General features: G+C 69.3%; 57 protein-coding genes and 2 pseudogenes (1 of these 59 only partly in view). 32 read left to right on the top strand and 27 right to left on the bottom strand.

Going from position 1 to position 54,393, the window contains the following annotated elements; all coding sequences use genetic code 11:
- Positions 1–192 (bottom strand): annotated as a pseudogene (locus N8A90_RS24345) (hypothetical protein); the annotation flags it as partial.
- A gap of 279 nt (positions 193–471) precedes the next feature.
- Here N8A90_RS24345 and N8A90_RS24350 point away from each other — a divergent pair.
- Entirely contained in the window at positions 472–1,665 is a 1,194-nt protein-coding gene (locus tag N8A90_RS24350; RefSeq protein ID WP_262077850.1) for a hypothetical protein, read from the top strand.
- Here N8A90_RS24350 and pilQ read toward each other — a convergent pair.
- Positions 1,640–3,694, bottom strand: coding sequence for a type IV pilus secretin family protein (gene pilQ, locus N8A90_RS24355; protein ID WP_262077851.1), 2,055 nt, complete (start codon positions 3,692–3,694; stop codon positions 1,640–1,642). The genes N8A90_RS24350 and pilQ overlap by 26 nt on opposite strands.
- Positions 3,695–4,072: 378 nt before the next feature.
- On the opposite strand from pilQ, the gene N8A90_RS24360 reads away from it, so the two are divergent.
- Positions 4,073–4,546 (top strand): bacteriohemerythrin, encoded by a 474-nt coding sequence (locus tag N8A90_RS24360; protein ID WP_262077852.1) that lies wholly within the window; start codon positions 4,073–4,075, stop codon positions 4,544–4,546.
- Between the two features lie 18 nt (positions 4,547–4,564).
- Here N8A90_RS24360 and N8A90_RS24365 read toward each other — a convergent pair whose 3' ends face one another.
- Positions 4,565–4,966 carry a phage holin family protein gene (locus tag N8A90_RS24365; RefSeq protein ID WP_262077915.1) on the bottom strand — a complete coding sequence of 134 codons (402 nt, stop codon included), beginning with the start codon at positions 4,964–4,966 and terminating at the stop codon, positions 4,565–4,567.
- Between the two features lie 111 nt (positions 4,967–5,077).
- Here N8A90_RS24365 and N8A90_RS24370 point away from each other — a divergent pair, with 111 nt between their 5' ends.
- Complete coding sequence (locus N8A90_RS24370) at positions 5,078–5,890, top strand: aldolase/citrate lyase family protein (RefSeq protein ID WP_262077854.1); 813 nt, start codon at positions 5,078–5,080, stop codon at positions 5,888–5,890.
- Here the strand turns inward: N8A90_RS24370 and N8A90_RS24375 are convergent.
- From N8A90_RS24375 to N8A90_RS24390, 4 genes are all read right to left on the bottom strand, one after another.
- Positions 5,884–6,414 (bottom strand): hypothetical protein, encoded by a 531-nt coding sequence (locus N8A90_RS24375; protein ID WP_262077856.1) that lies wholly within the window; start codon positions 6,412–6,414, stop codon positions 5,884–5,886. The genes N8A90_RS24370 and N8A90_RS24375 overlap by 7 nt on opposite strands.
- A gap of 86 nt (positions 6,415–6,500) precedes the next feature.
- Positions 6,501–7,772 (bottom strand): MFS transporter, encoded by a 1,272-nt coding sequence (locus N8A90_RS24380; protein ID WP_262077857.1) that lies wholly within the window; start codon positions 7,770–7,772, stop codon positions 6,501–6,503.
- Positions 7,773–7,873: 101 nt separating this feature from the next.
- The gene (locus N8A90_RS24385) at positions 7,874–8,518 is read right to left on the bottom strand and encodes an ATP-binding cassette domain-containing protein (protein ID WP_262077858.1); all 645 of its coding nucleotides are present in this window, start codon (positions 8,516–8,518) and stop codon (positions 7,874–7,876) included.
- A 10-nt stretch (positions 8,519–8,528) separates the two neighbouring features.
- A complete protein-coding gene (locus N8A90_RS24390) occupies positions 8,529–9,431 on the bottom strand; it encodes a LysR substrate-binding domain-containing protein (protein ID WP_262077860.1) in 903 nt (300 codons plus the stop codon).
- 126 nt (positions 9,432–9,557) lie between these two features.
- On the opposite strand from N8A90_RS24390, the gene N8A90_RS24395 reads away from it, so the two are divergent.
- Both N8A90_RS24395 and N8A90_RS24400 read left to right on the top strand, forming a co-directional pair.
- Positions 9,558–10,757, top strand: a complete 1,200-nt coding sequence (locus tag N8A90_RS24395; protein WP_262077861.1) for an acyl-CoA dehydrogenase — start codon at positions 9,558–9,560, stop codon at positions 10,755–10,757.
- 2 nt (positions 10,758–10,759) lie between these two features.
- On the top strand, positions 10,760–12,004 hold the full coding sequence (locus N8A90_RS24400; RefSeq protein ID WP_262077862.1) for a CaiB/BaiF CoA transferase family protein: 1,245 nt from the start codon (positions 10,760–10,762) through the stop codon (positions 12,002–12,004).
- A gap of 30 nt (positions 12,005–12,034) precedes the next feature.
- Here the strand turns inward: N8A90_RS24400 and N8A90_RS24405 are convergent, their stop codons facing one another.
- Positions 12,035–12,499: a CopD family protein gene (locus N8A90_RS24405; RefSeq protein WP_262077864.1), complete on the bottom strand. Its 465-nt coding sequence runs from the start codon at positions 12,497–12,499 to the stop codon at positions 12,035–12,037.
- A 193-nt stretch (positions 12,500–12,692) separates the two neighbouring features.
- Here N8A90_RS24405 and N8A90_RS24410 point away from each other — a divergent pair, with 193 nt between their 5' ends.
- Entirely contained in the window at positions 12,693–12,980 is a 288-nt protein-coding gene (locus N8A90_RS24410; protein ID WP_262077866.1) for a hypothetical protein, read from the top strand.
- Between the two features lie 93 nt (positions 12,981–13,073).
- On the opposite strand, the pseudogene N8A90_RS25535 reads toward N8A90_RS24410, so the two are convergent.
- A pseudogene (locus N8A90_RS25535) lies at positions 13,074–13,232 on the bottom strand (DUF1127 domain-containing protein); the annotation flags it as partial.
- A 118-nt stretch (positions 13,233–13,350) separates the two neighbouring features.
- Between N8A90_RS25535 and N8A90_RS24415 the strand changes: the two are divergent.
- The gene (locus N8A90_RS24415; protein WP_262077868.1) at positions 13,351–14,241 is read left to right on the top strand and encodes a LysR family transcriptional regulator; all 891 of its coding nucleotides are present in this window, start codon (positions 13,351–13,353) and stop codon (positions 14,239–14,241) included.
- On the opposite strand, the gene N8A90_RS24420 is transcribed toward N8A90_RS24415, so the two are convergent.
- Together N8A90_RS24420 and N8A90_RS24425 are read right to left on the bottom strand one after the other, a co-directional pair.
- Positions 14,207–15,010, bottom strand: a complete 804-nt coding sequence (locus N8A90_RS24420) for an alpha/beta fold hydrolase (protein WP_262077870.1) — start codon at positions 15,008–15,010, stop codon at positions 14,207–14,209. The two genes, N8A90_RS24415 and N8A90_RS24420, sit on opposite strands and share 35 nt — an antisense overlap.
- The gene (locus N8A90_RS24425) at positions 15,007–16,035 is read right to left on the bottom strand and encodes a M14 family zinc carboxypeptidase (protein WP_262077871.1); all 1,029 of its coding nucleotides are present in this window, start codon (positions 16,033–16,035) and stop codon (positions 15,007–15,009) included. The genes N8A90_RS24420 and N8A90_RS24425 overlap by 4 nt, the downstream gene beginning before the upstream one ends.
- A 105-nt stretch (positions 16,036–16,140) precedes the next feature.
- Between N8A90_RS24425 and N8A90_RS24430 the strand changes: the two genes are divergently transcribed.
- Positions 16,141–16,266 (top strand): hypothetical protein, encoded by a 126-nt coding sequence (locus tag N8A90_RS24430; protein ID WP_262077872.1) that lies wholly within the window; start codon positions 16,141–16,143, stop codon positions 16,264–16,266.
- Between the two features lie 13 nt (positions 16,267–16,279).
- Here N8A90_RS24430 and N8A90_RS24435 read toward each other — a convergent pair whose 3' ends face one another.
- The gene (locus N8A90_RS24435; RefSeq protein WP_410087743.1) at positions 16,280–17,734 is read right to left on the bottom strand and encodes a PLP-dependent aminotransferase family protein; all 1,455 of its coding nucleotides are present in this window, start codon (positions 17,732–17,734) and stop codon (positions 16,280–16,282) included.
- A 169-nt stretch (positions 17,735–17,903) separates the two neighbouring features.
- On the opposite strand from N8A90_RS24435, the gene N8A90_RS24440 reads away from it, so the two are divergent.
- Entirely contained in the window at positions 17,904–18,227 is a 324-nt protein-coding gene (locus N8A90_RS24440; protein ID WP_262077874.1) for a hypothetical protein, read from the top strand.
- Positions 18,228–18,275: 48 nt separating this feature from the next.
- On the top strand, positions 18,276–18,560 hold the full coding sequence (locus N8A90_RS24445; protein WP_262077875.1) for a YXWGXW repeat-containing protein: 285 nt from the start codon (positions 18,276–18,278) through the stop codon (positions 18,558–18,560).
- 18 nt (positions 18,561–18,578) lie between these two features.
- On the opposite strand, the gene N8A90_RS24450 is transcribed toward N8A90_RS24445, so the two are convergent.
- The 6 genes from N8A90_RS24450 to N8A90_RS24475 all read right to left on the bottom strand — a co-directional run bounded on the left by N8A90_RS24450 (position 18,579) and on the right by N8A90_RS24475 (position 23,935).
- On the bottom strand, positions 18,579–19,154 hold the full coding sequence (locus N8A90_RS24450) for a murein hydrolase activator EnvC family protein (RefSeq protein ID WP_262077876.1): 576 nt from the start codon (positions 19,152–19,154) through the stop codon (positions 18,579–18,581).
- A 115-nt stretch (positions 19,155–19,269) separates the two neighbouring features.
- Positions 19,270–19,770: a hypothetical protein gene (locus tag N8A90_RS24455; protein ID WP_262077877.1), complete on the bottom strand. Its 501-nt coding sequence runs from the start codon at positions 19,768–19,770 to the stop codon at positions 19,270–19,272.
- A 45-nt stretch (positions 19,771–19,815) separates the two neighbouring features.
- On the bottom strand, positions 19,816–20,730 hold the full coding sequence (locus N8A90_RS24460) for a glutaminase (RefSeq protein WP_262077878.1): 915 nt from the start codon (positions 20,728–20,730) through the stop codon (positions 19,816–19,818).
- A gap of 22 nt (positions 20,731–20,752) precedes the next feature.
- Positions 20,753–22,033 carry an arsenic transporter gene (locus N8A90_RS24465; RefSeq protein ID WP_262077879.1) on the bottom strand — a complete coding sequence of 427 codons (1,281 nt, stop codon included), beginning with the start codon at positions 22,031–22,033 and terminating at the stop codon, positions 20,753–20,755.
- Entirely contained in the window at positions 22,030–22,932 is a 903-nt protein-coding gene (locus N8A90_RS24470; protein WP_262077880.1) for a DMT family transporter, read from the bottom strand. The genes N8A90_RS24465 and N8A90_RS24470 overlap by 4 nt, the downstream gene beginning before the upstream one ends.
- A 49-nt stretch (positions 22,933–22,981) precedes the next feature.
- A complete protein-coding gene (locus N8A90_RS24475; protein WP_262077881.1) occupies positions 22,982–23,935 on the bottom strand; it encodes a LysR family transcriptional regulator in 954 nt (317 codons plus the stop codon).
- A gap of 129 nt (positions 23,936–24,064) precedes the next feature.
- On the opposite strand from N8A90_RS24475, the gene N8A90_RS24480 reads away from it, so the two are divergent.
- The 7 genes from N8A90_RS24480 (at position 24,065) to N8A90_RS24510 (ending at position 29,942) form a co-directional block, all read left to right on the top strand.
- Positions 24,065–25,180 (top strand): aryl-sulfate sulfotransferase, encoded by a 1,116-nt coding sequence (locus N8A90_RS24480; RefSeq protein WP_262077882.1) that lies wholly within the window; start codon positions 24,065–24,067, stop codon positions 25,178–25,180.
- A 31-nt stretch (positions 25,181–25,211) separates the two neighbouring features.
- Positions 25,212–26,189 carry an ABC transporter substrate-binding protein gene (locus tag N8A90_RS24485; protein ID WP_262077883.1) on the top strand — a complete coding sequence of 326 codons (978 nt, stop codon included), beginning with the start codon at positions 25,212–25,214 and terminating at the stop codon, positions 26,187–26,189.
- Positions 26,186–26,935, top strand: coding sequence for an ABC transporter ATP-binding protein (locus N8A90_RS24490; RefSeq protein ID WP_262077884.1), 750 nt, complete (start codon positions 26,186–26,188; stop codon positions 26,933–26,935). The genes N8A90_RS24485 and N8A90_RS24490 overlap by 4 nt, the downstream gene beginning before the upstream one ends.
- Before the next feature lie 10 nt (positions 26,936–26,945).
- A complete protein-coding gene (locus N8A90_RS24495) occupies positions 26,946–27,788 on the top strand; it encodes an ABC transporter permease (protein ID WP_262077885.1) in 843 nt (280 codons plus the stop codon).
- Between the two features lie 13 nt (positions 27,789–27,801).
- A complete protein-coding gene (locus N8A90_RS24500; protein ID WP_262077886.1) occupies positions 27,802–28,716 on the top strand; it encodes an isopenicillin N synthase family dioxygenase in 915 nt (304 codons plus the stop codon).
- 69 nt (positions 28,717–28,785) lie between these two features.
- Positions 28,786–29,409, top strand: a complete 624-nt coding sequence (locus N8A90_RS24505; protein WP_262077887.1) for a helix-turn-helix domain-containing protein — start codon at positions 28,786–28,788, stop codon at positions 29,407–29,409.
- Positions 29,406–29,942, top strand: coding sequence for a GNAT family N-acetyltransferase (locus N8A90_RS24510; RefSeq protein WP_262077888.1), 537 nt, complete (start codon positions 29,406–29,408; stop codon positions 29,940–29,942). The genes N8A90_RS24505 and N8A90_RS24510 overlap by 4 nt, the downstream gene beginning before the upstream one ends.
- 1 nt (position 29,943) lies before the next feature.
- Here the strand turns inward: N8A90_RS24510 and N8A90_RS24515 are convergent, their stop codons facing one another.
- From N8A90_RS24515 to N8A90_RS24525, 3 genes are all read right to left on the bottom strand, one after another.
- On the bottom strand, positions 29,944–30,453 hold the full coding sequence (locus tag N8A90_RS24515; protein ID WP_262077889.1) for a flavin reductase family protein: 510 nt from the start codon (positions 30,451–30,453) through the stop codon (positions 29,944–29,946).
- Between the two features lie 68 nt (positions 30,454–30,521).
- Positions 30,522–31,751 (bottom strand): nucleoside recognition domain-containing protein, encoded by a 1,230-nt coding sequence (locus N8A90_RS24520; protein WP_262077890.1) that lies wholly within the window; start codon positions 31,749–31,751, stop codon positions 30,522–30,524.
- Positions 31,751–32,557 carry a metallophosphoesterase gene (locus tag N8A90_RS24525; RefSeq protein WP_262077891.1) on the bottom strand — a complete coding sequence of 269 codons (807 nt, stop codon included), beginning with the start codon at positions 32,555–32,557 and terminating at the stop codon, positions 31,751–31,753. Before N8A90_RS24525 ends, N8A90_RS24520 begins: the two co-directional genes overlap by 1 nt.
- A 125-nt stretch (positions 32,558–32,682) precedes the next feature.
- Here N8A90_RS24525 and N8A90_RS24530 point away from each other — a divergent pair, with 125 nt between their 5' ends.
- Positions 32,683–32,856: a hypothetical protein gene (locus N8A90_RS24530; RefSeq protein WP_262077892.1), complete on the top strand. Its 174-nt coding sequence runs from the start codon at positions 32,683–32,685 to the stop codon at positions 32,854–32,856.
- A gap of 19 nt (positions 32,857–32,875) precedes the next feature.
- Here N8A90_RS24530 and N8A90_RS24535 read toward each other — a convergent pair whose 3' ends face one another.
- Positions 32,876–33,871, bottom strand: a complete 996-nt coding sequence (locus N8A90_RS24535; RefSeq protein ID WP_262077916.1) for a LysR family transcriptional regulator — start codon at positions 33,869–33,871, stop codon at positions 32,876–32,878.
- A gap of 108 nt (positions 33,872–33,979) precedes the next feature.
- Between N8A90_RS24535 and N8A90_RS24540 the strand changes: the two genes are divergently transcribed.
- A complete protein-coding gene (locus N8A90_RS24540) occupies positions 33,980–34,522 on the top strand; it encodes a hypothetical protein (protein ID WP_262077893.1) in 543 nt (180 codons plus the stop codon).
- A gap of 77 nt (positions 34,523–34,599) precedes the next feature.
- On the opposite strand, the gene N8A90_RS24545 is transcribed toward N8A90_RS24540, so the two are convergent.
- The 3 genes from N8A90_RS24545 to N8A90_RS24555 all read right to left on the bottom strand — a co-directional run bounded on the left by N8A90_RS24545 (position 34,600) and on the right by N8A90_RS24555 (position 38,197).
- Complete coding sequence (locus N8A90_RS24545; protein ID WP_262077894.1) at positions 34,600–36,486, bottom strand: phosphoenolpyruvate carboxykinase (GTP); 1,887 nt, start codon at positions 36,484–36,486, stop codon at positions 34,600–34,602.
- Between the two features lie 264 nt (positions 36,487–36,750).
- A complete protein-coding gene (locus tag N8A90_RS24550) occupies positions 36,751–36,903 on the bottom strand; it encodes a hypothetical protein (RefSeq protein WP_262077895.1) in 153 nt (50 codons plus the stop codon).
- An 88-nt stretch (positions 36,904–36,991) separates the two neighbouring features.
- A complete protein-coding gene (locus N8A90_RS24555; protein ID WP_262077896.1) occupies positions 36,992–38,197 on the bottom strand; it encodes a threonine ammonia-lyase in 1,206 nt (401 codons plus the stop codon).
- 116 nt (positions 38,198–38,313) lie between these two features.
- Here N8A90_RS24555 and N8A90_RS24560 point away from each other — a divergent pair, with 116 nt between their 5' ends.
- Complete coding sequence (locus tag N8A90_RS24560) at positions 38,314–40,638, top strand: ATP-binding protein (RefSeq protein ID WP_262077898.1); 2,325 nt, start codon at positions 38,314–38,316, stop codon at positions 40,636–40,638.
- Between the two features lie 37 nt (positions 40,639–40,675).
- Here the strand turns inward: N8A90_RS24560 and recQ are convergent, their stop codons facing one another.
- A complete protein-coding gene (recQ, locus tag N8A90_RS24565; protein ID WP_316044040.1) occupies positions 40,676–42,556 on the bottom strand; it encodes a DNA helicase RecQ in 1,881 nt (626 codons plus the stop codon).
- A 53-nt stretch (positions 42,557–42,609) separates the two neighbouring features.
- Positions 42,610–43,074 (bottom strand): hypothetical protein, encoded by a 465-nt coding sequence (locus tag N8A90_RS24570; RefSeq protein ID WP_262077899.1) that lies wholly within the window; start codon positions 43,072–43,074, stop codon positions 42,610–42,612.
- 272 nt (positions 43,075–43,346) lie between these two features.
- On the opposite strand from N8A90_RS24570, the gene N8A90_RS24575 reads away from it, so the two are divergent.
- From N8A90_RS24575 to hutI, 12 genes are all read left to right on the top strand, one after another.
- Complete coding sequence (locus N8A90_RS24575; RefSeq protein ID WP_262077900.1) at positions 43,347–44,192, top strand: phytanoyl-CoA dioxygenase family protein; 846 nt, start codon at positions 43,347–43,349, stop codon at positions 44,190–44,192.
- A 46-nt stretch (positions 44,193–44,238) separates the two neighbouring features.
- On the top strand, positions 44,239–45,213 hold the full coding sequence (locus tag N8A90_RS24580; protein WP_262077901.1) for an ABC transporter substrate-binding protein: 975 nt from the start codon (positions 44,239–44,241) through the stop codon (positions 45,211–45,213).
- Positions 45,214–45,220: 7 nt separating this feature from the next.
- Positions 45,221–46,069, top strand: a complete 849-nt coding sequence (locus tag N8A90_RS24585; RefSeq protein WP_262077902.1) for an ABC transporter permease — start codon at positions 45,221–45,223, stop codon at positions 46,067–46,069.
- Positions 46,066–46,848, top strand: a complete 783-nt coding sequence (locus tag N8A90_RS24590) for an ABC transporter ATP-binding protein (protein WP_262077903.1) — start codon at positions 46,066–46,068, stop codon at positions 46,846–46,848. Before N8A90_RS24585 ends, N8A90_RS24590 begins: the two co-directional genes overlap by 4 nt.
- A gap of 11 nt (positions 46,849–46,859) precedes the next feature.
- The gene (hutC, locus tag N8A90_RS24595) at positions 46,860–47,624 is read left to right on the top strand and encodes a histidine utilization repressor (protein ID WP_262077904.1); all 765 of its coding nucleotides are present in this window, start codon (positions 46,860–46,862) and stop codon (positions 47,622–47,624) included.
- 62 nt (positions 47,625–47,686) lie between these two features.
- Positions 47,687–49,234 (top strand): histidine ammonia-lyase, encoded by a 1,548-nt coding sequence (hutH, locus tag N8A90_RS24600; RefSeq protein ID WP_262077906.1) that lies wholly within the window; start codon positions 47,687–47,689, stop codon positions 49,232–49,234.
- Between the two features lie 14 nt (positions 49,235–49,248).
- Complete coding sequence (hutU, locus tag N8A90_RS24605) at positions 49,249–50,961, top strand: urocanate hydratase (RefSeq protein WP_262077908.1); 1,713 nt, start codon at positions 49,249–49,251, stop codon at positions 50,959–50,961.
- 151 nt (positions 50,962–51,112) lie between these two features.
- On the top strand, positions 51,113–51,844 hold the full coding sequence (locus tag N8A90_RS24610) for an IclR family transcriptional regulator (RefSeq protein WP_262077909.1): 732 nt from the start codon (positions 51,113–51,115) through the stop codon (positions 51,842–51,844).
- Between the two features lie 65 nt (positions 51,845–51,909).
- A complete protein-coding gene (locus N8A90_RS24615; protein ID WP_262077910.1) occupies positions 51,910–52,665 on the top strand; it encodes a transporter substrate-binding domain-containing protein in 756 nt (251 codons plus the stop codon).
- 13 nt (positions 52,666–52,678) lie between these two features.
- Positions 52,679–53,347, top strand: a complete 669-nt coding sequence (locus N8A90_RS24620; RefSeq protein WP_262077911.1) for an amino acid ABC transporter permease — start codon at positions 52,679–52,681, stop codon at positions 53,345–53,347.
- Positions 53,344–53,940 carry a HutD family protein gene (locus N8A90_RS24625; RefSeq protein ID WP_262077912.1) on the top strand — a complete coding sequence of 199 codons (597 nt, stop codon included), beginning with the start codon at positions 53,344–53,346 and terminating at the stop codon, positions 53,938–53,940. Before N8A90_RS24620 ends, N8A90_RS24625 begins: the two co-directional genes overlap by 4 nt.
- Before the next feature lie 3 nt (positions 53,941–53,943).
- On the top strand, positions 53,944–54,393 hold the start of the coding sequence (gene hutI, locus N8A90_RS24630) for an imidazolonepropionase (RefSeq protein ID WP_262077913.1). 774 nt of this gene lie beyond the right edge of the window; 450 of the gene's 1,224 nt are visible here — the first part of the coding sequence; it begins with the start codon at positions 53,944–53,946; its stop codon lies off the right edge, out of view.

Below are 54,393 nucleotides of genomic sequence, written 5' to 3' on the forward strand. Positions count from 1 at the left end.
CGACACGGGGCCGCCGGGCACGGCGTAGCGGTTTTCACGCGACAGCTGGCTCAGGTCGGGCGGCACCTCCAGCGTCGCGCCCGTCGGGACTTTGCCGGCGCTCTTGTAGTCGATCTTGTCGCTCTCCAGGAAGGAGCAGGCCGAGAGGCTGGCGATCAACGCCATGCATGCGAAGCGCGGGAGATTCTTCAACGTTCTTTCCTTGTTGCCCTGCGCGTCGAGGGGCCGATGGAGCTGGTCGGCGCCCGGAACCTCCGGACGCATGCGGCAGCGCAGAGCGGCGATGGTCGTGCGCGAATGCGTAGGAATTAGGGAGTCCCGCGCGGGCGGCGACGCGGGCGGGTCGATGCGACTCGAAGGGGGCCATCGCCAAACTTCCTCCCAGATCCCCCGACAGGATGCGGCATGGCCAACGCCACCGGCGCCCCAGGGCACCGATCACGACCACCCCAGCGAGGCTGCTGTCCAACCATGCATGTCATCCGAAGCACCGCCGCGCAGACCCTGTGCGGGCCATCACCGCGATCACGCCAGCGGCCCGGTGCGGCCTGGCTGCTGGCTGCGGCACTGAGCGCCTGTGCGTCCTGCGCGACCAGCGCCGCGAGCGCCGTCGAGGCACCGCGCCATGGCGGCGGCGCAGCGCGCGCGGCGGTGGGTCCCTGGTGGAGCGCCTACGGGGGCGACGAGGTCGACGCCCTGATGCGTGCCGCAGAGCAGCAGGAGCGGGCCGCCGGCCGCCGCGGGCGCCGTGACGCGCCCCCCGCGGCGTTCCGGGTGATGCAAGCCTATGTGGCGCTGAAGGTCGACAGCCTGAGCCTGCGCTACATCGAGCAGGCCCGACATGCAGCGAGGCAGCAGCATCGGTTGATCCTGGCCAAGGCGCTGGCCCACGATGATTTCGCGCGCGAGCTGGCGCACCGGCTGCGCCGCACCGAGGCGTTGCTCGCGCAGCAAGCACGGCAGCGCGATCAGGATCTCGCCGCGCTCGCTGCGCTGTGCGGCATGGCGCCCACGGCCGTCACGGCACTGCTCGAGCCCAGCCTGCGCGATGCGTCCTGGCCCTCGCAGGACTTCGAGGTGCCCGCGTCCATCCCCGCGGCACTGCTGGCCGCGCGCCCCGACGTCGCGCTGGCCCTCTCGCTGCGCGGGACGCAGGTGCACGTCGACCTGGGCGGCGCCATCGAGCCGTCGCTGCCGATGCGCGGTCGATCCGGCGAGGACGCAAGCCGCGGCGATGTCCTTCGCGCGGCCCCGGACGTGTTGGGGGCGGCGAGGAACGAAGTGGGCGAAGCGCTCGCGAGGCTGCGCGTGCACCGGGCGGTGGCCCTGGCGGTGCATCGACAGGTCGCTGCGGCCAGGGCGGACTTCGAGGCGGCTCAGCGCCGCCGCGACAGCGAAGGGCGGTTCCCGGAGGTGCAGGCCCTGGAGGACCTCCAGACGCTGCTGGCGGCGCTGCGTGCCTCGGCCATCGCCGACGCCGAATTGACCAGGGCGTGGATCGGGTTGACGCTCAGTCTCGGCGGAACCGCCATCATGCGGGGCTTGCCCGCGCTCGAGCGCGGCACGCCCGACCAGGCCGAGGCGCGCGCCATCTCCAACCTGCCCATCGGTCTGCCGCGCGAGTGCGCATCGCGCGCACTCAGCGCGCCGCGTTGCGGTCCGTGATCATCTTCGGGGTGATGAAGACCAGCAGCTCGGTCTTGCTGACCGACTTGGACTTGTTGCGGAACAACACGCCCAGGTAGGGCAGCTCGCCCAGCACGGGGATGCGCGATTCGTCGTTGGTCTCGCTCATCTCGTAGATCCCGCCGATGACCACGGTTCCCCCGTTGTCGACCAGCACTTCCGTCTGCACATGCTTGGTGTTGATGGCGTAGCCGGCGCTGGTCGACTGGCCCACCGTGTCCTTGTTCACGTCGAGCGCCAGGATGATGTTGCCCTCCGGCGTGATCTGCGGCGTCACCTCCAGCTTCAGGTTGGCCTTGCGAAAGGCGATGGAGGTGGCGCCGCTCGAGGTGGACACCTGGTACGGCAGCTCGGTGCCCTGCTCGATCAGGGCCTTGGTCTGGTCGGCCGTGACCACCCGCGGGCTCGACACCACCCGGCCCTTGTTGTCGGCTTCCAGCGCCGAGATCTCCAGGTTCAACATCTTCGTGAGGCTCGAGTTGAACAGCGACAGCGAGAACGTGCCGACGTCGCCGCTCGTGCTGGTCGCCGGCAGGTTCACGAAGCTGGTGCTGGAGTAGTCGACGGAGGACGTCGTGGTGGTCACGCCGTTCGAGGTCGACGAACTCACCGTGGGCGTGGTGCCGATCGACGAATTCTTGCCCACGGAGCCGCCGCCGAGCTTGACGCCGATCGACTTGCTGAAGGTGTCGCTCGCCTCGACGATGCGCGCCTCGATGAGCACCTGCCGCACCGACACGTCGAGCTTCTGGATCATCTCGGCGACCTGGTCGAGCCGCGAGGCGACGTCGGTCACGAAGAGCTGGTTGGAGCGCGATTCGGCCACCACGCTGCCGCGCGCGCTCAGGATGCGCGCGGCCGTCCCGCCGCCGCCGCCGGCGCCTGCCCCAGTGCCGCTCAGGCCTTGGGCAATCGTCGCGGCCTTGGTGTAGTTGAGTTGGAATGAACGGGTCCGCAACGGCTCCAGCGTCTCGAGCGCGGCCTTCGCCTCGAACTCCATCTTCTCTTTCGCGTTGATCTCGTCCTTCGGCGCGATCCACAGCACGCTGCCGTTCTTGCGCATGCCGAGGTTCTTGGCTTGCAGGATGATGTCCAGCGCCTGGTCCCACGGGATGTCCTTCAGCCTGAGCGTCAGGGTTCCGGTCGTGGAATCCGAGGTCACGATGTTGAAGTTGGTGAAGTCCGCGATGACCTGCAGCAGCGCACGCAGTTCGATGTTCTGGAAATTCAGCGACAGCCGCTCGCCGGAATAGCCCACGCCCGGCGTGAGCTTGGTCGGGTCGACCTTGCGCGGGCGGACCTCCACCACGAACCGGCTGTCGCTCTGGTAGGCGCTGTGCTCCCAGTCGCCTTGCGGCTCGAGAGTCAGACGAACACGGTCGCCCACCTGCTGTGCGGTCACGGTCTGGACCGGGGTGCCGAAGTCGGCCACATCCAGGCGGCGCGGCATGCCCTCGGGGAGCGAGGTCTTCGTGAACTCGACGACCAGCGACTTGCCTTGCTGGCGAACATCCACGCCCACCTGTGGGTTGGCCAGGTCCACGATCACGCGGCCCGCCCGGTCCTTGCCGAGCCGGAAGTCCACATTGCGCAGCGCTTGCACGTCGCGATTGCGGTTCTCCGCAAACACCACGTTGTTCGCGCCGGCACCGGCGCTGTTCCCGGGCACCGCGTCCAGGGAGACGAGCAGCGACTTGCCCTGCAGCTCCGCCCGATAGGCCGTGGCCTCCTTCAGGTTGAGCACCAGCCGCGTCCTGTCGCTGGCCTGGACCACGTTGATCGTGCGCAGGTTGCCCTGGTTCACCGGGATCTCCGAACGGCCCACCAGATTCTGTGTGTCCGGGAAGTCCAGCGCGATGCGCGCAGGCCGTTGCACGGTGAAGCCCGTGGGTGGCTGCGTCAGTGCATGCGTGAAATCGATCCGCACGACCTCGGTGCCGGATTGCATCGAGCTGGAAACCGCCTCGATGGCATTCTGTGCCAGCGCGGCCTGTACAAGGCCGACCATCCCGATCCCCAGCACTGCCGCACCCAGACGCATGTGCCCCGTGACCCGACGCGCGAGCTGACGCACCGTCGCCGGCACGTCGCTGCCGCACCGGTGCCACGAGGGATGAGCGATACGGAGGCCGAAACGGCTTCGCCAGGCCGTGCGAGCCCAGCCAAGGCAAGTTGCGTTGCGCTGCATTGTGAGTTTCTCGTTAAATAGTGGAAGTTAGGTATCAATCTGGTAGAAATTTGGGATGCCGCGGCTGCCGTCGTGGCGGCCCCAAAAGGCAGGTCTGCAGGGGCGGAAGAAACTGCACCGACTGACTGTTGAGGCAGGTCAAGGCGCGACAGCGCGCGTCTCGATAGCCTGGGCGCTTTCCGATCCAAGGAGTGCCCCATGGCTGTATTGCAATGGTCCGAGTCGCTGTCGCTCGAACTGCCCGAGATGGACCAGACGCACCAGGAATTCGTCGCACTGCTGGCCCGCGTCGAAACGGCCGACGACACGCATCTGGTGGCGGCATGGCGCGCGCTGGTCGACCACACGGTGGATCACTTCGGCCGCGAGGACGACTGGATGCGCAGCACCGGCTTCTCGTCGACCAACTGCCACACCGTGCAGCACCGCGTGGTGCTGGAGGTCATGTGCGAAGGGCTGGTGCAGGGCCTGAAGGGCCAGAACGAGGCGATCCGCCAGATGGCGCGCGAGCTGGCCGTGTGGTTCGTCCAGCACGCGCAGACCATGGACGCCGCCCTGGCGCTGCACCTGCGCGGCGTGGGCTTCGATGCCGCCAGCGGCGAGGTGCGCATGCCGCAGGCGCTGCCGGCGGCGCCGGTGCACGGTTGCGGTTCGGCCGCGTGTGCGACCTGACCGGGCTGCCGGCCCGGCTTACAGCCAGGTGCCGCCGCTGGGCATCTGGATCGTCGTCGCCGGGTCGCCGCTGCCCACCAGCGCGCCGATGGCGATGCTCAGCAGCGAGATGAAGATGCTGGCGAAGAAGGCGGTCCAGAAGCCCGACACCTTGAAGCCGCGCACCAGTGCCGACACCAGCAGGATCATCAGGGCGTTGATGACGAGCAGGAAGAGCCCGAAGGTCAGCAGCGTCAGCGGCAGCGTGAGCAGGATGAGCAGCGGCTTGACCACCGCGTTGGCCAGGCCCAGCAGCAGGGCCGACACCACGAGCGCGCCGGTGGTGTCGAACTTGAGCCCGCGGAACAGGTAGCTCGCGATCCACAGCGACAGCGCGGTGATGGCCCAGTGGATGAGGAAGGGGGTCAGGTTGTGCAGCATGTCGAGGGCGCCCAAAGGCGCAGGTGGTGGGCGATGGAGGCGATGAGACCCATCATATCGGCGCATGCGCGATGACTGACGCGGCGCGCCGGATCGGCTATGGTCCGGTGCATGTCGCCGCTCCCCATCAACCATTTCAAGCGCGCGCTGGCCGAAGGCCGTGCGCAGATCGGGCTCTGGTGCAGCCTGCCCGACCCCTACGTGTCGGAGATCGTCGCCGGCGCCGGCTACGACTGGCTCCTGTTCGACACCGAGCACACCCCCACCGACGTGCCGCGCATGCTGCAGCAGCTGCAGGCCGCCGCCTCGGCCGTGCCGGCGGGCGCGGTGCCCTCGTCGGCGGTCGTGCGGCCCGCGTGGAACGACACCGTGCTGATCAAGCGCTACCTCGACATCGGCGTGCAGACGCTGCTGTTGCCCTTCGTGCAGAACGCCGACGAGGCCCGCGCCGCGGTGCGCGCCATGCGCTATGCGCCCGAAGGCATCCGCGGCATGGGCGGCTCCACGCGCGCCACCAACTACGGCCGCGTGCAGGGCTACGTGCAGCATGCACACGAAGCGCTCTGCCTGCTGGTGCAGGTCGAGACGCGGGAGGCGCTCGATCGTCTGGAAGAGATCGCGAACGTCGACGGTGTCGACGGCGTCTTCATCGGCCCCGCCGACCTGTCGGCCAGCATGGGGCACCCGGGCAACCCGGGGCACCCGGAGGTGCGGGCCGCGATCGACGGCGCCATCGCCCGCATCCGCGCCTGCGGCAAGGCGCCGGGCATCCTGCTGCTCGACGAAGCGCGTGCGCGCGAATGCCTCGACCTGGGTGCGCTGTTCGTCGCCGTCGCGATGGACCTGCAGATCCTCGCGCGCGGGGCCGAGTCCGTGGCCGCGCGCTTCGGTGCGGGCGGCGGCGCGGCGAAGGCCAGCTACTGACGCTGCGCCACGTCGCTCGGCGCCGTTGACGCTGACGGCGCCGCGGCACGCAGTGCCCGCACCGGCAGCGTGATCTGCACGACGCTGCGTTCGCCGTCCGCGCCCTCCGCCTCGATGCGCAGGCCGATGCTGCCGCCGTCACCGTCCAGATGGGTCAATGCGACATCGGTGGGAACGGCGCAGCGGTGGTAGCCGGCGATCTGCGGGCCGCAGGCGGTGCGCACCGCCGCGATCTCGCGGGCGCCGGGGCGGTCCGGCCGCGCGGCGACCGCGACGCTCACCTGCCGCAGCGGGTCGGTCGCGATGAAGGTCAGCGCGGCGTGGCCCTGGCCGCTGCGCGTCGGCTCGCCGCCGAGGCTGCGCGGCGCGATGTCGAACACGACGAAGGGCGCGTCGTTGGCCAGGTAGTCGATGCGGGCCGGGTCCATGCCCAGCGGCGAAGGCGGGCCGGCCGCCGCGCCGTGCGGCCACGGGCTGAGCGCGAGCGTGAACGCGATGAGGGGGGCGGCGCGGAAGTGCTTCATGGGGCTCTCCACCGTTCGTCTGCCCCGCAGTGTCTGCCTCGGCGAGCGCCCTGTCTTTGAGGGTGGACCCGGGGGGCGGCGTCAGCCTACGTCCGCAAGGCGGTGCCGCCTGTGAGCCGGCCGCGCACCCGCCACAGCAGCGTCACCGCGATCGACATGTTCAGCAGGTTCCACGCGATGCCGTTGACGAAGGCGGCGTGGTAGCTGCCGGTCAGGTCGAACACCTTGCCCGACATCCAGCCGCCCAGCGCCATGCCGAGCAGCGTGCACATCAGCACGGTGCCGACCCGCGCCCCGGCCTCGGCAGGCGGGAAGTGCTCCCGCACGATGATGGCGTACGAGGGCACCAGGCCACCCTGGAACAGCCCGAACATCGCCGACACCACGAAGAGCGGCACGAGCCCGTCGAAGGGCAGGAACAGCAGCAGTGCCACGCACTGCAGCGCCGAGCCCAGCAGCAGCGTGCGCAGCCCGCCGATGCGGTCGCAGATGGCGCCCGACACCAGCCGGCTGACGATGCCGCAGGCCAGCATGAGCGACAGCATCTGCGCGCCGCGTGCCGCGCCGAAACCGAGGTCGGTGCAATAGGCCACGATGTGCACCTGCGGCATCGCCATCGCGACGCAGCAGGCGACACCGGCCACGCACAGCAGCCCCTGCGCCGTGCCGAGACTCAGGCCGAAGGGGCGCAGGGTGTCGGCGTCGATCGGCGACCCCGCGACGGGTGCGGCGTTCATCACCACGGCCGGCGGACGCGGGCGCATGAACAGCGCCAGCCCGAACATCGCGACGCCGCAGAACACGCCCATGCCCAGGTAGGCCTGGCGCCAGCCCACCGTCTCGACGAAGTGCTGCACGATGGGCGGCCACACGGCCCCGGCGATGTAGTTGCCGCTGGCGCAGATCGCCACCGCGATGCCGCGCCGCTTCACGAACCAGAGCGAGGTGTCGGCCACCAGCGGTGCGAACGCGGCCGAACTGCCGAGCAGGCCCACCAGCACGGCCTGCGCCGCGACGAAGACGACGATGTTCGGCGCAAGGGCGCACGCGACATAGCCCAGCCCGAGCGCGACCGCCCCGCCGAGCAGCGGCCACATCACGCCGAAGCGGTCGGCCAGCCGGCCCATCACCACGCCGCCGACGCCGAAGCCGATCATCAACAGCGTGTAGGGCAGCGAGGCCTGCGCGCGGTCGATGCCGAACTCGGCCTGCACCGCGGGGATGACGACCGACACCACGTACATGCCGCTGCTGCCCACCGTCATGATGAGCAGCGTGACGAGCAGGCGCCACAGGGCGTAGCGTGAATCGGGCGCGTGTGCGTCGTGCGGACGCGGGTCGGATGCGGTCAGGGGCATGCGGTGGTGTCTCGTCGTTCGCCATCTCGGGGTGGCATTCATCGGCGACGGCCTGGCCTGGCGGTCGGCGTCGGCGTGCATTGTGGCCGGTGCGGCGCCGGTCAGCCGGCCAGCGGCAGCGTGATCGTGCCTGCCAGCGGCACGTCGTCGATGCGCTCGCCGCTGGCGACGATCACCGCACGGCCGCCTTCCTGCGCCACCTCCGCGAGCGTGCGCCACAGGCAGCGCATCGAGCCGGCGTCGAGGCCACCGGTCGGCTCGTCGAGCAGCGTCAGCGGCCGGCTGGACGCGAGCGCGGCGGCCAGCCACACCTTGCGCTTGGAGCCCGTCGACAGCATGAACATCTTCTTCGCGAGATGCGGCCCGAGCGAGAAGCCGTCGACCAGCGCCTGCCAGCGCGCGGCGTCGAAAGGCTCGTCGGCCCGGCGCAGCGACGCGGCGCATTCCTCGACGCCCATCGCGTCGAAGGCGTCGGTGGACGGGTCGACGAAGAACACCTGGCGCCGGTAGGCCTCGGCCGCGACCGGCAGCGCCGCGCCGGCCAGTGTCAGCCGGCCGCCGGTGGCGGGCAGGGCGCCGGCCAGCACGCGCAGCAGCGTCGACTTGCCGCTGCCCGTGTCGCCGTGCAGCAGCGTCACGCCGGCCCCGATGCGGGCCGACCAGCCGGCGGCGATCGGCAGGTCGCCGGGGTAGGCGAAGCGCAGGTTGTCGATGTGGAGGATCGGGGTCGTCGAAGCGGGGTTCATGGCGCCGACCCTAACGCAAGCGCGCCTGCGCCCCCAGCCAGTCGGCGAAGGCGGCCAGCAGCGGTCGCGGCTCGCCGCGGTCCGGCGTGACGAGGTAGTAGTTGCGCTGCCCGGACAAGGGCCGTGCGCAGGCCACCACCAGCTCGCCGCGCGCGATCTCGTCGTCGATCAGCATGGTGGGCATCAGCGCCACGCCCAGGCCGTGCGCCGCGGCGGTGGCCAGCATCGAGAACAGCTCGTAGCGCGGCCCGGTGCGCGCGCGCGGCGCGTCGATCTGCTGCGCGTCGAACCATTGCCGCCAGCCGTCGGGCCGGGTGCTCTGCTGCAGCAGCGGCATCTGCGCGATGGCGGCCGGCGCCACCGGCCTGCCGCGCGGCAGCAGGCGCGGGCTGCAGACCGGCACCACGTCCTCGGGCATCAGCAGCAGCGCGCGGGTGCCGGCCCAGTTGGCGACCTGCGCCGGCGTGCCGGCATAGAGCGCGGCATCGAACTCGCCGTCGGCGAAGAGGAAGGGGCGGGTGCGGGTCTCGATGTGCACCACCGCATCGGGCTGCAACTGCGCGAAGCCGGGCAGCCGCGGCAGCAGCCAGCGCGTGGCGAAGGTGGGCACCGCCGCCAGCGCGAGCGATCCGCCGCTGCCCTGGTCGGCCATCGCATCGAGCGTGTCGCGCTCCATCGATTCGAGCCGCAGCGCGGTCTGGCGCGCATAACTGGTGCCGCTGGGCGTCAGCGCCACGCCATGCCGCGTGCGGCGGAACAGCGCGACGCCGAGGAAGGCCTCGAGCGCGCCGATCTGCCGCGACACGGCGCTCTGCGTGAGCGACAGCTCCTGCGCGGCGCGTGTGTAGCTTTCGTGGCGGGCGGCGGCGTCGAAGCACACCAGCGCCTGCAAGGGGGGAATCTTTCGCCGCATGCGAGGCCTCAGATATTCTGGGAATTCATATCTGGCTGAGTATTGCTCGTTTGCCTCGACCCTGCGCGGCGGCTAGGATCGTCCGATCCTTCTTTCCCCCATTTCCCTCTTTCCGGAGACAGCCACATGGCCGCCAAAGCGCAATTCCACTGGGACGATCCCTTCCTCCTCGACCAGCAACTGACCGACGAGGAACGCATGATCCGCGACGCGGCCAACGCCTACTGCCAGGAGCGCCTGCTCCCGCGCGTGCAGGAGGGCTTCCGCACCGGCGAGACCGACCCGGCCATCTTCCGCGAGATGGGCGCGCTGGGCCTGCTGGGCCCGATGATCCCCGAGCAGTACGGCGGCCCCGGCCTCAACTACGTGGCCTATGGCCTGATCGCCCGCGAGGTCGAGCGCGTCGATTCGGGCTACCGCTCGATGGCCAGCGTGCAGAGTTCGCTGGTGATGGTGCCGATCAACGAATTCGGCACCGAAGCGCAGAAGCAGAAGTACCTGCCCAAGCTCGCCACCGGCGAATGGATCGGGTGCTTCGGCCTGACCGAGCCCGACCATGGCTCCGACCCCGGCAGCATGGTCACCCGCGCCAAGAAGGTGGCGGGCGGCTACGCGATCAGCGGCGCCAAGATGTGGATCAGCAACTCGCCGATCGCCGACGTGTTCGTCGTGTGGGCCAAGGAAGTCAGCGAGTCCGGCACCGTCGGCCCGATCCGCGGCTTCGTGCTCGAGAAGGGCATGAAGGGCCTGTCGGCGCCTGCGATCCACGGCAAGGTCGGCCTGCGCGCCAGCATCACCGGCGAAATCGTGATGGACAACGTGTTCTGCCCCGAAGAGAACGCCTTCCCCGAAGTGCAGGGCCTGAAGGGCCCCTTCACCTGCCTCAACAGCGCGCGCTACGGCATCTCGTGGGGCGCGCTCGGTGCCGCCGAAGACTGCATGCACCGCGCCCGCCAGTACGTGCTCGACCGCAAGCAGTTCGGCCGCCCGCTCGCGGCCAACCAGCTCATCCAGAAGAAGCTGGCCGACATGCAGACCGAGATCGCGCTGGGCCTGCAGGGCTGCCTGCGCCTGGGCCGCATGAAGGACGAAGGCACCGCCGCCGTGGAAATCACCTCGATCCTCAAGCGCAACAACTGCGGCAAGTCGCTCGACATCGCCCGCATGGCGCGCGACATGATGGGCGGCAACGGCATCAGCGACGAGTTCGGCGTGGCGCGCCACCTGGTGAACCTGGAAGTGGTGAACACCTACGAGGGCACGCACGACATCCACGCGCTCATCCTGGGCCGCGCCATCACGGGCATCGCCGCCTTCGCGAACTGAGCATGAGCATCCCGTCGAAGGAAGGCGCGCTCGCCGGCCTGAAGGTGCTCGACCTGTCCCGCGTGCTCGCGGGGCCGTGGTGCACGCAGATCCTCGCGGACCTGGGCGCCGACGTCGTGAAGATCGAGCGGCCCGGCGTCGGCGACGACACGCGCGGCTGGGGCCCGCCCTTCCTGAAGGACGCGGACGGCCACGACACGACCCAGTCGACCTACTTCACCGCCTGCAACCGCAACAAGCGCTCGGTCACGGTCGACATGGCCACGCCCGAGGGCCAGGCGCTGCTGCAGCGCATGGCCGCGCAGAGCGACGTGGTGGTGGAGAACTTCAAGACCGGCGGCCTGGCGCAGTACGGGCTCGACTACCAGAGCCTCAAGGCCGCGAACCCGCGCCTCATCTACTGCAGCGTGACCGGCTTCGGCCACGACGGCCCGCATGCGCAGCGCGCCGGCTACGACCTGATGATCCAGGCCACCAGCGGGATGATGAGCATCACCGGCCGTCCCGACGACGTGCCCGGCGGCGGCCCGCTGCGCGTGGGTGTGGCGCTGACCGACCTGTTCACCGGCGTGTACGCCAGCACGGCCATCCTGGCCGCGCTCGAGGTACGTCACCGCACCGGCGAAGGCCAGCACATCGACATGGCGCTGCTCGACGTCGGCATGGCCATCCTCGCGAACCAGGCCAGCGCCTTTCTCAACACCGGCGACGTGCCGCAGCGCCAGGGCAACACGCACCCCAGCCTGGCGCCGTACCAGGAGTTTCAGACGCAGGACGGCGCCATGCTGCTGGCCATCGGCAACAATGGCCAGTTCGCGCGCTTCTGCGAGGCGGCCGGCCATGCCGAGTGGGCGGCCGACGAGCGCTTCGCGACCAACACGCTGCGCGTGAAGCACCGCGACGTGCTGATCCCGCTGATGCAGGACGTGACGCGCACGCGCAGCACGGCCGCATGGATCGCGTTGCTCGAAGACAAGGCCGTGCCCTGCGGCCCGATCAACAACATCGCGCAGGCCTTCGACGACGAGCAGGTCAAGGCGCGCGGCCTGGCCGTGACGTTGCCGCGCGACGCGGGCGACGGCATCGCGAGCATCACCGGCGTGGCCAGCCCGCTGCGCCTGTCGGCCACGCCGCCGGTGCTGCGCCGTGCCCCGCCGGCCCTCGGGCAGCACACCGACGAGGTGCTGGCCGAGTGGGGCGTCGACCCCGCACAGATCGCGGCCCTGCGCGCCGCCGGGGTGGTCTGACGGCGCGTTCCGACGCGCGCCGCCGGGCGCTCAGAATGCGCGGCCGACCACGGCGAGGGCGACCACCACGACGCCGAGCGTCAGGTTCACCGCCACCAGCTTGCGGATGCTGCCCAGCTGGGCCGCCGCCACCGGCCATTCGCGCGCAGCGACGGCGCGCTGCAGCCGGGCGTAAGGCGCAAAGCGGATGTGCAGGAAGAGCGCCATCATCACCAGGCCCACGGTGAACATGCCATGCACGCTCCAGTGAACGCGGGCGAAGCCGCCGCCGGCCATCAGCAGCCATAGGCCGCTGACGAGGGTCGCCGCCACCGCGATCGACACGCCGATGAAGAAGCGCGACAGGGCCGCCGCCATGAAGGCCAGCCGCTGCGGCGGCTCGAGCGTGGCCACCGCGGCGGGCCGCACGGCGAAGTGCATCACCGCCATGCCGCCGACCCAGAAGGTCACTGCGATCAGATGGAGGAAGAGAAGGAGCGAGGTCGTGAGGAGCATGGCGCAGCGTAGACCACAAAGCCCGGCATTCTTCCTTCCAGGGGCTTCAGCCTTGGCATTCCTGTGCCGATAGCTTCTCTGACAGGAGCCGGCGTCGATGTTCGCGCATGGTGCGCGGCGCGCGCGGCCCTCGTCGCCCAGGAGGTGTGCGCCGCACGTCACCACGGCGCGTCGGTCGACAGGAGAGATTCTGATGAGTACCCATACGGCAGTTCGGCTTTCGTTCGCGAAACGCAAACAGGGCGATGCCACCGCGCATGTGCGGGTCGCCGGGCGCGGTTCGATCTTCGAGCCCCTGCGCACGCGCGGCCCGCGCGCCTCAGACGTTCACATGGCCTCGGCGCTTCATGCCGAGAACAATGTGGTCGATCGCGCCCGGATGTCGGCGGCGCAGGCCGCCGCGCTGGCTGCCCGCGAAGCGGCCGAGGCCCAAACGCTCAAGGCCATCGTGCTGTCGATGCTCGGCGTCCGCTCGCGCTGAGTCGCGACGGCCGTCGGCGCGCCCAGGCAGCGACGCGCGCTCATGGATTCCAGGGCGAGCGGTCGGTGCGCGCCGTCGCGACCACTCCTGGATTTCGCTGCGGCCGATCCCCAGGTCCTTGAGTTCATGGTCGCTCATGCCGCGCAGCTCGCGCGTGTCGGCCGACGCGCCGCCGGTGCCGCACACGCGGCCCAGCCAGCGGCGCAGCGAGGCGAGCAGGGAGGTGGATGCGGTGGGTTGCGGGCGGGTCATCGAAAGCTCCTGGTGCTGAAAGGAGCCGCCATCTTCTGCGCCGGCGTGCTATTGTGGAAGTTGAGATTTCTGAGGCCATCGATCAGCCTTCCTGATAGCTCGACACGGCCACGATTCCATGCGTCAACTCAACCTCGACCAACTGCGCACGCTGGTGGCGATCGCCGACCTCGGCACCTTCTCCGCGGCCGCGCAGGCGCTGCATCTCGCGCAGCCGACGGTCAGCCTGCACATCAGCGAGCTCGAATCGCGGCTGGGCGCGCGACTGGTGGCGCGCGGCAGCCGCAGCGTCACGCTCACGCCGGCCGGCGCGGCGCTGGTCGAGCGCGGCAGGCGCCTGCTGCGCGATGCCGACGACGCCGTCGACGCGGTGCGCCGGCAGGCCGAAGGCCGCATCGGCCGCGTGCGGCTGGGCACCTCGACCGGCGTGGTGATCGACCTGTTGCCGCAGGTGCTCGAGACGCTGCAGGCGAGCCATCCCGGCATCGATGTCGAGGTGAGCATCCTCGGCTCTGCCGATGCGATGTCGCGCCTCGCGCAGGGCACGCTCGACATCGGGCTGGTCGCGATGCCGCAGCCGCCGCTGCGTGACCTGGTTGTCACGGCCTGGCGCAGCCAGCCCATGATGGCCTTCGTGCCGCCGAAGTGGAAGGCGCCCAGGCGCGTGACGCCGGCCTGGCTCGCGGCCCAGCCGTTGATCTTCAACGACGCCACCACCCACATGTACCGGCTCGCCGTGGAATGGTTCGCCAACGCCGGCCAGGCACCGCGCGCGCGCATCGAGCTGAACTACGACGTCGCCATCCGCAGCCTGGTGGCCGCCGGCTACGGTGCGGCCATGCTGCCGCTGACACCGGGCACCGACGACGCCTGGCGCGAGCGCGTGCAGATCCTGCCGCTGAGCCCGAAGCTGACGCGGCACCTGGGCATCGCGCACCGCAGCAAGGCCTCGCTCGACGGCGCGACCGAGTGGGTCATCGAGACGCTGATGGGGTTTCGGCAGGCTTGAGCCCGCCCCAGGTTTCGACCTGTGCCGCGACCCAGTCGGGGTCGTCCAGCGCGAGGTCGTGGCCGGCCGTCGGGTGCTCGGCAATTGGCAACCGCCACGCCTGCGCCAGGCGGCGCGAACAGCCCGGATCGACGAGCACGTCGCCTCCGCCGACCAGCACCTGCAATGGCACGCCCGGCGCCTGCGCCGGTGCCCGGTAGCGCGCCGCCGCGAGCAGCTGGCGCAGCGCGTTCGCTATCGACACGGGATGCCGTTCGCGCAGTGCGACCCAGGCATCGACGACCGCCATCTTCTGCGCCGCGGTGAAGCGGCGCCGGCTGGTCAGCCGCAGCACGATGGCTTCGCGCGCCTGCGCATCGCGCCACGGCCACAGCACGCCGAGCAGCGCGGGGTAGTGGCGCGGCCGCAGGCGCTGGTGCCACGCGCTGAAGGGGCGCAGGCTGGTGTTGACCAGCACGGCGCTGGCCACTTCCTGCGGATGCCGATGCGCCCATTCGACCGCGACCATCGCGCCGAGCGACATCGCGAGCAGGTGGCAGCGCGTCACGCCGCGGGCGTGCAGTTGCGCGCGGCAGTCTTCCATCGTCGCGCGGATCGAGGTCGGGCTGCGCACCGCGTGCCGCTCGCCGGCACCGGGCAGGTCGATCGTGAGGATGCGCACGCCGGGCAGGCGTTCGGCCAGCAACGCCGGCAGTGGCCCCCAGTGCCCGGCTTCGCGCGTGAGGCCGCGCAGCAGCACCCACGGGAGGTCGCCGGCCGCGGGGTTCATGGGGCGTCGTACCAGCGCGCCAGCGCCTGCGCATGGTGGCGGCGCCGCGCCTCGTCCACCGGCACCCACTGCGTGTGGCTGCTCGCCGCGCGCGTGATGAAGTCCATCCACCCCAGGTGCCGCCGCAGCACGCGCTGCTGCCGGTGCGCGATCACCGGGTTGAAGATGCCGTGGCGCGAGAAGAGCTGGCGCGGATTCTTCTTCACCCACAGCCACGAACCCATCTCCAGCGTGAGCGGCAGGAAGAGCGTGTCGGGCCGGGCGCAGGCCGTGAGGTAGAGGTGGTCCCACAGGTCGCCGTGGGCCGTGTACTGCCGGCTCTGCGGCTCGAGCACGTAGGGGTGGTGCAGCAGGCCCAGGTCGATCAGCTCGCCCAGGGCGTGCATCTCGGGCAGGTGCGCCATCGGCTTGGGCGTGTGCGCATAGGGGAACCACAGGCGGTCCGCCAGGCCGAAGCCGGAGTGGCAGTCGAGCGCGATGCTGAAGGGGCGGCTGAGCAGCTCGCGCTCGACCAGCGCGCACAGCGCCTGGCTTTCGGCTTCCATCGCGGCGCCTTCTTCGCCGCGGTACCAGGGCAGTGCGGCGCTCAGGCGCTGCCCGCCGAGCAGCCAGGGCACACGCCCCAGCGCATCGATCGGCGCATTGCGCATCAGGTCGACGCCACGCGGGTTGGCGCGCGTGCCCAGCCACAGGCCGCCGGGGTTGACGATGGGCACGAAGACCAGGCGCAGCGTCTCGAGCTGCCGCTGCAGCGTGGTGTCCCACTGCAGCCGCGTGACGATGCTGCGCAGATAGGCGATGGTCACCTGTGCGCCGATGCGTTCGAGCCCGTGCACGCCGCCGAAGAAGCCGACGGCCGGCACGTCGCTGCGCTCGCTGCCGAGCAGGAAGGCCTGCACCTCGAAGCGCTCGCCGCCGGCGTCGACGCTGCACAGCACGCGCCGTTCCATCGCCGGCCCGGCAAGGTCGACGAGGGCCTGCAATTCGAGGAGTTCGGGCAGTTCGGAGGGGCTGGCGGGGCGCATGGTGCGGAGTGGATTCCGCCCCGAGCATAGCCATCGGCCTGCCATCAAACCGTCATGTTCGGCGCGTAGGGTGGCAACGTTCTTCCACCACTTTCGAGGCCTGCCATGCGCGCTGCCCTGCACCTGCCGACGACCGCGTTCCACGTGTGCCGTGTGCTGGCCGGCGCGCTCGTGTGGGGCGTGACGGAATCGATCGCGCTGGCGCGCTCGCGCCGCCGCGGCGCGCGCTGATCAGCCGCCGCGATCAACCACCGAAGCCGGCGCTGCCGGCCAGCGTGCCCAGGCGCCGCAGGGCCGCGTCGAGCCCGTCGTCGTAGGGCCAGCCGCAGTTCAGCCGCAGGAAGCGGTCGCTGCGCGCGCTGTTCGAGAACAGCCAGCCCGGGGCGATCGCGATGCCTTCCTGCAGCGCGGCATCGAACACCGCGGCCGACGAGCAGCCCTCGGGCAACTCGACCCACAGCTGCAGGCCGCCCGGCGGCAGGTTCATGCGCGTGTCCTCGGGGAAGTAGGTCGCGATGGCCTCGGCCGTGCGCTCGCGCTGCCCGCGCAGGGCGGTGCGCAGGCGCCGCAGGTGGCGGTCGTAGGCGCCGGTGCCCATGAACTGCCCGGCGCCGAGCTGCGAGAGGATCTCGTTGTTGCGCGTCTGCGTGTACTTGAGCATCTCCACGCGCGCCTGCCAGCGGCCGGCGGTGATCCAGCCCAGCCGCAGGCCGGGCGCCAGAATCTTGTGCATCGACGCGCAGTGCAGCACGTTGCCCGTGCGGTCCCACGACTTGAGCGCGCGCGGCGTGCCCTCGGCGTCGAGCAGCTCGGTGTAGGTGTCGTCCTCGATCAGCGCGATGCCGTGGGTGTCGCACAGCGTCACCAGGCGTTCCTTGTGCGCGTCGGGCATCACGCTGCCCAGCGGGTTCTGCAGGTGCGGCACCACCACCAGGGCCTGGATGTCGCCGTAGGTCTGCACGGCGAGTTCGAGCGCCTCGATCGACAGGCCGGTCTGCGGGCTGGTCGGGATCTCCAGCGCGCGCAGGCCGAGGCTCTCGAGCACCTGCAGCAGGCCGTAGAAGGTGGGTGATTCGACGGCGATGGTGTCGCCCGGCTTGGCCACCGCACGCAGCGCGAGGTTGAGTGCCTCGATGCAGCCGTTGGTGACCAGCACGTCGTCCGGCGCGATCGCCATGCCGGCCGCCACCGCACGCTGGGCGATCACGCTGCGAAAGTGCGGGTCGCCCTGCAGCGGCGGCACGCTGGAGACGACGTCCGGCCGCAGGCGCAGGGCGCGCGTCATCGCGGCGCGCAGCTCCTCGGCCGGGTAGAACTGCGGCGCCGCACGGGCGATCGAGAGGTTCAGACGGACCTTGGCGGCGCGCCGCCGCGCCACGAAGTCCGACACCTGGCCGTGGATGCCCACGTACTGCGCCGGGTCCGGGCGCAGGCCGGCCAATGGCTCGTCCATCCGCGCCATGCGCAGGCGCTGCGGCTGCCGCACGAAGTAGCCGGAGCGTTCGCGCGCCTCGGCCCAGCCGTCGGATTCGAGCGTGCGGCACAGTTGCAGGGCGGTCGACAGGCTGATGTCGTGCAGCCGCATCAGGCTGCGCAGCGAGGGCATGCGCGCGCCCGGCTGCAGCGCGCCGGCCTCGATCGCGCCCCGGTAGTGGGTCGCGAGCTGGCGGTAGAGCGGCGGGGGCGTCGTCATGGACATGGGCCGATGCTGGCCTGCGCTGGGGCCGCGCAACAGATGCAGATTCCTGGAAAGTGACCATAACAGAGGGTGCCGCGCCGCGTCTGTTCCGGTCACAACCGGGCCGCCTGTGCCTGTTGCGAGACGGCCTCGCGGCGGAGCATCGAGGCCTCGCTTCAAGGAGTTCCCGATGACCTCGACCTCGACCCGGCCCTCGACGACACGCACCCTGCGGCTGCAGCGCGGCCAGGCCCTGCATGTGGCGCTCGACGCCGGCACCCGGCTGCAGGTGGCCGCGGGCGCGGTGGTGCTGCGCGAGCCGATGCGCTGGCTGGCCGATACCGTGGTGACGCCCACCATTCGGCTGGCCGAAGGCCAATGCCATGCGCTGGCGGCGGGCGGCGGCTGCGTGCTGGAGGCGGTCGATGGCGACGTCGAACTGTTGCAGCATGGGCCGGTGTCGCGCTGGCAGGGGCTGTGGCGCCGGTGGCGGCTGCCTGCGGCGCTCGCCTGAGCCACTGCACATGGCCTATCCTGCGGTCATCCGATCCGACAGGACCCCATGAAAAGCTCCACCCTCCTGCTCGCCGCATGCCTGCTCGCGGCCGTCGTCCCCGCCGCCGCGCAGGTTTCCGTGAACATCAACGTCGGCGACCAGGTTGCGCCGCGGCCGCCGCCCCCGCCGCGCCACGAGCGCATGCCCGGCCTGCGCGCCGGCCATGTGTGGGTGCCGGGCCATTGGCAATGGAATGGACGCGACTACGTCTGGGTGCGCGGCCACTACGAGGCACAGCGCTCCGAGCGCCGCCACTGCCCGCCCGGCCAGGCGAAGAAGGGCAACTGCTGATGATCGCGTGCCGAAAAGCTACTGCATCCGGCCGCTGAGGTACGGCTCCGGGTCGACCGCCACGCCGGCCTTGCGGATCTCGAAGCGCAGCTTCACGCGGTCGGTGCCGCTCTGGCCCATCTCGGCGATCGGCTGGCCGCGTGCGACCTGATCGCCCTCGGCCACCAGGGCACGGCTGATGTGCGCATAGGCCGTGATGAAGTCGTTGTCGTGCTTGAGGATGACCATCGTGCCGTAGGCCGGCAGCGCGCTGCTCACCAGCACCACCTGTCCGGCGCGGGACGCGCGGATCGGGTCGCCCATGCGTCCACCGATGTCGATGCCCTTGTTCAGGTTGCCGTCGAAGCGCCCGATCACCGGGCCGGAGGCCGGCGCGCCGAAGCTGGCACCCGGCATGTCGCGCAGGCCGGGCGGCGTCGGTGCGGGTACGGGCACCGGCGGTGCGGGGGCCGGCGTCGGATAGCTGGGCAGCGGTGCCATGGGCGGTAGCGGCGTGGTGGTGCCGCAGGCAGCGAGGACGGCGGCCGCGACGGCCACCAGCGTCGAGCGGCGCATCACGGACGGAAGAGGAAAGAGGTGCATGTTCGAGCCCATGGTGTGTGCAATGCCTTCTGGCGAGGTTCGTCGGCGTTCGATGGTTCCCTGTTCGACGCGATCATCGCGCCGATGTTCCGGGCCGGCGGCGGGGAAGTCCCTGAGTGGCGGCCGGCTATCGCGGCTTCGAAGGGTAGTCGTTCTCGACCCAGGCCTCGGCGCTGGTGGCCGTGAGCTTGAAGGTCGGCGCCACGCGCGCTTCGCCGAGCGTCGTGCCCGATTCGTCCTGCGCGCTGAGCAGGCCATGCGGGTTGTCCTCGTCGGGCACGATGCGCAGCGCCACGCGGATGCGCTCGGTGCCATGGCCGACGAACACATGCTTGTTGAGCTGCGCATGCAGCTGCTGCTCGTGACGGCGCAGCACCTCGTTGGCGGTCTTCACCAGCGTGTGGAAGGCCGGCGTGTCCAGTGGCTTGGGGTTCTTCTTGTCGCGGCCCATGGTCCAGGGGCCGACCAACGCGGGTTCGGGGTCGCCATGGCGCGTCATCGCGACGGCCCAGCCGTCGTCGTCCTCGTTCTTGATGATGCGGGCGGTCCACTGCTCGTCGCCCCACAGCGTGGGCGTCTGGATCGGTTCGGTGCCGGACTCGTCGGCGGTGCTTGAAATGTCGGTCATGAGGGGTCGAGTCTTGCACAGCTGCACGACGCGGCGCCGAGCGGCTCAGAACACCGACAGCCCGGTCTTCGCGACGAACAGTTCCAGCGCCTTCAGGCCGAGCAGCGAATTGCCCGTGGTGTCGAGCGCCGGCGACCACACGGCCAGCGTGAGGTGGTCGGGCACCACGGCCACGATGCCGCCGCCCACGCCGCTCTTGCAGGGCAGGCCGATCGAGAAGGCCACGTCGCCGGCCGCGTCGTAGGTGCCGCAGGTGAGCATCAGCGCGTTGAGGCGGCGCGTCTGGCGCTCGGTGCAGACGGCGGGGCGCCCGCCGAGCGGATGGGCGCCGTCGCGACTCAGGAAGGCCGCGGCGCGCGCCAGCTGCAGGCAGGTCATGCGCAGCGCGCACTGGTGGAAGTACACATCGAGCGTCGGCGCGACGTCGTTGTCGATCTTGCCGAAGCTCTTCATGAAGTTGGCCAGCGCGTAGTTGCGGTAGCCGGTGGCGGCCTCCGACGCGGCCACCTCTTCGTCGAAGGCGATCGGCTCGCCCGCCAGGTCGCTCATCAACGCGAGGATGTCGCGCTGGGCGTCGCCCTGGCTCAGCAGCCGGTCGGCCACCGCGATGGCGCCGGCATTGATGAAGGGGTTGCGCGGTTTGCCTTGCTCGTTCTCGAGCTGCACCAGCGAGTTGAAGGGGTTGCCCGAAGGCTCGCGGCCGATGCGCTGCCACAGCGCGTCGCCCAAGCGGCGCATTGCCAACGTGAGCGTGAAGAGCTTCGAGATGCTCTGGATGGAGAAGGGCACGGCCGCATCGCCGGCACAGGCCTCCTGCCCGTCGCAGGTGCGCAGCGCGATGCCGAAGTGCAGCGCCGGCACGCGCGCCAGTGCCGGGATGTAGCTGGCCACCGTGCCGGCGCGCCCGAGCAGGGGGCGCAGTTCGGCGTCGATCTCGTCGAGGACGGGCTGGAAGTTCATGGGGCGATTCTCCGGGGCCGGCTCAGCCCCACAGCCGGTGCTGCAGGACCAGCGCGCCCAGCGCGCCGGCCAGCGCCAACGGCATCGCGACGACGCCCACGCGCAGGAACTGCCAGGCCGTCACGTTCTCGCCTTCGCGCCGGATCGCGACCAGCCACAGCAGCGTGGCGAGCGAGCCGGTGAGCGACAGGTTCGGCCCGAGGTCGATGCCGATCGCCACCGCGCTGCGGATCAGCGGCGAGGCGTCGGCGCTCGCCAGCACCGAACCGGCGATCAGACCGGCCGGCAGGTTGTTCATCAGGTTGCACAGCAGGGCGACGAGCGCGCCGGTGCCGATGGCGGTGCCGGCCGGCGCGGCGTCGGCAGCATTGCGCAGCGCGTGGCTCAGCAAGGGGATCAGGCCCGAATGCACCAGCCCCTCGACTAGCACGAAGAGGCCGGCGACCAGAGCCAGCACGCTCCACGACACGCCGCGCAGCAGCGCCCACGGCGCGCTGCGTTCGCGCAGCAGCACGCCGATGCAGGCCAGCGCGCTGGCGCCCAGCGTCATCGCGCCGAGCGGGCCGTCGAGCGCGGACGTGACGACCAGCACCACCGCGACGATCGCGATGCCCCAGCCGGCCCAGCGCCCGCCGGTGGAGAGCACGGGTTGTTCGATGTCGCGTGCGATCGGCGCGGCCAACGCATCGCGCTGCAGCCAGCGCAGCACCGCGTAGGTGACGACGATCGACGCCACCGAGGCCAGCGCGAACTGCGCGATCCACGTGCCCAGCGGCGGCAGATGCGCCCCAAAGATGACGAGGTTGGCCGGGTTGGAGATCGGCAGCACGAAGCTCGCGGCGTTGGCGATGAGGGCGCAGGCTAGCAGGTAGGGCAGGGGCTTGGCGCCGGCCTTCCTCGCTGCCGCGTAGACGGCCGGCGTGAGCACCACAGCGGTGGCGTCGTTCGACATGAAGACCGTCACCACCACGCCGATGGCGTACACGCCGAAGAAGAGCCGCGGCGCCGAGCCGCGCGCATGGTGCACCGCGCGCGCGGCGAGAAAGTCGAACAGCCCCTCGCGCCGCGCGAGCTCCGAGATCAGCATCATCCCGGTGAGGAAGAGGTACACGTCGAGGCCCTTGCCGACCGCGTGCAGCGCCACGCGCCACGGCAGCAGTTGCGCGGCCACCAGCAGCAGCGCGCCGGCCACGGCCCACACCGCCTCCGGCCAGCGGCCGGGCCGAAGGATCACGGCGGCGGTGGCGAGCGTGGCGATGGCCCAGGTGGCGAGGTGGGCGGGGGGAATGGACGTGAGCGTCACGCGGCGCTCGCCTTTCGGTTCACCAGCAGGATCCCCACGCCCACCCCCAGCAGCGCCAGCACGAGCTGCACCGTGAGCGGCTCCTTGAGCAGCACCACGCCGAACACCAGCGCGAACAGCGGCGTGAGGAAGGTGAAGGACGAGATGCGCGTGGCCGGGTAATGCCGCACCAGCCACATCCACGCCAGGTAGGTGGCGAAGGCGCCGATGACGGTCTGCAACGCGATCGAGAACCAGGCGTAGCCCGAGTACGACCAGCCGCGTTGCTCACCGAGCAGCAGCGACATCAGGGGCGAGGCCGCGGCGGTGACGGCGATTTGATAGAAGAGCGCCTTCTCGGCGGTGGCCGTCGCCATCTTCGTGGTGCGCAGCGCCAGCGTGGTCAGGCCCCACAGCAGGCCGGCCAGCAGCGCGAGGGCATCGCCGCGCAACTGCGTGGCGCCGGCCGGGTGCGTGAAGCTCTCGCTGAAGGCGAGTACCACGCCCGCGAAGGCCAGCGCCAGGCCGAACCATTGCGCGCCGCGCAATTTCTCGGCGGGCACGAAGCGCGGCAGCAGCAGCGCCACGGTGAAGGGCGCGCAGTACAGGAAAACCGTCAGCCGCGACGCGCTGGTGTACTGCAGGCCGGTGTAGATGCAGAGGAATTCGCCGGAGAAGAGCAGGCCGACCAGCAGGCCGCTCCACAGCGTGCCGTCGCGCTCGAACAGCTTCACGCCGCGCGCCAGGCACCACAGCATCAGCAGCACCACCGCGCCGGTCATGCGGATGGTGGCCTGCCACATCGGCGGCACCTCGACCACGGTGGTCTTGATGAGGATCTGCTGCAGGCCCCAGAAGGCGCAGCACGCCACGAGGATCGTGGTGGCACGGGGGTCGAGGTGGGGCTTGCGGTCGGTCATGGGTCTGGGTGGCGCGCGGGAGGTCGGCCCGGGATCGTAGCTGCCTGTCTCAGACGGCGAACTTCGCCGCCGCCAGCGGCGAGCCGGCACCCTCGAAGCGCTTGCCGATGGCGGTGAGCTGCGCCTCCAGGAACTCCAGAAACATCCCCATCGCGACCGTTGTGGTCTGGCCGCTGCGCTGGTACAGGCAGTCGTGCGACCAGGCGCCGGTGTCTGCCAGGCCTTGCCACGCGAGCACGCCAGCGGCCACGTCTTCCGCCACGTTCTCGGGGATCAGGAAGCCGATGCCCACGCCGGTGCGTACCAGGCGCCGCACCATGGCCACCGAGCTGGTCTCGACGAGCGGCCGTGCCTTGCGGTGCTCGCGATGGTCGATCTGGTCGACCATCGCGCGCAACTCGGTGTCGGGCGTCATGAGGATCAACGGATGGTCGAGGCAGTCGCGCAGCCGCGGCGCGCGGCCCAGGTGCGTGAGCGCATGGCCGGGCGGCGTGACCAGGCCCAGTTGCTGCGCGAAGCCGCGCACCTCTTCCACGCCCGGCGGGGGCTTCCGGCGCAGGCAGAAGCCGATGTCGGCCTCGCCGGCGGCCACCCACTTGAGGATGTTCTCGCCGCTGCCCGAGCGCACGCTGTAGGTCACGCCGGGGTAGCGCTGCATCGCGATCTCGATCACGTCGGGCACCAGTTGCTCGGCCGACGAATGCGACACCGCCAGGCTGATGTGGCCGCGCCGCAGGGCGCGCAGGTCTTCGACGTGGGCCAGCGCGCTGTCGAAGTCGCGCTGGCTGCGGCGCACCGCCGCCACCATGATCTCGCCCGCGCTGGTGAGCTGCATGCCGCGCGGCAGGCGGTCGAACAGCGGGGTGCCGACCTGCTCCTCGAAGTTGAGGATCTGCTGGTGCACCGCGGCGGCGGTGAGGTGCAGCGACTCGGCCGCCTTGCGGATGGAGCCGCGTCGCGCGACCTCGTCGAAGCAGCGGAAGGACTGGGAAATGGCGGCCATCGGCGGACTGTACGTAATTTGCTAACGCGCTGTTCAAAAGAATTAGATTTTCCAGACGCGAACAAGCGCCTAGATTCCGCTCCATTGCAGGGCTGCAACGGTGCGGCCCGCCATCCCCAGGAGCTTCCCTTGACCACCACCGTCGACCAAGTCACCCAGCGCCGCCGCGGCGTCGGCCTCATCGCCCACGACCCGGCCGCGTCCGCCGGCGGCTACACGCTGATCGCGCCGCAGACGGCCGACGGCAACGTCTACCTCGTCGGCATGGACGGCGGGGTGGTGCACCAGTGGAAGATGCCGCTGCGCGCCGGCCGCCACGCGGTGATCCTGCGCAACGGCAACATGGGCTACAACGGCAACCATGCGAATTCGCCGGACCTCTACGCGGCCTGGTCGATGTGGCACGGCGGCGATTTCTCCGAAGTCACGCCCGAGGGCGAGGTCGTCTGGCACTACGAAGACCCGACCCATCACCACGACGCCAAGTGGCTGGCCAACGGCAACCTCCTGTATGCCGCCTGCGCGCCCGTGCCCGCCGGTTTCGCCGAGCGCGTGCCGGGCGGCACAGCGCACGGTCCCGGCGAAACCATGGTCGGCGACGTGATCCGCGAGGTGAACCGCGCCGGCGAGCTGGTCTGGGAATGGAAGTCGTGGGAACACCTGAAGCCGGAAGACTTCCCGATCCACCCGGGCTTCGGCCGCTACCACTGGCCGCTGGTCAACGGCCTCGACATCGATGCCGAAGGCCGCGTGCTGATGAGCCTGCGCACCACGGCCGGCATCATCGGTGTCGACAAGGCGAGCGGCGACGTCCAGCTGCACATCCCGCCGAGCGTGGTGTCGCACCAGCATGCGCCGCAGGCGCTGCCCAACGGCCACATCCTTGCCTTCGACAACGGCAACTTCCGCACCGGCGCGCATGTCGCGTTCTCGCGCGTGCTGGAGATCGACCCGACCGACAACCGCGTGGTCTGGGCCTATGCCGACGAGATGGTGAACGCCTTCTACACGGCCTTCATGGGCAACGCCCAGCGACTGTGGAACGGCAACACGCACATCACCGAGTCGGCCACCGGCCGGCTGTTCGAGGTGAACCCCGAAGGCGAAGTGGTGTGGGAATACATCCTGCCGTGGTTCGCCGAATACCCCGATGCCGCTGCCCGCAAGACGGGCCCCGGCCGGCTGAACAGCGTGTTCCAGACCTGGCGCTACGCGGCCGACCAGTTGCCCTGGCTCAAGGCCTGAAATCTTCGTTCAACTTCTTTCGCAATCGCCAATGACCACCTCCATCTTCCGCCGCACCGCCCTCGCGACGGCCCTGGCCGCCGTTTCGCTGATGACCGCCACGCTGCCCGCCGCCGCGCAGGAAGCCAAGCCCGTGCGCATCCTCACCAATTGGTTCGCGCAGCCCGACCAGGCCGGCTACTGGCAGGCGCAGCAGGACAGGCTCGGTGCCGATGCCGGCATCAGGATCACGGTGCTGCAGGGCGGCCCGAAGATCCAGACCATCCCGCAGGTCGCCTCCGGCCAGGCCGAGTTCGGCATCGGCAACGCCGACGACGTGATGCTGGCCCGCCTGCGCGGTGCGCCGGTGCGTGCGGTGTTCGCCCACCTCGACTACGTGCCCTATGCGCTGGTCTACCACGCCGACCCGGCCGTCAAGGGCATCGCCGACCTGCAGGGCCGCACCTTCGCGGTCAACATCGGCAACGCGTATTGGGAGTGGACGAAGAAGCAGTACAAGCTCGCGAACACGCGCGAGATCCCGGTCAGCGGCGACCTGAGCCTGTTCCGCAACGACCCGAAGATGGTGCAGCAGGGCTACTCGCTCTACCTGCCGGCGCGCATGGAAGAGGCCGGCATCAAGGTGCAGTCGATCTCTCTCGCGTCGCTGGGCTATCGGCCGTACAACGTGCTCTTCACCACCGACGAGATGATCCAGAAGAACCCGGCGCTGGTGAAGGCCACCATCGCCGCGGTGCAGAAGGGCTGGGCCAACTACGTGCGCAACCCGTCGGGCCTGAAGCCGATGCTCAGCGAGATGAACAAGCAGATCTCGCCGGCCGTGTACGACGCGGCCAACAAGGAAATGATCGAGAAGCTGATCTCGCACGACCTCGGCAAGATCGGCTGCATGAACGACGCGCGCTGGACCGAGCTGGCCAGCCAGCTGCGCAGCGTGGCCTTCCTGCCCGCCAACTTCAACGAGAAGCAGGCCTACGACCGCACGCTGGTGCCGGGCTGCACGCCATGAGCCCGCGCGGCGCAGCCATTGCGCTGAAGGGCGTCTCCAAGCGCTTCGACAGCGGCCTGCAGGCGCTGGGCCAGGTCGACTTCGACCTGCGTGCCGGCGAGTTCGTGTCGATCGTCGGTCCCTCGGGTTGCGGCAAGTCGACGCTGCTGCGCATCGTCGCGGGGCTGATCGCGACAAGCACCGGCGAGTGCAGGCGCCCGGCCGACATCGAGACCGCCTTCGTGTTCCAGGAAGCGGCGCTGCTGCCCTGGCGCACCGTCGAGCGCAACGCGCAGCTGCTCATGGAGCTCGAAGGCTACAAGCCCGAGGACTACCAGCCGCGCGCCGCCGAGGCGCTCAAGCTGGTCGGCCTCGCCGGCTTCGAGAAGTCGTACCCGCACCAGCTCTCGGGTGGCATGCGCATGCGGCTCTCGCTGGCCCGTGCGCTGGCGTTGCGCCCCGGGCTGCTGCTGCTCGACGAGCCGCTGGCGGCGGTCGACGAACTGACCCGCGACATCCTGCAGGAAGAGCTGTCGGCCATGTGGCAGCAGGCGGGCTTCACCGGCGTGCTCGTCACGCACAACGTGCACGAGGCGGTGTACCTGTCGGACCGCGTGATCGTGATGTCGCCGCGGCCCGGTCGCATCCTCGACGTGATCGACGTGCCTTTCGCCTTTCCGCGTGCGCCCGAACTGCGTGCCACGCCGGAGTTCGCGCGTCTCACCGGCGACGTCACGGCCGCGCTGCGCCGCAAGCAACCCGCCTGAAGGAATCGCCGTGTCCAACGTTTCATCCAGCGCTGCACCCGCAGCGCCTTCCCCTGCAACGCCGTCGCGGCTGGCCACGCTGCTGCACGAGGGCTGGCCCGTCGTGCTGGTGGCGGTCATCGCCATCGCCGGCTGGTACCTGCTGACTGCCACCGTCTACGCCGGCAAGGGCTACCTCGTGCCCTCGCCGCAGGAGGTCGCGGCGGCCGTGGCCGAGAACGCGGGCGTGCTGTTCGTCGCCACGCTCACGACGCTGAAGGAAGCGACCTTCGGCTACCTGCTCGCGATCGTCGGCGGCATCTCGCTGGCCGCGGTGCTGAGCCAGTCGAAGCTGCTCGAGCGCAGCATCTACCCGTACGCGGTGCTGCTGCAGACGGTGCCGGTGGTGGCGGTCGCGCCGCTGATCGTGCTCTGGTTCGGCTACAACGACCTGTCGGTCGTCATCATCAGCCTGATCATGTCGCTGTTCCCGATCGTCAACAACACGCTGCTCGGGTTGCGTTCGACCTCGCGCAACCTCATCGAACTCTTCGCCCTGCACAACAAGAGCCGGGTCACCGCCTTCTGGAAGCTGCAGCTGCCGGGCGCGCTGCCGCACATCATCGGCGGGCTGCGCATCTCGGCCGGGCTGTCGGTCATCGGCGCGATCGTGGGCGAGTTCATCATCGGCTCGGGCAACGCGCAGGGCGGACTGGGCGTGCAGATCGTCTTCGCGCAGGGCCGCATGTACACGGCGCTGCTGTTCGCCGAGGTGATCGCGGCGACGCTGCTCGGCTTCTTCTTCTTCATGATCGTGAGCGCGATCGGCAACCGGCTGCTGAAGAACTGGCACGAATCCGCCGTCGGCCATTGAGCACAATGCGTCCATGAACGACATCCCCGTCATCGATATCGCCAAGCTCGGCACCGACGACCCGTCCGCGCGTCGCGCCATCGCCGCGCAGATCGGCCAGGCCTGCCGCGAGGTCGGCTTCTTCGTGATCACCGGGCACGGCGTGCCGGTGCCGCTGATCGACGCCGCCTTCGCCGAGAGCGCGCGGCTCTTCGCTCAGCCGGCCGATTTCAAGCGCGCCATGGCCATCGACCGGCTCGGCAGCAACCGCGGCTATGTCGGCCTCGGCGTCGAGGCGCTGGACGAGACCACGGCGGCGGACCACAAGGAAGCCTTCAACCTGATCTGGACCGATGCGCGCACGAGGCCCGACAACGTGTGGCCCGCGCTGCCCGGCTTTCGCGACACGGTGCAGCGCTACTTCGACGGCGTGCTCGCGGTCGGCGCGCGGCTGCACCAGGCCTTCGCGCTGGACCTCGGCCTGCCCGAGGACTTCTTCGCCGACAAGATCGACCGCCCGCTCGCCACGCTGCGCCTGCTGCACTACCCGGTGCCCGCGCAGGGGGTGCCGGCCGGGCAGATCGGCGCCGGCACGCACACCGACTACGGCAATGTCACGCTGCTCGCGACCGACGGCGTGGCCGGCCTGCAGGTGCAGCGCCGCGACGGCGTGTGGCTCGATGCGCCCGCGCTGCACGGCGCCTTCATCTGCAACATCGGCGACTGCCTGATGCGCTGGACCAACGACCTCTACGTGTCGACGCCGCACCGCGTGCTCGAGCCCGCGGCGCAGCGCTATTCGATCGCGCTGTTCGTCGACCCGAACCCCGATGCGCTGGTGAGCGCGATCCCGTCGTGCGTGCGTGCCGGCGAATCGCCGCGCTACGCGCCGATCACGACGCACGACTACCTGCAGCAGCGCTTCGCGGCGACCTACGGCAAGTCCTAGAGGCACCGCCCGCTGGCGAGGGCAGGATTTTCTTGCCGGCAAATCCATCATGTTGGATAATCCTCCAATATGAAAGAAGAAGCGCCCGCGAGCGTCGACGACATCAACACCCGTATCGCAAAACGGGTGCGTGTCCTTCGGACGATGCGTTCCGAAACCTTGGATTCACTCGCCTCGAAATGCGGTGTCAGCCGGTCGATGATTTCCCTGATCGAACGCGCCGAAGCCAGCCCGACCGCCGTGATCCTCGAAAAGCTGGCGGCCGGGCTGGGCGTTTCGATGGCCAGTCTCTTCGGGCCCGGGGACACGGAGGAAGAACGACAGCCTCTCGTGCGACGTGCGGCGCAGTCCATCTGGAAAGATCCTGAATCGGGCTACCTGCGGCGCAATCTGTCGCCGCCGAACTGGCCGACGCCGATCCAGTTGGTCGAGGTGCACTTTCCCGCGAAGGCGAGGGTCGCCTACGAATCGAGCGCGCGCAGACCGGCGCTCGAGCAGCAGATATGGGTTCTTCAAGGACAGATCGAGGTCACGCTGGGCGATCAGCACCATTTGCTGCGCAGCGGTGACTGCCTGGCGCTGAGGCTGGATCGACCTCTGGTCTACAGCAATCCCTTCTCTCAAGCGGCGACGTACATCGTGGCGATCTGCGACGAAGCGCTTTCTCAGTGGGTCAAAGGTCCAATGAAATGACGAACAACGCGGTACGGCTTCTGGACTGCAACGAAGGCGAGCATGCAGCCGCCATTCTGGCCATCCTCAACGAGGCGATCGTCAATTCGACGGCACTCTACGACTATGTGCCGCGTCCTCCGGAAGCGATGGCGGCCTGGTTCGCGACAAAGCGGGCCAACGGCTTTCCCGTCGTCGGCGCCGTGGACCCCTCGGGCAGGTTGCTGGGCTTTGCGAGCTGGGGCACCTTTCGCGCCTTTCCCGCCTACAAATACACCGTCGAACACAGCGTCTATGTGCACCATGCGCACCGCGGTCAGGGTCTCGGAAAGACGCTGATCGCGGAACTCATCCGCCGCGCTCGTGCGGCCGATCTTCACGCGCTCGTCGGATGCATCGATGCCAGCAACGCAGGCAGCATCGCGCTGCACCAGCGATTGGGATTCACGCATTCGGGCACCCTCGAGCAGGTCGGCTTCAAGTTCGGGCGATGGCTGGATGCGGCCTTCTACCAGCTGCTGCTGGCGACACCGGCCCGCCCCGTCGACGGTTGATCTAAAGCGGGTGCTCCGTGTAGAAGCGCCCGCCATGGAACAGCAGCGGCGACGCGCCGGGCGTGTGCGAGCAGCGCTCCACCTCGCCCACGAAGATGACGTGGTCGCCTTCGTCGTAGCGGCTGCGGTTGAAGCACTCGAAGCTGGCCGCGGCGCCCGCGAGCACGGGCGCGCCGCCGATGCCTTCGGTGAAGGCCACGTCCTGCCAGCGGTCGTCGCGCTTCTTGGCGAAGCGCTCGGCCAGCGCCTTCTGGTTGGCCGCGAGGATGTTGATGGCGTAGTGCGAGCCGGTGCTCAGCGTCGGCATCGAGCCCGCGCTTAGCGCCAGGCTCCACAGCACCAGCGGCGGGTTCAGCGACACCGAGTTGAACGAGTTGGCCGTGAGCCCGACCAGCGAGCCGTCGGCCGCGCGCGCGGTGACGATGGTCACGCCGGTGGCGAACATGCCGAGCGCCTGCCGGAATTCGTCGGCCGAGAAGGAAGGCGGCTGCGCCTGGACGGGAACGGTCACGGGGGAAGGGCGGAAGAAGAGGGAAGACCTATTCTGGCCGATGCGCCGGGTCCGCACTGTCGGGTGGCCTATCCGAAGAACCAGTAGCAGACCGCGATGGCCGCGACCACGCCGGCGAACTCGGCCGCCAGCGCGCAGGCCACCGCATGCCGCGCACGCTGGATGCCGACCGCGCCGAAATACACCGCGAGCACATAGAAGGTGGTTTCGGTGCTGCCCTGGATCGTGGCTGCGACCAGCGCCGGGAAGCTGTCGACGCCCTGGCTCTTCATGGTCTCGATCAGCATCGCGCGGGCCGCGCTGCCCGAGAAGGGCTTGACCAGCGCGGTGGGCAGGGCGTCGACGAAGCGCGTGTCCCAGCCGGTCTGCATCACCAGCCAGCGGATGCCGTCGAGCGCGAGGTCGAGCGCGCCCGACGCGCGCAGCACACCGATCGCGCAGAGCATCGCCACCAGATACGGCAGCAGGTTCTTCGCCACATCGAAGCCTTCCTTGGCGCCTTCGATGAAGCGCTCGTACACCGGCACGCGCCGCAGCGCGCCGATCAGCAGGAAGGCGATCACCAGGCCGAAGAGCACGAGGTTGCCCAGCAGCGACGACAGAGCGGCCAACGCCGCGGCCGAGAGCGTCGCCAGCAGCGCCATGAAGCCGCCGAGCAGCAGCGCGCCGGGCAGCAGATAGGCGAGCACGACCGGGTCCCACAGCTTCAGGCGCTGCACCAGCGCCACCGACAGCAGGCCGACCAGCGTCGAGGCGCTGGTCGCCAGCAGGATCGGCAGGAACACCAGCGTCGGGTCGGCCGCGCCCTGCTGCGCGCGGTACATGAAGATCGTCACCGGCAGCAGCGTGAGCGACGAGGCATTGAGCACCAGGAACAGGATCTGCGCATTGCTCGCAGCCGTCGGGTGCGGGTTGAGCGTCTGCAGCTCGCGCATCGCCTTCAGGCCGATGGGGGTGGCGGCGTTGTCCAGCCCCAGCGCGTTGGCGGCGAAGTTCATGGTGATGAGGCCGAGCGCCGGGTGGCCGGCCGGCACCCCGGGCATCAGCCGGCGGAACAGCGGGCCGAGCAGCCGCGCCAGCCACGCGACCAGGCCCGCCGCCTCGGCGATGCGCAGCAGGCCCAGCCACAGCGTCAGCGTGCCGAAGAGCAGCACCATCACCTCGACGGCCAGCCTAGCCATGGCGAAGAGGCTTTCGACCATGGCGGCGAACACCGTCGGGTCGCCGCCGACCAGCCAGCGGGCCAGCCCGGCGACCGCCGCGACGAGGAAGAAGCCGAGCCAGAGGCCGTTGAGCATCAGGCCACCTCGATCAGCAGGTCGGGCCGGAACCCGTCCTGCTCGCCCTTGGCGGCGTAGCCGAGCGGGTTGGCGACGATCCGGCAGCCGCCCTTCGCGTAGTCGAAGGCGCAGTGCAGGTGGCCGTGCAGCCAGAAGTCGGCTTGCGGCAGCAGGTGGTCCAGGCTGTTGCAGAAGCCGGCGGTGCCGGGGCGCAGGCCGTAGCGCGGGTCGGCGCTGGCCAGCGTGGGGGCGAAGTGCGTGATCGCGACGGTCGTGCCGTCGAAGGGCTGGGCGAGCGCCTCGGTTAGCCAGGACTCGCAAGTGAGTGCATGCTCTCTCATTTGCGCCGCCATGAAGGGATGCCCGTGGCGCGTGGTGGCCGCTTTCTCCAAATAGAAGTCGGCGGCACGCAGGGCCTTGCCGCGCTTCTTGAGCCGCTCGCCCAGGTCGTCGGTCGGCGCGGCCAGCGCGTCGAAATCGGCCCAGAGCGTGGTGCCGATGAAGCGCACGCCGTCGTGCACCACCGTTTCGCGTTCCAGCCAGACGATGCCGAGTTCGTCGCAGAGCGTGCGCAGCCGCGCGTGGGTGTCGTCGAAATCGGTCGCGTCGTACTCGTGGTTGCCGGGCACGTAGAACACCGGCGTCGGCCAGCCATGGCGCGGGGAGAAGCGGCCGAGGCCGAAATCCGTGTCTTCCAGCCGCGAACCGTTCTGGTAGGAGCCGAGGTCGCCGGCCAGCACCAGCAGATCGGCGCCGGGCGCGGGTGCGATGCGCAGGCGGGGGTGCGACTCCAGGTGCAGGTCGGAAAGCAGCTGAAGCTTCATTGCGCTCAGTCTAGGCGAATGCCGTTATGTGCAAGGCGCATGAAGTTGGCCTGGAGAACCTAGGGATAACCCTTAATCTACGGTTCAGTCCAAACACCAGCGCGGGATCAGGCCGCGCACACACCATGACCAGTCTGTTCGCCCACATCGCCAGTTTCTTCCGCACCACCGCCGACGAAGCCCCCGCCAGCCCCGCGTCGCTCCTGATGGAGAGCGCCGACCTGCGTGCCGGCCACGACGCCCATGACGCGCAGGACCTGCGCGTGGCAGCCAGCGCCTGGCTGCGCGTGGTGCGCTGAAGCGCGCCAGCCCGATCGATCATGGTGGCACCGCCGTCCCCGGGGCGGGCTGCCCCAGCAGCGAGCGCGCGAAGGCCGCCGCCGCCGACCGGACCAGCGCCGTGCGCAGCCATTCGTGCGCGTGCCCGTGCTGCGCCCGCCGATGCCAGACCGCGTCCACGTGGACCAGCGGCTGGTCGAATGGCAGATCGCGCAGCACCAGCTGCTCGTCGATGCCGGTCACTCGCACGAAGTGCCGCGGCAGCACCGTGAGCAGGTCCGAGTTCGCCACCACGCGGCCGGCCGTGAAGAACTGGTTCACCGTGACCGCGATGCGGCGCTCCCGCCCGAGGGCGGCCAGCGTCTGGTCGATGAAGCCGTAGGGCCGCCCCGAGAAGCTCACCAGCAGGTGGCGCGCCGCGCAGTAGTCGTCGAGCGTCAGCGGCTTGTCCGCCAACGGATGGCCGCGCCGCATCACGCACACGTACTGACCCACATAGAGCCGCTGCGCCTCGAAGGGCACCGCCACGCCCGACTGGCCGCGCGCGGTCAGGCTGGCGATCACGGCGGGGAAGTAGCCGATGGCCATGTCGGCTTCCTCGCGCTCGAGCAGCTGGCGCGGGTCGCGCGTGGTCAGCGGCACGACGCGCACCGAGATCGCCGGCGCTTCGGCCTGCATGATCTGGACGAGGCCGGGGATCAGTTCGGCCGCGGTGGCGTCGGCCATCGCCAGCACGAAGGTGGTGTCGGCCACGGCGGCGTCGAATTCGCTGGGCGCCAGGGTGTGCTGCAGCTGCTGCAGGGCGTCGCGCACCGTCGGCCACAGGGCGAGCGCGCGGGGTGTGGGCTCCACGCCGGCGCCGGCGCGGCGCACCAATTCGTCGCCCAGCACCTCGCGCAGCCGCCGCAGCGCATTGCTGACCGCAGGCTGGGTCAGCGACAGGTTGCGGGCGGCGCGTGTCAGGTTGCGCTCGGCCATGACCTCGTCGAAAACCCGCAGCAGGTTGAGATCCAGCGTGCGGAAATTGACATTCATCATTGTGGTGAATGATAAACATCAGAAAGATAAATTAGCAAAACACTAGGGTAACCCCTAATATTTGTTCCATCGGCTTCGGCCATCCACCCCTTGGAGGGATTTCTCATGACCAGCTTTGTCCACGTTGAACAACCGGCGGCTCACCCGGGCGTTGCCCGCGCCGAAGCCGCTTTTGACCATCTCCGCTCCACGGGCCGCTACAACGGTTCGCGCGGCCTCGCAGCCCTGCTGCTCGCGGCCATCGTGTCGGCCATGCTCGTCGTCGCCGACAAGCTGGTATCGAACCTGAATGAAGGCGGTCTGCTGGCCGCCTGGCTGGTGATGTGGGGCGTGGCTTTCGTCGCCCTGGCCTTCTTCGCCGACACCGCCCGCACCCTGGCTGTCCGCGCCACCGCCGGCTGGGCTGCCTACACCCGCCGCCGCCACGCTGCGCAAGCCGATGCACGCTTCTTGGCCTACGCCAAGTACGACCAGCGCATCATGAACGACATCCAGGCCGCCGTGACGCGCCACGAAACCGTGACCGGCGCCCCGGCTGCCGTGCCGGCTCAACTGGCCCGCGCCATGATGGCCCAGCGTTCGGCCGACGTGAAGGTGCCGACGCTGTACGAGGCCATGCGCCGCGTGAACCTCGGCAAGTACTACTGAGTCCTGCGCCAGCGCGCAAAGAAAAAGCCGCCCTCGGGCGGCTTTTCTCATGGGCGCACGAGGCGCCCTCTTCGCGTTCAGGCCGCGAGACGCTGGGCGATGGCCGCCTTGGTTTCCGGCAGTTCCTTCGGCAGGTGGTGCGCCAGCTGTTCGAACAGGGCCGTGTGCAGCTTCAGTTCGGCCTGCCAGGCGGCCTTGTCGATGCTGGTGACGGTGTCGAACTGCTCGGCGCTGAAGTCCAGCCCGGTCCAGTTGAGGTCCTCGTAGCGCGGGCTCACGCCGGTGACGTGGGCGACGCCTTCGCCGCCCCGGCCCTCGATGCGGTCGATCATCCACTTGAGCACGCGCATGTTCTCGCCGTAGCCCGGCCAGACGAACTTGCCGTCGGCGCCCTTGCGGAACCAGTTGGTCGTGTAGATCTTGGGCAACGCAGCGCCCGAGGCTTCCAGCTTCTTGCCCAGGTCGAGCCAGTGCTGGAAGTAGTCGCTCATGTTGTAGCCCATGAAGGGCAGCATGGCGAACGGGTCGCGGCGCACCACGCCGGCCTGGCCGGTGGCGGCGGCCGTGGTTTCCGAGCCCATCGTGGCAGCCATGTAGACGCCTTCGGTCCAGTTGCGCGCCTCGGTCACCAGCGGCACCGTGGTCGAGCGGCGGCCGCCGAAGATGAAGGCGTCGATCTTCACGCCCTTCGGGTCGTCCCAGGCCTCGTCGAGCGCCGGGTTGTTGGTCGCTGCGACGGTGAAGCGGGCGTTCGGGTGCGCGGCAGGCTTGAGCTTGCCGTCCACGCCGGTTTCTCGGGCGATGGCCGGCGTCCAGTCCTTGCCCTGCCAGTCGATCAGGTGGGCCGGCAGCGCCTTGCCTTCCACGTCCTGCTCCATGCCTTCCCACCACACGTCGCCGTCGTCGGTCAGCGCGACATTGGTGAAGATCACGTCCTTGTCCAGGCTGCGCATGCAGTTCGGGTTGGTCGTGTAGTTGGTGCCGGGCGCGACGCCGAAGTAGCCCGCTTCCGGGTTGATGGCGCGCAGCGAGCCGTCGGCCTGCGGCTTGATCCAGGCGATGTCGTCGCCGATGGTCGTGACCTTCCAGCCCTCGAAGCCGGCCGGCGGGACCAGCATCGAGAAGTTGGTCTTGCCGCAGGCGCTCGGGAAGGCCGCGGCCACGTGGTATTTCTTGCCTTCGGGGTTGGTCACGCCCAGGATCAGCATGTGCTCGGCCAGCCAGCCTTCGTCACGCCCCATGGTCGAGGCGATGCGCAGCGCGAAGCACTTCTTGCCCAGCAGCGCGTTGCCGCCGTAGCCCGAGCCGTAGCTCCAGATCTCGCGGGTTTCCGGGTAGTGGACGATGTACTTGGTCGTGTTGCAGGGCCAGCTCACATCCTTCTGGCCGGCTTCGAGCGGGGCGCCGACGGTGTGGACGCAGGGCACGAACTCGCCGTCGGTGCCCAGCACCTCGTACACGGCCTGGCCCATGCGGGTCATGATCTTCATGTTGACCGCGACATACGCGCTGTCGGACAGCTCGATGCCGACATGCGCGATCGGCGAGCCCAGCGGACCCATCGAGAAGGGCACGACGTACATCGTGCGGCCCTTCATGCAGCCGTCGAAGAGCGGCTGCAAGGTCGCACGCATCTCGGCCGGCGCCATCCAGTTGTTGGTCGGGCCGGCGTCTTCCTGCCTGGCCGAGCAGATGTAGGTGCGGTCTTCGACCCGCGCCACGTCGACCGGGTCGGAGTTCGCGAGGAAGGAATTGGGCCGCTTGGCCGGGTTCAGCTTCTTGAAGGTGCCGGCGTCGACCAGTTGCTGGCAGAGGCGGTCGTACTCTTCGGTGCTGCCGTCGCACCAGTAGACGCTGTCGGGCTTGCACAGGGCGGCCATCTCGGCCACCCAGGCGATCAGCTTGGCGTTCTTGACATAGCTCGGCGCCTGAATGGGCAAGCCCTTCATCACGGGTGCGTTCATCGAAAGTCTCCAGGAGTTGAAAAATCGTCTTTTCGAGCGGGGCTCGGTGGCGGTGGGAGGGCCGTTTGAAAAAACGTTTTCGTTCTGTGCGGCTCTTGGGCCGCGTCGATGGGCAAGGGGGCGCGCGCGGGCTTCGGGCGCAGATGAGGGCGTGAAATGACCGTCGCGAGCGGCCCGAGCTTGCGTCGAGGACCGCAGCCGTACTCAGGTACGGCGAGGACCGCAGAGGCGAGATCGGGTCGCGCAGCAGGTCAGTTCATGCCCTCAAGCCATGTAGATGGCGATGGAGGCTAGGAGCAGCATCAGCACGCCCCCCACCAGCGGCAGCACGATCGGCATCAGGTGCACGACCGACTCGACCGCATCTTTCTCGACCAGCGCATCGTGGCCGGGCTCTACAGGCGTGGGGTTGGACATGAGTAATTCCTTTGTATTCAAACCGCGGATTGCCTCCATTTTAGCCAACCGACCTTGCCGCCGTCCAAGGGCCTTCCCGGAGCCAGGGTCAATGCGCCTGCTGCTCTTGCGCCTCGAAACCCGCCTGCCGCAAGGCGGCGAGCACGGCGGCGAGATGCTCGCGCCCGCGTGTCTGCAGCACCAGCTCGATCTCCACGTTCTGCGCGGCCAGCATGGTGAAGGCGCGCTGGTGGTGCACTTCGTCGATGTTGGCGCCCGCTTCGGCCACGGTGGTGGTGATGCGGGCCAGCATGCCGGGCACGTCGCGCGCGCTCACGCGCAGCCGCGCGAGCCGGCCCGCCCGCACCATGCCGCGCTCGATGATGGCGGCCAGCAGCAGCGGGTCGATGTTCCCGCCCGACAGCACCAGCCCGACCTTCTTGCCCTGGAAGCGCGCCGGATGCCGGATCAGCGCCGCCAGGCCGGCCGCGCCCGCGCCCTCGACCAGCGTCTTCTCGATCTCCAGCAGCATCAGCACGGCCTGCTCGATGTCGCCTTCGTCGACCAGCAGCAGGTCGTCGACATGGGCGGCGATGATTTCCCGCGTCAGCACGCCCGGCGTGCCGACCGCGATGCCTTCGGCGATGGTGCTGGTGCCCTGCACATGGTGCGTGCCCTGCACCGCATTCACCATCGCCGGAAAGCGCGTGGTCTGCACGCCGATGATCTCGATGCCCGGCTTGCGCGCGCGCGCCGCGATCGCCATGCCGGCGATCAGCCCGCCGCCGCCGACCGACACCACCAGCATGTCGAGGTCGGGCACCGCGTCGAGCATCTCCAGCGCGACCGTGCCCTGGCCGGCCATGATGGCCTCGTCGTCGTAGGGGTGCACGAAGGCCAGTCCGTCGCGCTCGGCCAGCTCGAAGGCGTGCGCGCGGGCGGCGTCGAGCGTGTCGCCGTGCAGCACCACCTCGGCGCCGAAGCTGCGGGTGCGCTCGATCTTCACGCCGGGCGTGAAGCGGGGCATCACGATGGTCGCCTTCATGCCCAGCCGCTGCGCGTGGTACGCCACGCCCTGGGCATGGTTGCCGGCCGACATGGCCACCACCCCGTGCACGCCGCCTTCGCTCAGGTCGACCAGCTTGTTGCAGGCGCCGCGTTCCTTGAACGAGGCGGTGAACTGCAGGTTCTCGAACTTGAGGAAGACCTGGGCGCCCACGATGTCCGAGAGCGTGCGCGACTCGACGCAGGGTGTCGCCAGCAGTTGGCCCTGGAGGCGCGCCGCGGCGCGCTCGATGTCCTGGATTCCGATCATGGCTGGCATTGTGGAGGGATTTGCAACATCGGGAGATTTACCGATGCGCTGTCTTCCCCAACACAAAACTCTGCGCTATGGTCGCGCTGAGATTTCTCTTAGCCAGAGGTTGTCGAATGGTCAAGCGTGCCGGCGTCGATGCGGTGGTTGCTCCCTTGCGCGGGCAGGCGTTGCCGTCGCCCGGGCTCAAGGAGGCGCCGGTGCTCGAGCTCATGTGCTCGCACTTCGTGCTCACGCTCGCCGCCAAGCAGGGCCCGCGCTTCAATGTACGGCGCGACCTGAATGGCCTGCTGTCGCTCACCGGCCGCCATCTCGTCTGGCCCATGCCGGTGCTGCAGCGCCTGCGCGAATTCCTGGGCCGCCGTTGCGCCGGCAACGATGTGTGGAAGGGTGTCGAGCACTTCGACGGCCGCACGCTGCTGGAGCGCCACGGCGTGTGGCGTGGGCCGTATGAAGAAGGCACGCTCTTCTTCTACCTCGACGAGTACGTGAAGGACCAGCCGAAGGACCTGCTGTCGGTGCTGTCGGTCACGCGCGATTGGCTCACGCATGCGCTGCGCAAGCAGTCGACGCTGGTCGAGAAGAACATCGAGGCGCTCGCCGGCCTGCTGCAGCTCAACAAGGCCGAGCGCGCGCTGCTGCTGTACGGCACGCTGGCGCGCTACCAGCGCGACCTGCGTTCGCTGCTGGTCGAGTTCAAGGTCAACAACGCGCCCGAGGCCTATGCCGCCATCGCCGAGGTGGCCGGCGTCAGCGCGAGCGACGTGGGCGAGGCGCTGCGCGCCGGTTCGCGGCTCGAACGCATCGGCCTGGTCGAAAACCTCATCTCCGAACACAACATCACCGACCTGGCCGACCTCATGAAGGTCAGCGAGAAGCTGCCGCCGGTGCTGATGCGCGAGTACCGCGACCACAACGAGTTGATGGCGGTGTTCACCCGGCCGTCGGCCAAGAGCGCGCTCACGGTCGACGACTTCTCCTTCGCCGCGGACGACACGCAGATGCTGGTCACGCTGCTGCGTGCCGCCGTGCAGCGCAAGGAGCCCGGCGTCAACGTGCTGCTCTACGGCCCGCCAGGCACCGGCAAGACCGAACTGGCCAAGGTGGTGGCGCAGGCTGCGGGACTCGACCTGTTCGAGGTCGAGTACGCCGACCGCGACGGCAATTCGCTCTCGGGCCGCGACCGCTACCGCTCGCTGCAGATCGCGCAGGTCTTCCTCAAGGGCAGCGCCCAGGCCGCGCTGCTGTTCGACGAGGTCGAGGACGTCTTCCCGCCTATCAGCACCGAGGCGGCGCAGTTCATGTCGCGCGCCGAGCAGATACCGTCGCCGACCAGCGGCAGCGTGAGCGGCAAGGCCTGGGTCAACCAGATCCTGGAGTCGAACGCGGTGCCCACGCTGTGGGTCACCAACCGCATCGAGCAGATCGACCCGGCCTTCCGCCGCCGCTTCGCCTACCACCTCGAACTGAAGTCGCCGCCGCCCGGTGCGCGCGAGCAGTTGGTGCGCAAGACGCTCGAAGGCGTGAGCGTGTCCGATGCCTTCACCGCCAAGCTGGCCGAACGCAAGGGCCTGACGCCGGCGCAGATTCGCACCGCGGTGCGCTTTGCACAACTGGCGAAGACCGACGACGCCTCGGTCGAAGCGCTCATCGAGCGGCAGCTGAAGAACGCCGACCTCGCGCTCGGCACCGTCGACCGCCAGCACGGTGCGCGCCGTGCGGTGACCACCTACGACCTCGACATGCTCAACGTCGAGACCCGTTTCGAGATCCCGCGCATCGTCGAGGCGATGCGCGTTCGCGGCCACGGCACGCTGTGCTTCTACGGCGCACCCGGCACCGGCAAGACCGCGCTGGCCGAGCACATCGCCAAGGCCATTGGCCGGCCGCTGATCGTCAAGCAGGCGAGCGACCTGATGAGCAAGTACGTCGGCGAGACCGAGCAGAACATGGCCGCCATGTTCAAAGAAGCCGAGGCCGAGAAGGCCGTGCTGCTGCTCGACGAGGCCGACAGCTTCCTGCAGGACCGGCGCGGCGCCCAGCGCACCTACGAGGTCACCGAAGTCAACGAGATGCTGCAGGGCATGGAGCGCTTCGGCGGCATCTTCGTGTGCACCACCAACCTGCTCGACCGGCTCGACCAGGCGGCGCTGCGGCGCTTCACCTTCAAGATCAAGTTCATGCCGCTGACCGATGCGCAGCGCGAGTGCATGTTCGTGACCGAGGCGCTGGCGGGCGACGCCGCGCTCATGACGACCGAACTGCGCCAGCGTCTCCAGCGTTTGCCGCAGTTGTGCCCCGGCGACTTCGCCGCGGTGAAGCGCCAGACCGACATCCTCGCGGCCGAGTTCAGCGCGTTGGAGTTTCTCGACCAGCTCGAAGCCGAACACCGCATCAAGCCCGAGGTCCGCGAATCGCGCGGCATGGGCTTCGTGCAGTAGCGGCGTTCCCGCGCAGCGAACAGTGTGGCGGGCCGCCTCAGAAGCTCGACGACACCCGCAGCACATCGCTCCCATACGCCTCGAGCTTCTTGGTGCCGATGCCGCTGATGCCCTGCAGGTCTTCCAGCGTGGCGGGCGCGCGCTCGGCGATGGCGGCGAGCGTGGCGTCGTGGAAGATCACGTAGGCCGGCAGGTTGTGTTCGCGTGCCACCTCGCCGCGCCAGGCCTTGAGGGCCTCGAAGCGCTTCTGCGCATCCGCGTCCAGCGTGGCCGCTGCCGGTGAGGGCGCACCGCGTGCGGCGCGTTCGCGGCGCGGTTTGCGCTCGGCGGGCGACGACACCGATTCGCGCAGGCGCACCGTGGTCTCGCCCTTGAGCACCGCGCGCGAGCCGTCGGTCAGCTGCAGCGTGTTGAAGGCTTCCGAATTGACGGCCAGCGCGCCGGTCGCGATCAGCTGCCGCAGCACGCCGCGCAGCTGCACCTCGCTGAACTCCGCGCCGATGCCGAAGGTGCTGATGCTTTCGTGGCCGAACTGCTTGACCTTCTCGGTCGCCTTGCCGCGCAGGATGTCCATGATGTGGCCGGCGCCGAAGCTAATGCCGCTGTGCTGGTTCACGCGGTAGATGGTGCTGAGCAGCTTGCGTGCGGCGTCGGTGCCGTCCCAGACCTGCGGCGGGTTCAGGCAGTTGTCGCAGTTGCCGCAGGGCGTCGACGCCTCGCCGAAGTAGCCCAGCAAGCGCACGCGCCGGCAGTCGCTCGCCTCGGCCAGCGACAGCAGCGCGTCGAGCTTGCCGCGCATCACCTGCTTGAACTCTTCGCCGGCGGGGCTCTCGTCGATCATGCGGCGCTGGTTCACCACGTCCTGCAGGCCGTAGGTCATCCAGGCGTCGGCCGGCGCGCCGTCGCGGCCGGCACGGCCGGTTTCCTGGTAGTAGCCCTCGATGTTCTTGGGCATGTCCAGGTGGCCGACGAAGCGCACGTCGGGCTTGTCGATGCCCATGCCGAAGGCGATGGTCGCGACCATCACGATGCCTTCTTCGCGCAGGAAGCGGTCCTGGTGCCGCTGGCGCACCGCGGCATCGAGGCCCGCGTGGTAGGGCAGGGCGTTGATGCCCGCGTCCTGCAGCATGACGGCCGTGTCTTCCACCCGCTTGCGCGACTGGCAGTACACGACGCCCGCATCGCCCTCGTGCTCGCGCTGGATGAAGCGCAGCAGCTGCGTCGTCGCATCTTTCTTCTCGACGATGGTGTAGCGGATGTTCGGCCGGTCGAAGCTGCTGACGAACTGGCGCGCCTCCTCGAGTTGCAGCCGCTCGACGATGTCGGCCCGCGTCAGGTCGTCGGCCGTGGCGGTCAGCGCGATGCGCGGCACGCCGGCGTAGCGCTCGTGCAGCACGGTGAGCGCGCGGTACTCGGGGCGGAAGTCGTGGCCCCACTGGCTCACGCAATGCGCCTCGTCGATGGCGAAGAGGCTGAGCTTGCCGCGCTCCTTCAGCGTGTCGAGCTGCTGCAGGAAGCGCGGCGTGTTCACCCGTTCGGGCGCGGCGTACAGCAGCGTGATCTCGCCGCTGAGCATGCGGCGCTCGACGTCCTGCGTCTGCTGCCAGTCGAGCGTGGAGTTGAGGAAGGCGGCATCCACGCCGGCCTCGTGCAGCGCGCCGACCTGGTCGTGCATCAGCGCGATCAGTGGCGAAACCACGATGGCCACGCCGTGGCCCGCCCGTTGCCGCGCGATGGCGGGGATCTGGTAGCACAGCGACTTGCCGCCGCCCGTGGGCATCAGCACCAGCGCGTCGCCGCCGCCGACCACATGGTCGACGATGGCGGCCTGGGCGCCGCGGAACTGTTCGTAGCCGAAGACCTCGTGGAGGATGTCGGCGGGCGCGGCGGAAGGAAGGGGGGAGGACAGGTCGGACACGGGCAGGCTCTCGGGGAGCCTGCATTGTCGCGGCTTGTTCGCCGGCGCCGCCGCTAGGGTTTGGGCGAGAGCTGCAGCGTCTTGCTGAACGCCCGCCAGTCGCGGTACCCGCGCGGCAGGCCGGCCACCTGTTCCCTGGTCAGCCAGACGACCTCGGCGGTCTCCAGCACCTCACGCACGCGAGGGCGGCTGGGCACCGGGCCGAGCGCGATCAGGTCGTCGAACAGCTGGGCCGCCGGCATGGCGCTTTCGCACTGCAGCCCGGCAAACCGCTTGGCGCGCGATGCGCCCCGCAGGCGCTGCGCGCGCAGGTCGCCGCCGCCGCCGTTGCGCTCCCACTGCGCCATCGCCTCCACGGAGGCCGCCGGGTCGATGAAGCCGTCGATGCGCTGGCAGGCCGTCTGCAGCATGTGTTCGGCCCAGGCCGACAGGTCCGCCGACCTTGTCTTCGCCCGGAGCCCGAGCAGGTCGGCGACGTTTTCAATGAGTTCATCGGGCAGGCTTTCGCGCAGCGGCATCGGGGCTCCAGGGGACAGGAAGAAGGGAGGATGGTCGCGCTTTCTCCGGAAATCGCGGGTTTCCGATGGTACAGACACATTTAGTCACCAATGTGGACTGCCAGCCCGCGCGCATTCCGAATGGCAGGGTCGAGGGGTTTCTCTGTATAGACAGGTTCAGGCGCCGGATCGATCCTGCGCCAACTTGGGGCTCGCTCTCCTTGGTAACGGCCATTTCCACTGGCATCCTTTTTGCGTGCGAGCTGTCTAGACTGATTTGGAAAGGCCTGTGCATGGAAACTTCGACTGCCGCCCCGGTGAGCGCGGCCGACGTGGCCGCGTTCCAGAAAGACGGCGTCATCGTGCTGCGCCAGGTCTTCGCCGACTGGGTCGAGCCGTTGCGCGCCGGCATCGCCGCGCTGATGGCCGACCCGAGCCCGCTCGAGCGCTCGGTGGTGCCGGCCGACGGCACCGCGCCCTTCTTCCAGGACCTGTGCAACTGGCAGCGCATCCCGCCGTTCCGCGACTTCGTCTTCCAGTCCCGCGCCGCCGAGATCGCGGCGGCACTGATGCGCTCGAAGACCGCGCGCTTCTTCCACGACCATGTGCTGGTCAAGCAGCCCGGCGGCAGCACCGTCACGCCCTGGCACCAGGACCAGCCCTACTACTGCGTCGAAGGCCGCCAGAGCGCCAGCTTCTGGATCCCGCTCGACCCGGTGGGGCGCGACGTCGTCATGGAATGCGTGCGTGGCTCGCACCGCTGGGGCAAGGACTTCCGGCCGATGCGCTTCAACGGCACGCGGCTCTACGAAAACGACGACTTCGAGCCCATGCCCGACATCGCGGCGATGCGCGGCGAGCTCGACCTGGCCGGCTGGGACATGCAGCCGGGCGACGCCATCGCCTTCGACTTCCGCACGGTGCATGGCGCGCCGGGCAACGCATCGCCACGCGCCCGCCGCGTGTTCTCGGCGCGCTGGGTGGGCGACGACGCCACCTACGCCGAGCGCGCAGGCAAGGGCTCGCCGCCCTTCACCGGGCTGACCATGAAACACGGCGACCCGTTCGATGCGCCGATCTTCCCGCGGGTGCATCCCTCCCACCGGGCCGGTCCGGCCGGCACGGCTGTTGCTGCCTAGTCCTTTCCCTTTTTTCTTCCATCCACCTTTCCCCTACGGAGTCACGATGTCCTCTCTGAAGCAACTCGCCGCCTGTGCCCTGGCTGCCGTCACCCTCGTCGCCGGCCTGGTGGCGCCCGCCGCCGCGCAGGAGACCTCGGTCGCCGTCGGCATCTCCGGCTGGACCGGCTTCGCGCCGCTCACGCTCGCGAAGGAAGCCGGCATCTTCAAGAAGAACGGTCTCGACGTGACCGTCCGCAAGATCCCGCAGAAGGACCGCCACCTGGCCATCGCGTCCGGCGACATCCAGTGCGCCGCCACCACGGTCGAGACCTGGATCGTCTGGAACACCAACGGCATCGCGACCACCCAGCTCTTCAAGATGGACCAGGGCATGGGCTCCGACGGCATCGTCGCGAAGAACGCCATCACCAAGGTCAGCGACCTCAAGGGCAAGACTATCGCCGCCTCGGCGCCGGGCACCAGCCCGCACTTCTTCCTGGCGTGGGTGCTCAAGAAGAACGGCCTGACACTCAAGGACGTGACCGTCGTCACGCTCGAACCTTCGCCTGCGGCCACCGCCTTCGTCGCCGGCAATTCCGGCCTGGACGCCGCCGTGACCTACGAGCCCTACCTGAGCCTGGTCAACGACAAGCCCGAAGCCGGCAAGATGCTCGCCAACTCGCTGCAGTACCCGGCCGTGTTCGACACCTTCGGCTGCACGCCGAAGTTCATCAAGGAGAACCCGAAGGCCGCCAAGGCGCTGACCGAAAGCTACTTCGAGGCCCTCGACATGATCAAGGCCGACAAGATCAAGGCCTTCACCATCATGGGCGCCGACGTGAAGCAGTCGCCCGAGCAGTTCGAGAAGTCGCAGTCCAAGATCCAGTGGGCCGACCGCGAGGCGAACATCAAGTTCTTCAACGGCGAGATCCAGGCCTTCAACAAGGAAGCGGCCGTGCTGCTGCAGGAGATCGGCGTCATCAAGACCGCGCCGACCCACATGGACGCGCTGTTCGACACCCGCTTCCTGAAGAAGTGATCGAGCGATGCAAGCTGTGCCTCTCCATGCCGCCGAGCCCGCCGTCGCGCCCGTAGCCGCGCCCGCCGGCAAGCCCCGCATGAAGCTGCTCGTGCCCGTGTCGCCGAGCCGCCGCGTGTGGCTCGGCGTGGCCTTCTTCGCCGTGTTCATCGGCTTCTGGTGGGCGATCACCGCGAGCGGCTGGGTGCCGCCGCACTTCCTCGCGTCGCCCTGGAAGACGCTGCAGGCGGGCTACGACCTGTTCGCCACGCAGAACTTCATCCACGACGTCGGCATGACGGTCTGGCGCGTGGTCGGCGGCTTCCTCATCGCGGCGGTCATCGCGGTGCCGCTGGGCATCGCGATGGGTGCGTACAAGCCGGTCGAGTCCTTCTTCGAGCCCTTCGTCTCGTTCGCGCGCTACCTGCCGGCCTCGGCCTTCATTCCGCTCTTGATTTTGTGGGTCGGCATCGGCGAGGCGCAGAAGCTGTCGGTCATCTTCCTGGGCTGCTTCTTCCAGCTCACGCTGATGATCGCGATGATCGTCGCCGGCACGCGGCGCGACCTGGTCGAGGCCGCCTACACGCTCGGCGCGAAGGACCGCGGCGTGATCCGCCGCGTGCTGCTGCCCGGCGCCGCGCCGGAGATCGCCGAGGCGCTGCGCCAGGTGCTCGGCCTGGGCTGGACCTACGTCATCGTCGCCGAGCTGATCGGCGCCTCGTCGGGCATCGGCCACATGATCACCGACAGCCAGGCGCTGATGGCCACCGAGAACATCATCGCGGGCATCGTCGTCATCGGCCTGGTCGGCCTGTGTTCCGACCTGCTGTTCAAGAAGGCCAATCAGCGCCTGTTCCCGTGGAGCCTTCTCCGATGAGCCGTCTTTCGATTCGACAGGTCGGCAAGACCTTCCCCGGCAACCGCGGCAAGGCGCCGACGCAGGCGCTGCAGCCGGTCAGCCTCGACGTGGCCGACAACGACTTCATCACCGTGCTCGGCCCCTCGGGCTGCGGCAAGTCGACGCTGCTGCGCCTGGTGGCCGGCCTCGAGACGCCGAGCACCGGCCAGATCCTGCTCGACGGCGAGCCGATCCACGGCCCCGGCGCCGACCGCGGCGTGGTGTTCCAGAGCTACACGCTGTTCCCCTGGCTCACCGTGCGGCAGAACATCTGCTTCGGCCTGCGCGAGAAGGCCATGCCCGCCGCGCAGCAGAAGGAGATCAGCGAACGCTTCATCGCGCAGGTCGGGCTGCGCGGCTTCGAGGACCATTTCCCCAAGCAGCTCTCCGGCGGCATGCAGCAGCGCGTGGCCATCGCCCGCGCGCTGGCCAACGACCCGAAGATCCTGCTGCTCGACGAACCCTTCGGCGCGCTCGACAACCAGACCCGCGTGCTGATGCAGGAGCTGCTGCTCGGCATCTGGGAATCGGCCCGCAAGACGGTGCTGTTCGTCACGCACGACATCGACGAGGCCATCTTCATGGCCAACCGCGTGGCCGTGTTCAGCGCGCGGCCGGGCCGCATCAAGGCCGACGTGGCAGTCGACCTGCCGCACCCGCGCCACTATCGCGTAAAGACCTCGCCCGAGTTCATGGACCTGAAGGCGCGGCTGACCGAAGAGATCCGCGCGGAGTCGATCGCCGCCGCAGCGCACTGAGCCTTCCCACCATGTCCTTCGCTCCCAGTCCCCGCTCCCCCGCCGCCGTGGCCACGCCTTCCGCGCTCTACCAGCAGGTGAAGGACTTCGTCGCGCGCAAGATCGCCGACGGATCCTGGAAGCCGGGCGACCGCGTGCCGTCCGAACAGGAGCTGGTCACCGAATTCGGCATGGCGCGCATGACGGTCAACCGCGCGCTGCGCGAGCTGGCCGAGCAGGGCAAGATCGTGCGCGTGGCGGGCGTCGGCTCCTTCGTGGCCGAAGAGAAGCCGCAGTCCACGCTGCTGCAGATCGCCAACATCGCCGACGAGATCCGCCAGCGCGGGCACGACCACCGTTGCGAGCTCGTCTCGCTCGCGCGCGTCGCGGCGCCGCTCGACATCGCCGCCTCGCTCGACCTGCGCACCGGCGAATCGGTCTATGCGCTGACCTGCGTGCACTTCGAGGACGGCGTCGCCGTGCAGCTCGAAGACCGCTACGTCAACCCGCGCATGGCGCCCGACTTCATCCGCCAGGACTTCACGACCTCGCTGCCGTCGGAGTACCTGGTCAAGCATGTGCCCTTCGACCAGATCGAGCATGTGGTCGACGCCATCCTGCCCACGCCCGAGCAGGCCGAGCTGTTGCAGATGCCGGCCACGCAGCCCTGCCTGATGCTCACGCGCCGCACCTGGGCGGGCGGCACGCCGGTCACGCTGGTGCGCTGCCTGCATCCGGGCACGCGCTACCGCCTGGGCAGCCGCTTCCGGGCCGACGGCGCCGTGCCGCGCGGCTGAGCGCTGGCGTCGGGCTTCCCGGATCTCTTGAACGTTCCAGCTGTATAGACAGGATTAGACCAATGAATGCACAGACTTTGGAATTGCACCCCGGTGCGGTGTCGCTCGCGGAACTGCGGCGCATCCATGCGGGCGGCGTCGCCCTCTCGCTCGACCCGGGCGCACGCGCTGGCATCGCGGCCGCGCAGGCCACCGTCGATCGCATCGTGGCCGAGGGCGAGGTGGTCTACGGCATCAACACCGGCTTCGGCAAGCTGGCGCAGACCACCATCCCGCATGAACGGCTGGCCGAGCTGCAGCGCAACCTGGTGCTGTCGCACAGCGTGGGCACCGGGGCGCCGCTGGCCGATGCGGTGGTGCGCCTGGTGCTCGCAACCAAGGCGGTGAGCCTGGCGCGCGGCCACTCGGGCGTGCGACCGCAGATCATCGATGCGCTGTTGGCGCTCCTCAACGCCGGCGTGCTGCCGCGCATTCCGTGCAAGGGCTCGGTCGGTGCCTCGGGCGACCTGGCGCCGCTGGCGCACCTGGCCTGCGTGCTGATCGGCGAGGGCGAGGCGACCTTGCCCGACGGGCGCGTGGTCGGCGGCGCCGAGGCGATGCGCGCCGTCGGCCTCGAACCCTTCGTGCTCGGCCCGAAGGAGGGCCTGGCGCTGCTCAACGGCACGCAGGTGTCGACCGCGCTGGCGCTGGCCGGCCTGTTCGGCGCGGAGAACGTCTTCGCGGCCGGGCTGATGGCGGGCGCGCTGTCGCTCGAGGCCATCCAGGGCTCGATCAAGCCCTTCGACGCGCGCATCCATGCGGCGCGCGGCCAGCCGGGGCAGATCGCGGTGGCCGCGGCCGTGCGCACGCTGCTCGCCGGCAGCGACATCGTTCCCTCGCACGCCGACTGCGGCCGCGTGCAGGACCCGTATTCGATTCGCTGCGTGCCGCAGGTGATGGGGGCCTGCCTCGACAACCTGGCGCATGCGTCGCGCGTGCTGGTCATCGAAGCGAACGCCGCGTCGGACAACCCGCTGGTCTTCACAGACACGGGCGAAGTGATCAGCGGCGGCAACTTCCACGCCGAGCCGGTCGCCTTCGCGGCCGACATCGTTGCGCTCGCCATCAGCGAGATCGGCGCGATCTCCGAACGTCGCACCGCACTGTTGCTCGACAGCGGCCTGTCGGGCCTGCCGCCCTTCCTCGTGCGCGACGGCGGCGTCAACTCCGGCTTCATGATCGCGCAGGTCACGGCCGCAGCGCTCGCGTCGGAGAACAAGTCGCTCGCGCACCCCGCCAGCGTCGACAGCCTGCCGACCTCGGCCAACCAGGAAGACCACGTCTCGATGGCGACCTTTGCGGCGCGCCGCCTGGGCGATATGGTCGAGAACACGGCGGTCGTCGTCGGTATCGAGGCCATGGCCGCCGCGCAGGGCATCGAACTCAAGCGCGACCCGGCCGCGCCGATCAAGAGTTCGCCGCTGGTCGAGGCCGAGCTCGCCACCATCCGCACGAAGGTCGCCTTCCTCGGCAGCGACCGCTACCTCGCGCCCGACATCGACGCCATGCGGCAGTGGGCCTTGGCCGCCGACCTGCCCGACGCCCTGCTGAACCTCCTGCCCAGCCATTGAAAGGACCCTGCGCCATGAACGCCCCCGACAAATTCAACGCCGACCCCCGCCACGATCCGACCCGTGTGATCCGCGCCCCGCGCGGCAGCGAACTCAGCTGCAAGAGCTGGCTCACCGAAGCGCCGTTCCGCATGCTGCAGAACAACCTCGACGCCGAGGTCGCCGAGCGCCCGCAGGACCTGGTGGTGTACGGCGGCATCGGCCGTGCCGCGCGCAACTGGGCATGCTTCGACCAGATCCTCGAATCGCTGAAAGTCCTGGAAGACGACGAGTCGCTGCTGATCCAGTCGGGCAAGCCGGTCGGCGTGTTCAGGACGCACGCCAACGCGCCGCGCGTGCTCATCGCCAACTCCAACCTCGTGCCCAAGTGGGCGACCTGGGAGAAGTTCAACGAACTCGACCGCGCCGGCCTCTTCATGTATGGCCAGATGACCGCCGGCAGCTGGATCTACATCGGCGCCCAAGGCATCGTGCAGGGCACCTTCGAGACCTTTGTCGAAGCCGGCCGCCAGCACTACGCCAACGATCTGTCGGGCAAGTGGATCCTCACCGCCGGCCTCGGCGGCATGGGCGGCGCGCAACCGCTGGCGGGCGTGCTCGCCGGCGCCTGCGTGCTGGCGATCGAGTGCCAGCAGTCGAGCATCGACTTCCGCCTGCGCACGCGCTATGTCGACAAGCAGGCGAAGGACCTCGACGACGCGCTGGCCCTCATCGCGCATCACACGTCGAAGAAGGAGGCGGTGTCGATCGCGCTGCTCGGCAACGCGGCCGAGATCGTGCCCGAGTTGGCGAAGCGCGCGAAGGCCGGCACCGCGATCCGCCCCGATCTCGTGACCGACCAGACCTCCGCGCACGACCTGATCCACGGCTACCTGCCGGTGGGATGGACGGTGCCGCAATGGCAGGCCGCGATGAAGGACGCGTCGCAGCACGCCGCGCTCACCGCAGCCGCAGCGAAGTCCTGCGTCGTGCACGTGCAGGCCATGCTCGACTTCCAGGCCATGGGCGTGCCGACGGTTGACTACGGCAACAACATCCGCCAGGTCGCCTTCGACGAAGGCGTGGCCAATGCGTTCGACTTCCCCGGCTTCGTGCCCGCGTACATCCGCCCGCTGTTCTGCGAAGGCAAGGGCCCGTTCCGCTGGGTCGCGCTCTCGGGCGACCCCGAAGACATCTACAAGACCGACGCGAAGATCAAGGAACTGTTCCCCGACAACAAGCACACCCACCGCTGGCTCGACATGGCGCGCGAGCGCATCGCCTTCCAGGGCCTGCCCGCGCGCATCTGCTGGCTGGGCCTGGGCGAGCGCCACATCGCCGGTCTCGCGTTCAACGAGATGGTGAAGTCGGGCGAGCTGAAGGCGCCCATCGTCATCGGCCGCGACCACCTCGACACCGGCTCGGTCGCCAGCCCCAACCGCGAGACCGAGGCCATGAAGGACGGCACCGATGCCGTCAGCGACTGGCCGCTGCTCAACGCGCTGCTCAACACCGCCGGCGGCGCGACGTGGGTCAGCCTGCACCACGGCGGTGGCGTCGGCATGGGCTATTCGCAGCACGCCGGCATGGTGATCGTCTGCGACGGCACCGACGCCGCTGCCCAGCGCATCGCCAACGTGCTGTGGAACGACCCGGCCAGCGGCGTGATGCGCCATGCCGACGCGGGCTACGACATCGCCTTCGCGACCGCGAAGAAGCACGGCCTCCACCTGCCGATGGTGCGTTGAAGCAGGGCGACGCGGCGCAGCGCGAAGGCCGAGAGAAAAAGCGCGTCGATTCCCATGGAATGGGAATGACGGCTTGGAAGCGTGCGCTGTGTCCAAGATACTGCGCGGTGGTTCCACCTTCGACCGCCCGCGCTGGCTGACGACGCCCCCGATGACCTCACCGACCGCCGCCCCCCACAACGACCGCGCGCTGTTCGTGCTGTCGGTGCTGGCGCAGCGCAGGGCGGGCATGACGGCCGCCGAATTGGTGCAGGCCACCGGCTTGTCGCAAAGCACGCTGTACCGCCAGATCGCCACGCTGCGCCACTGGGGCCTGGTGATGGAGTCCGACGGGCGATATGCGCCGGGCCCGGTGAGCGTGCAGCTCGCCAGCGGTTTCGACGGCAACTCCGATCTGGTGCTGGCGGCGCGCGCCGACATGCGCACGCTGGCCGGGCAAAGCCATGAGAGCGTGGGGCTGGTCACGGTGGTGAACGACCGCGTGGTCTGCCTCGAGATGATCGACAGCGAACAATCGCTGCGCTGCTCCTTCGACCGCGGACGCAGTGTGCCGCTGCGCGACGGCGCCAGTGCCAAATGCCTGCTGGCCCACATGCCGACCGACCAGCGCGACGCATGGGTCGATGCCCTGGGTGAGAGCCCGGAGCGCCGCGCCGCGCGCATCGCCGAACTCGACGCGATCCGCGAGGCGGGCCATGCCGTGACCCACGGCGAGGTCGATGCCGGGGTATGGGGCGCGAGCGCACCGGTGCTGGCCGCGGGCCGGCGGCTGCGCGGCGCGATCACGCTCATGGCACCGCTCTCGCGTGTCGAAGGCATGGAAGCTGCATTGCGCCACATGACCCTCGTCACGGCGGCCCGCATCTCCCGCGCCCTGCAGTAGCCCGGCGTCACTTTTTTCCTGTTTTTCCCCGTTTCCTGTTTTCCAACCTACGAAAGCTCCTGACCATGTACACCCGCCGCACCCTTGTCGCCGCTGCACTCGCCGGCTTGACGCTCTTCGGCTTCGCTGGTGCTGCCCACGCCCAGGGCGAGCCGTTGCGCGTCGGCACCGACGCCACCTTCCCGCCCATGGAGTTCGTCGAGAACAACAAGCGCACCGGCTTCGACATCGAACTGGTCGAGGCCATCGGCCAGGCCATGGGCCGCAAGGTCGAATGGGTCGACATCGACTTCAAGGGGCTGATCCCCGGCCTCATGTCCAAGCGCTTCGACATGGCCGTGTCGGCGATCTACATCACCGACGAGCGCAAGAAGGTCGTCGACTTCACCGTGCCGTACTACGCGGGCGGCCTGGTCGCGATGGTCAAGGCCGACAACACCAGCATCAAATCGCCGGCCGACCTGAACGGCAAGAAGGTCAGCGTGCAGGTGGGCACCAAGTCGGTGTCGTTCGTGAAGGAGAAGTACCCGCAGGTGCAGCTGATGGAAGTCGAGAAGAACCAGGAGATGTTCAACCTGGTCGACATCGGCCGCAGTGATGCCGCCGTGACCGGCAAGCCCGCCGCCTACCAGTACGTGCGCACCCGCCCGGGCCTGAAGGTGCTCGACGAGCAGCTCACCACCGAGGAATACGGCATGGCGATCCGCAAGGACACGCCCGAGCTGACCAAGGCGGTGGACACCGCCATCGCGAAGCTGAAGGCCGACGGCACCTACGCGGCCATCGTCAAGAAGTGGTTCAGCAACACGGCGGCGAAGTGATCCGGCGCACCTGATGGATCTGGACTTCACACCGGTATGGGCCGGCTGGCCCAACCTGCTGCGCGGTGCGCTGGTCACGGTGGAGATCACCGCCTGCGCGCTGGCGCTGGGCTGCGTGCTCGGCCTGCTGGTGGGCATCGGCCGCCTGAACCCCAAGCGCCGCTGGCTCTACGGCATGTGCACCGCCTACGTGGCGGTGATCCGCGGCACGCCGCTGCTGGTGCAGCTCTTCATCCTGTTCTTCGGGCTGCCGCACTTCGGCATCCTGCTGCCGGCCTTCCTGTGCGGCGTGCTCGGGCTGGGGGTGTATTCCGGCGCCTACGTGTCGGAGATCGTGCGTGGTGCGATCCAGTCGATCGACCGCGGCCAGACGCTGGCGGCGCAGTCGCTGGGCATGACGCCGGCGGTGGCGATGCGCCAGATCGTGCTGCCGCAGGCCGTGGTGCGCATGATTCCCCCGCTGGGCAACGAGTTCATCGCGCTGATCAAGAATTCGGCCCTGGTGTCGCTGCTCACCATCCACGACGTCATGCACGAAGGCCAGAAGATCATCAGCGTGTCGTACCGCTCGCTCGAGGTGTATCTGGCCATTGCCCTTGTTTACTTCCTGTTGACAGGCACCGTGACGCTCGTGCTGCGACATTGGGAGCGCAAACTTGGACAAGGAGGATTGCTTCGATGAGCCTGCAGCGTTTCTCGCGTTCGGCCCTGGCGGTGACGCCGTGGAAGAACGGCGGGGGCACCACGCAGGAGGTCATCTGCTTTCCGCCCGGCGCGGGCCTGGACGACTTCGACTGGCGCGTGAGCATCGCCACCATCGCGATGGGCGGGCCCTTCTCGGTCTTCCCGGGGGTGGACCGCACGATCATGCTGCTCGAAGGCGACGGCGTGCGCCTGCAGTCGACCGACTTCGACCACCTGCTCGATGCGCCGCACCAGCCCTTCGCCTTCGACGGCGAGGCGGCGGTCGAATGCCACCTGCTCGGCGGTCTCTCGACCGACTTCAACCTGATGGTGCGGCGCGCCCGTGGCCAGGCCACCCTGCGCGTGCTCTCCGAGATGGCGGTGCTGGACCGCAGCGCGCACGGCCTGCTGATGACGCTGGACGGGCAGTGGCGCGTTGGCGGCGGCACGCTGAAGCAGGGCCAGGGCGTCTGGTGGGCCGACGAGCCCCACACCTGGACCGTCAAGCCGGGCAGCCGCGGCGCACGCCTGGTGGTGGTGCAATGGCGGCCCGCCGATGCCGTGCCGGCCCTGGACGATCTCCACATCTGACCCATGAAACCCTTCGACACCTGCCCTTCCGCCGACGGCCTCTGGAGCGGCCTGCGGCTCGCTGATGCGATGTCGGCACCGACCGTGCCGTCCGCCATCGTGGTCACGCAGGGCGTGGTCCGCTGGCTCGGGCCGCAAGCCGACGTGCCGGCCGAGTTCCATGCACTGCCCCGGCACGACGGCGGCGACGCGCTCGTCACGCCGGGCCTGGTCGACTGCCACACGCACCTGGTCTACGGCGGCCAGCGTGCCAACGAATTCGCGATGCGCCTGGCCGGCGCGAGCTACGAAGAAGTCGCGAAGGCCGGCGGCGGCATCGTCTCCAGCGTGCGTGCCACGCGCGAGGCGAGCGAGGACGAACTCTTCGCCAGCGCCGGCAAGCGCCTCGAATCGCTGCTGGCCGAAGGCGTCTGCGCGATCGAGATCAAGTCGGGCTACGGCCTGTCGCTGGAA

The sequence above is a fragment of the Variovorax sp. N23 genome (genome assembly GCF_025486315.1).
Lineage (GTDB): Bacteria > Pseudomonadota > Gammaproteobacteria > Burkholderiales > Burkholderiaceae_C > Variovorax.

Bases quoted from the DNA above. Each gene is read 5' to 3' on its own strand.
- N8A90_RS24350 (WP_262077850.1), top strand. From the start codon at position 472: ATGCATGTCATCCGAAGCACCGCCGCGCAGACCCTGTGCGGGCCATCA.
- pilQ (WP_262077851.1), bottom strand. From the start codon at position 3,694: ATGGTCGGCCTTGTACAGGCCGCGCTGGCACAGAATGCCATCGAGGCG.
- N8A90_RS24360 (WP_262077852.1), top strand. From the start codon at position 4,073: ATGGCTGTATTGCAATGGTCCGAGTCGCTGTCGCTCGAACTGCCCGAG.
- N8A90_RS24365 (WP_262077915.1), bottom strand. From the start codon at position 4,966: ATGCTGCACAACCTGACCCCCTTCCTCATCCACTGGGCCATCACCGCG.
- N8A90_RS24370 (WP_262077854.1), top strand. From the start codon at position 5,078: ATGTCGCCGCTCCCCATCAACCATTTCAAGCGCGCGCTGGCCGAAGGC.
- N8A90_RS24375 (WP_262077856.1), bottom strand. From the start codon at position 6,414: ATGAAGCACTTCCGCGCCGCCCCCCTCATCGCGTTCACGCTCGCGCTC.
- N8A90_RS24380 (WP_262077857.1), bottom strand. From the start codon at position 7,772: ATGCCCCTGACCGCATCCGACCCGCGTCCGCACGACGCACACGCGCCC.
- N8A90_RS24385 (WP_262077858.1), bottom strand. From the start codon at position 8,518: ATGAACCCCGCTTCGACGACCCCGATCCTCCACATCGACAACCTGCGC.
- N8A90_RS24390 (WP_262077860.1), bottom strand. From the start codon at position 9,431: ATGCGGCGAAAGATTCCCCCCTTGCAGGCGCTGGTGTGCTTCGACGCC.
- N8A90_RS24395 (WP_262077861.1), top strand. From the start codon at position 9,558: ATGGCCGCCAAAGCGCAATTCCACTGGGACGATCCCTTCCTCCTCGAC.
- N8A90_RS24400 (WP_262077862.1), top strand. From the start codon at position 10,760: ATGAGCATCCCGTCGAAGGAAGGCGCGCTCGCCGGCCTGAAGGTGCTC.
- N8A90_RS24405 (WP_262077864.1), bottom strand. From the start codon at position 12,499: ATGCTCCTCACGACCTCGCTCCTTCTCTTCCTCCATCTGATCGCAGTG.
- N8A90_RS24410 (WP_262077866.1), top strand. From the start codon at position 12,693: ATGAGTACCCATACGGCAGTTCGGCTTTCGTTCGCGAAACGCAAACAG.
- N8A90_RS24415 (WP_262077868.1), top strand. From the start codon at position 13,351: ATGCGTCAACTCAACCTCGACCAACTGCGCACGCTGGTGGCGATCGCC.
- N8A90_RS24420 (WP_262077870.1), bottom strand. From the start codon at position 15,010: ATGAACCCCGCGGCCGGCGACCTCCCGTGGGTGCTGCTGCGCGGCCTC.
- N8A90_RS24425 (WP_262077871.1), bottom strand. From the start codon at position 16,035: ATGCGCCCCGCCAGCCCCTCCGAACTGCCCGAACTCCTCGAATTGCAG.
- N8A90_RS24430 (WP_262077872.1), top strand. From the start codon at position 16,141: ATGCGCGCTGCCCTGCACCTGCCGACGACCGCGTTCCACGTGTGCCGT.
- N8A90_RS24435 (WP_410087743.1), bottom strand. From the start codon at position 17,734: ATGTCCATGACGACGCCCCCGCCGCTCTACCGCCAGCTCGCGACCCAC.
- N8A90_RS24440 (WP_262077874.1), top strand. From the start codon at position 17,904: ATGACCTCGACCTCGACCCGGCCCTCGACGACACGCACCCTGCGGCTG.
- N8A90_RS24445 (WP_262077875.1), top strand. From the start codon at position 18,276: ATGAAAAGCTCCACCCTCCTGCTCGCCGCATGCCTGCTCGCGGCCGTC.
- N8A90_RS24450 (WP_262077876.1), bottom strand. From the start codon at position 19,154: ATGGGCTCGAACATGCACCTCTTTCCTCTTCCGTCCGTGATGCGCCGC.
- N8A90_RS24455 (WP_262077877.1), bottom strand. From the start codon at position 19,770: ATGACCGACATTTCAAGCACCGCCGACGAGTCCGGCACCGAACCGATC.
- N8A90_RS24460 (WP_262077878.1), bottom strand. From the start codon at position 20,730: ATGAACTTCCAGCCCGTCCTCGACGAGATCGACGCCGAACTGCGCCCC.
- N8A90_RS24470 (WP_262077880.1), bottom strand. From the start codon at position 22,932: ATGACCGACCGCAAGCCCCACCTCGACCCCCGTGCCACCACGATCCTC.
- N8A90_RS24475 (WP_262077881.1), bottom strand. From the start codon at position 23,935: ATGGCCGCCATTTCCCAGTCCTTCCGCTGCTTCGACGAGGTCGCGCGA.
- N8A90_RS24485 (WP_262077883.1), top strand. From the start codon at position 25,212: ATGACCACCTCCATCTTCCGCCGCACCGCCCTCGCGACGGCCCTGGCC.
- N8A90_RS24490 (WP_262077884.1), top strand. From the start codon at position 26,186: ATGAGCCCGCGCGGCGCAGCCATTGCGCTGAAGGGCGTCTCCAAGCGC.
- N8A90_RS24500 (WP_262077886.1), top strand. From the start codon at position 27,802: ATGAACGACATCCCCGTCATCGATATCGCCAAGCTCGGCACCGACGAC.
- N8A90_RS24505 (WP_262077887.1), top strand. From the start codon at position 28,786: ATGAAAGAAGAAGCGCCCGCGAGCGTCGACGACATCAACACCCGTATC.
- N8A90_RS24510 (WP_262077888.1), top strand. From the start codon at position 29,406: ATGACGAACAACGCGGTACGGCTTCTGGACTGCAACGAAGGCGAGCAT.
- N8A90_RS24520 (WP_262077890.1), bottom strand. From the start codon at position 31,751: ATGCTCAACGGCCTCTGGCTCGGCTTCTTCCTCGTCGCGGCGGTCGCC.
- N8A90_RS24525 (WP_262077891.1), bottom strand. From the start codon at position 32,557: ATGAAGCTTCAGCTGCTTTCCGACCTGCACCTGGAGTCGCACCCCCGC.
- N8A90_RS24530 (WP_262077892.1), top strand. From the start codon at position 32,683: ATGACCAGTCTGTTCGCCCACATCGCCAGTTTCTTCCGCACCACCGCC.
- N8A90_RS24535 (WP_262077916.1), bottom strand. From the start codon at position 33,871: ATGAATGTCAATTTCCGCACGCTGGATCTCAACCTGCTGCGGGTTTTC.
- N8A90_RS24540 (WP_262077893.1), top strand. From the start codon at position 33,980: ATGACCAGCTTTGTCCACGTTGAACAACCGGCGGCTCACCCGGGCGTT.
- N8A90_RS24545 (WP_262077894.1), bottom strand. From the start codon at position 36,486: ATGAACGCACCCGTGATGAAGGGCTTGCCCATTCAGGCGCCGAGCTAT.
- N8A90_RS24550 (WP_262077895.1), bottom strand. From the start codon at position 36,903: ATGTCCAACCCCACGCCTGTAGAGCCCGGCCACGATGCGCTGGTCGAG.
- N8A90_RS24555 (WP_262077896.1), bottom strand. From the start codon at position 38,197: ATGATCGGAATCCAGGACATCGAGCGCGCCGCGGCGCGCCTCCAGGGC.
- N8A90_RS24560 (WP_262077898.1), top strand. From the start codon at position 38,314: ATGGTCAAGCGTGCCGGCGTCGATGCGGTGGTTGCTCCCTTGCGCGGG.
- N8A90_RS24570 (WP_262077899.1), bottom strand. From the start codon at position 43,074: ATGCCGCTGCGCGAAAGCCTGCCCGATGAACTCATTGAAAACGTCGCC.
- N8A90_RS24575 (WP_262077900.1), top strand. From the start codon at position 43,347: ATGGAAACTTCGACTGCCGCCCCGGTGAGCGCGGCCGACGTGGCCGCG.
- N8A90_RS24580 (WP_262077901.1), top strand. From the start codon at position 44,239: ATGTCCTCTCTGAAGCAACTCGCCGCCTGTGCCCTGGCTGCCGTCACC.
- N8A90_RS24585 (WP_262077902.1), top strand. From the start codon at position 45,221: ATGCAAGCTGTGCCTCTCCATGCCGCCGAGCCCGCCGTCGCGCCCGTA.
- N8A90_RS24590 (WP_262077903.1), top strand. From the start codon at position 46,066: ATGAGCCGTCTTTCGATTCGACAGGTCGGCAAGACCTTCCCCGGCAAC.
- hutC (WP_262077904.1), top strand. From the start codon at position 46,860: ATGTCCTTCGCTCCCAGTCCCCGCTCCCCCGCCGCCGTGGCCACGCCT.
- hutH (WP_262077906.1), top strand. From the start codon at position 47,687: ATGAATGCACAGACTTTGGAATTGCACCCCGGTGCGGTGTCGCTCGCG.
- hutU (WP_262077908.1), top strand. From the start codon at position 49,249: ATGAACGCCCCCGACAAATTCAACGCCGACCCCCGCCACGATCCGACC.
- N8A90_RS24610 (WP_262077909.1), top strand. From the start codon at position 51,113: ATGACCTCACCGACCGCCGCCCCCCACAACGACCGCGCGCTGTTCGTG.
- N8A90_RS24615 (WP_262077910.1), top strand. From the start codon at position 51,910: ATGTACACCCGCCGCACCCTTGTCGCCGCTGCACTCGCCGGCTTGACG.
- N8A90_RS24620 (WP_262077911.1), top strand. From the start codon at position 52,679: ATGGATCTGGACTTCACACCGGTATGGGCCGGCTGGCCCAACCTGCTG.
- N8A90_RS24625 (WP_262077912.1), top strand. From the start codon at position 53,344: ATGAGCCTGCAGCGTTTCTCGCGTTCGGCCCTGGCGGTGACGCCGTGG.